A 57,193-nucleotide genomic window follows, 5' to 3' on the forward strand; every position below is an offset into this window, starting at 1 on the left:
CCACCGCCTGCCCCCAGGCAAGGGCCAGGGTGGTTCGGCCGCTTCCCTCCGGTCCGCGAATCCAGATAAGACGGGGAACCTGCACCCGCAGGGTTTCCAGACTCTCCCGGGCCTCCTTCTGAGCAGGGAGATCGGCAAGGGCCTCCCACGTCTCGCTCTCAACCACACCCCATTCCGATCGGATGGAGAAACGGGACGCAAGGCCTTCGGGAGGCGTCTCGGGATATTGTTCCAGCACGGCATGGATCCGGCTGAGGGGCGCAACATAGGGAACCACGCCGGCCCCCACCACCCGATCCAGTTCAAGATACGCCTCTTCCACCAGGGGGTTGGCAAAGGCCACAAAGACTTTTCCACCGGAAAAGGCAAAAGGAACAAGGTTAAATTGCCGGGCCACCTCCCGGGGGACAAAGGCGAGAACAGCGGGATCGGGTGGCTCCCTAAGTTCCGTGAAGGGAACCCGAAACCGGGAGGCAATAAACCGGGCAAAGGCGGTGTCATCCAGACCCAGAGCCACCAGGTGCTCCTCCATGCGCCCGCCCTCGGATTTCACCCGCTTCGCCGCTTCTTTGAGCACATCCGGGGTCACAAGGCCCTCTTCCACCAGAAGCTGCCAGAAGCTCTTTTTGCGTGCCGCACTCATGCCTGACCTCCAAGAATCCGGGCCCGCCGGGCATCCCGAAGGGCTTCCGCGGTCTGACCCGTTTGCTGATAGGCCCGCGCCCGCAGGGCATAGGCTTCACCCAGGGCTTTCCAGTCCTCTCCCCGGTGGGGCTCCAGACGCTCCATGAACCCCACCGCCTCCACCACACCCTCCCAGTCCCCACGAACGGCACAGGCCCGGGCAATGCCAAGAAGCGCCTGAAAGGCATCTTCACCGGTTTGGAGGGCAGTGGCAAAGGACGCAAGGGCTTCCTCCACCCGCCCCAGACCAAGAAGTTCATATCCTGCATCCAGGTAGTCCGCACGGGGGGGTTCCCCGCCAAGGAGCGGCACCTGCTGTGCGAGAAACCCGGTGAACGCAGACGCATCCAGCGGGAGTTCTTCTGCGGTTTCCACCGCTTGCGCCGTCTCTGCAGGCTCCGGTTCCGCCGGAGCGGGTTCTTCCAACACCGAGGATTCACCGGCCTCTCCCGGACTTTTTTCCTCCTCTATTGCCACAACCTCCCCCTCTTCCTCAAAGGATTCCACTTCCATGGAACCCTCCAGGGCCGAAAACAGGGCTTCCGCCTCACCGTCCGAAGAAGTGGAAGGCTGCTCTGCGGGTGGGGAAACGGGCTCCTCGGGAAGGGCCGGTTGTTCGGGCTCGGGGGTTTCCTCTTCAATCCGGGGCATCAAGGTTTCACCTTCGGCCACTGGCTCTTTCACCTCTTCCTCAATGGTGGGCTCAAACACGTCCGGAGCCTCGATAGCGGGTTCCGGTGCCGGGACCTCTGAAAACATTGTTTCTTCCTCAGGGGCCAGAACCTCTGGAGTACCGGGACGTTCCGTTTCCACATCTCCACCGTAAACCTCTTCCAGAGAAGCAAGATCTTCCTGCCGAAGGGGGTTTTCCGTCTCCGTCATACCCGACATGGCAATGTTCGCGATGAGTTCTTCCGTCTGGTTGAACAGGTTCTCTGCAATGGGGAGGTTTTCCACGTTTTCCTGCGAGGAAAGATCCGCCCAGATCCGGGAAAGGAGGTCCATCACCGTGTTGAGTTCCTGATGGGTCAGCCGCTGGGCTGTCTGGTAAAATCGCTGGATTTCGTCCAGAGCCGCTTTGTAATTCTTCACATCGGGATCTGCATAGAGACGAGCCAGTTCCAGGTGAATCTCGGCCCGGGCGGGATCGTGCCGCAGGATTTTCTTCCCCACACCAATGGCGTTTTCCGTGTAGCCATCTTCTGCATAGAGACGGAAAGCCCGCTCATAGCACTGCAGGGCTTTGTCTCGCTCCCGGGCCCGCATATAGAGATCACCCAGACTGTTCCACAGCTCCGGGTTCTGAGGGTCCTGCTGAACGAGCTGCTCGTAGTTCTGAATGGACTTTTTCAGATCTTTTTCCTCGCCCCGCGAGAGAAAACGCCGGGACCTGCGCGTAAACCGCATCATGGTTTGCCTCCCATTACCTAAATATACACGCCACCCACAAGATTGTCAACCACCCACCGCCCCAGAAAGGGATAGAGTGCGGCCGCGAGAAGCAAATAGGGACCAAAAAACACAACCCGACGACGCATCGCCGGAATGAAGAGCATTCCGGCCAGGGCAAGGATCGCGCCCACCCCCAGAACCCAGAGCACCCCTCCCGGACCCAGCCATCCTCCGAGCAGTGCCAGGAGCTTCACGTCTCCCCCACCCAACCCTTCCTCTCCAGTGAGAAGGAACCAGACATAGCGGAGAACGCCCAGCGCGCCCGCACCCAGAAGCATCCCGACCACCAGGTCCGGGGGCGACACCCCTCCCATCGCAATCCGGGCGACAAGAAGGACCAGATGGACCAGAAGCACACCATCCGGCAGGATCCCGTGCTCGGCGTCAATCCAGGCAAGGGCGATCCAGCACCAGCCCACCAGGGCCCAGAAGATCCGATCGGGTCCCGAAAACGCGCCAAAGCTCAGGATGCCCCACAGGGTGGCGAGGGCCTCGATAAGGGGATATCGTTTCGGAATGGGACGTCTGCAGGCCCGGCAACGCCCCCCCTGCACCGCATAGGAAAGGAGAGGAATGTTCTCATACCACCGGAGGGCATGCCCACAATGGGGGCAGTGAGAACCCGGCCACACGATGGATTCCCCCCGCGGGACGCGGTGGATCACCACCGTGAGAAAACTCCCCACCACTGCCCCCACCACGCCCCCGATAAGAGGAAACACCCCGCTCTCAGGGAAGGGCAGCCTCAAACTCCTTGGCGTATTTGAGCATTTTCACCCGCACAATCCCCCAGTTGCTGTTTCGGGGGATCACGGTGAGGTGAAAATAGGACCCCTTGCCCAGGAGACGGGTGAAGACGTAATACTCCGTGGTCGCCAGAAGGCTTTCCTCAAATTCTCCCCACTGGGTCTCCCGAGTGGCCTCCACGCCCTTCCGGAGAACTTCGCCAAAGAACACAGCCGGGATGCTGAAGTCCAGGTCTTCACTGGGGGCATAACCGGCAATGGGCGTACCGTCTTCTGCGAACACGATGGCGGTCATCACCAGACCTTCGATTTCACTGCCAAATTTCTGGAGCAGTTCCTCAAGGCTCATGGGCGTTTACCTCCCCGTTCATGCACCGAAGAAGTCGCTTTCTCCCTCTTTTTCGAGATCCTCCAGGGTGGTCACATCCCCCCTCATTTCCTCAAGCTCGGGGCTCCCGAGTTCCTCCACCGCTTCCACCGATTCCTCCTCACGCCCACTCTCTCCTTCCATCTCCATCATCTCGGCTTCAAGGGCCTGTTTGAGCTCCCGGACGGTGAACTTGAGTTCCAGGAACAAAAGGCCCAGCTTGCCGCCCGGCCGGGTGACCACCACCAGCGCCGCATCTTCACCCAGGTTTTCCACCACCACATACCCTTCACTTCCCTTCACAAACACCTGTTCCATTTGCCCCTTGCGAAGCTCCCCCACCACCCGTTCGCCCTGAAAAAGAAGGGCGGAGGAGAGGGCAGCGAGAATCTCTTCGTCCTCCCCTTCCGGAACCGACATCATCATGAGCCCTTCCGAGCTCACCACCGCCGCCCGCTCCACGTCGGGCACCCGCTTGAGGAGCCCTTCCAGGATGTTCTGGAGTTTCTGGGCAATACCGGCCATGCACATCCTCCCTGTTGGGCCGGGGGTGGCCCCCCGGCGATCACGAATGTTTGATTACCGAACCCGAATAGCCCGGAAGGTCCGGACCTGGCCGTCCGGGGCCACAATGCGCACCCAGTAGAGCCCTTTCCGGTCCGGAAGGGTCCCTTCCACCAGGGTTCCCGCGGCGTTCCGGGAAACGATCCGCCGTCCCAGGGCATCCATCACCAGGACTGCCGTGCCCGGACGGATCCCTTCCAGCACGAACCGCGCTCCGTCCATCCGGAACCGGACGGTCACCGGCTGAACACTCCCTTCTGCCACGGGCACACTCCGGTCCGTGGCCTCCCGGATCCGGTAGGATCGCTGCGCATCAATCCAAGAACCAAAGAGATGGATCTGAACCTGATTGAAAAGCGAATCCCGGATGGGCCCCACGTTGGGAGCCACCCACTCTTCCCAGGACACATCGACCTTATAGGAGTCTGGGGCAAAGCCGCCGTCCGGATCCACAATCACCATCTGGATCGTCCGAACGATATGATAGGCGTTGAACGTACCAAGGGGGACAGTAACGGACACCATCTCCGGGACTTCCACCGTGTCCGTCACCACATACAGGGTTTCCACCGTGGCGTCGGAATCCACCTGGGTGGGGATGAAAGCCGGAAATCCATGCGACCATCCTTGCCCAACACTGAACGGTGTCCGATAATACACCACAGCGAAAACCGATTCCTGAACAGGATAGAACGCCATCACATCGTTGCCGGTCTCCCACACGGGAATGGTGTCCGTGGACGTGGCGTTGTCGCTGCGGTGGCGGATCTGGAACAGGATGTATCCCGGGTTGCCAAACAGGGTCGTGTCTTTCACCGCCAGGAACGTGTCCACGATTCCCACGCTGTCCGCGGTCTGGGTGGGGAAGAAGCTGCTGTCCATGCTGCTTCCCTGATAGAGGAGAAACCGTCCCACCTGGTCGATTCCCACATAAGCCAGGGGGGACTGGGCCACGGCGAGCCACACCATCCACGCAACCATATCACACCTCCTGGTTCATCCCCCGCACCGTCCTCCTGCGGGGCAGGTTACTCAATGCCCACCTTTTTGCGATAGGCTTTCTTTTCCATCTTCTCGGCTTTCTGCACCCCGTCCGCACAGCTCTTCGCATAGGGCGTGGACAGGGCAGCACAGGCCTGATAGAACTCCTTGGCCTGCCGGAACTGCGCCTCCGCATCCGCCCAGGAACGGGCCCGATACTGGTTCCACCCCCACACGTAATACACGTACCCTCGAAGGGACAGCGCCGCCGCCCGATACTGGGGATTGTTCTTCACCTCCTCCAGTGAAAGGATCTCTGCCAGCACCCGCTCGGCCTCATCATACCGCTTGGCATCCACCAGAAGGGCCGCCTTCTTCAGAAGCGCAGGGACGTAATTGGGCGAAAGGGCGAGCACCTGATCCAGGTCTGCCACGGCTTTGTCCACATTGCCCAGTTTCTCGTAAATCTGCGCCCGCTTCAAATAGAGGGTGGCATCCCGGGGGTTCTTCTCCAGCATGCGGGAGACATAGGTGAGGGCCTTCCGGAGAGCCTCCCGGTTCCGGACTTCCTTTTTGTTGAGGGCAAGGGCTGCGTCCACATAGCTTCGGAGCAGGTCCGTGTTGTCCGGATAGGCTTCCAGGGCTTCTTCCAGATAGGAGAGGGCTTCGTTGTACCGTTTCTGGTCCACCAGGAACATCCCATAGGCGCCCCGGTAGGCCACGTTGGCCGTATCCCGCTGAAGGATGGTCCGGAAAAGGGAATCGGCCTCCTTCGCCCGGCCCATCTGGGCCATGAGTTTGGCCAGACCAAAGGCCGCCGCCGTGTTGGTGGGGTCCACCGCGACGGCTTTTTTGTAGTATTCCAGCCCCTTTTCCTGTTCCTTCAGCACCACGCCGTAAAGGTAGCCCAGCCCCTGATAGGCCCGGGAGTCATCGGGAAGTTTCTGGAGCATGGTTTCATACACCGCACGGGCCGAATCCACAAAGACCCTCCAGTTCCCGTTGTGGTTGACCTCATACACCTCCTGGGCCTTCCCGAGGAAGGCCTGAGCGAGATCCAGATAGGCCAGGGCGAGCGTGTCATTATACGAAAGGGCGCGGCGGAAGTTCCGGATGGCATCATCATACCGTTTTTTCAGGAGATAGTCCTTCCCGATGGAATACCAGATTTTGGCCGAATCGGCGGGCGTTTCCGGCATCTGGGCCCAGCCGGAAGCCGGCAGGACCAGGAACAACCAGGCCAAGCGTTTCATCGTTCTCCTCCTTCCCAGGCAACCAGGGCTTCAAGGAATTTTTCTGCCGTGTCCCGGGAGATGTCCACGAGACGAACGTCCTGGAGAGCGTACGGGTGGCGGGAAAGAAAGGCGCACACCTCGTCCACAATCACCCGGGTTCCCTCCTCCACGGGATAGCCATAGATCCCCGTGCTCACCGCCGGGATGGCGACAGAGGCCCATCCCCTCCGTTCGGCCTCTTCCAGCACGCCCCGGATGGCGCGACGGAGTTTGACTTCCTCCTCCCCCTCCCCCCACCGGGGCCCCACGGTGTGGATCACCGCCCGCGCAGGGAGGGCCCCTGCCGACGTCACGGCCACCTTCCCCGGCTCAAGGGGACCGTGCTCCGCCACAAAGCGATCGCTTTCCTCCTGGATCACCGATCCCCCCTTTCGCACAATCGCCCCGGCCACCCCTCCCCCATGCTTGAGGTGCGCGTTGGCCGCATTCACCACCGCTTCCACATGCTCCTCCGTGAGATCCCCCACCACCACGCTCACCACCGCACCTCCCACCACCCGGCAACCCAGGACCCTGCGTTCCATATCAGTTCCGGAGGGGTTTGCCCTTGAGAAGCATGTGCTGCATCCGTTCCTGGGTCTTCTGCGTCCCCGCCAGGAACAGGAAGGCCTCCCGCTCCAGATCCAGCATCTCCCATTCGGTGAGAAGGGTTCCCTTCGGCACGTCCCCGCCTGTCATCACCCAGGCAATCTTTTCGGCAATGAGCTTGTCGTGGTCGGAGATGAAGTTCCCCTCCCGCATGTTATACAGAATGGCCTGAATGGCGGCGAACCCGTCGGTGCCCGCTACAAGGATGGCCGGAGGGGCCGGGGGACGGTATCCCTGTTCCGCCAGGAACAGCACTCGCTTCTTGGCATCCGACAGGAGAAACCGCGGATTGGCGGTGATGCCGTCCGACTCCCGGAGATACAGGAGTTTCCGGGCTTCCAGGGCCCCCACCGACACCTTGGCCATGCCGATCTGCTCCACTGCCCGGCGAAGGTAGGTGTAGAGATCCACGTATTCCAGGATGTCTTCCGGAATGAGGGAGAGGTGGCGCAGCCAGGTTTCCTTGGTCCCACCCCCTGCGGGCAGAAGGCCCACGGCCACTTCCACAAGCCCCATATAGGTTTCAAAAGCCGCCTGGGCGGCGCTCGCATGGAGCACCACTTCTGTCCCTCCCCCGAGGGTCCGTCCGAAGGGCGCGGCCACCACGGGCTTGTGGAAATATTTGAGGGCCATCACCATTTCCTGGAACCGCTTCACCATCCGGTCCAGTTCGTCCCACTCCTCCTCCTGCACCGCCATGAGAATCAGGGCCAGGTTGGCCCCGGCGGAGAAATGCTGGCCCTGATTGCCGATCACAAGACCTGCATAGTCGTGCTGATCCACATAATCCAGACTCCGGAAGACCATGTCGATGGTGCCGGGGCCCAGGGCGTTGGCCTTGCTGTGGAATTCCAGGCAGGCCACCCCATCTCCCAGGTCAATGAGGCTGGCTTCCGGATTGGATAGGAGTTCTTTCCCCTGCTTTTTGAGCACGGCAAGATCAATGTAGGCCTCCGGCTCCTGAACCCGGACGTGGACCCGCTTGCCAAAATCGAAATACGTGGGGAAATGTTCTTCATCCTCCCCATAAAACCGCTTGCTCTGTGAAGCCAGCACGGCATCCACGATGGGGGCCCGGGCGTATCCCTTTTCCGCAAGATAGCGATCCACCGTCTCCACGCCCACGAGATCCCAGAGCTTGAAGGGGCCCATCCGCCAGTTGAACCCCCACTCCATGGCCCGATCCACGTTGACGACATCGTCGGCAATCTCCGGGATCCGGTGGGCCGAATAGCCCAGGAGGAAAAACAGGGTGTCCCGCACGAATTCAGCCCCTTGATCTTTTCCAGCAAGAAGGGTCCGGATGCGGTCCTCCACCTTTTCCTGGGCCCTGGCCTGTTCAAGGGAAGGGAAGGTTTTCTTTTCGGCCGGACGGTATTCCAGGGTCTGGATGTCGATCACATAGCGCTGGCCGTTTACCTTCTTATAAAACCCCTGACCCGCCTTGTCTCCAAGCCATCCCCGCTTCACCATCTCTTCCAGCCAGGCCGGGGGTTTGAAGTATTCTCGCATCTCATCGTTCGGAGCGTTCTCATACACGTTCCGGGCCACGTGCAACAGCACGTCCAGCCCCACCAGATCCGCCAGACGAAGGGTGGCCGTCCGGGGGCGTCCCACCTCCCGACCGGTGAGGGCGTCCACCTCCTCCACCGTGAGCCCCATCTCCTCCATCTTGTGTAGGGTATACATCAGCCCGAACACCCCGATCCGGTTGGCGATGAAGTTGGGGGTGTCCTTGGCGAACACCACGCCCTTCCCCAGAGCTTTTTCCGCAAAGGCAGCAAAGGCCTGGAAGAGATCGGGATCCGTGTCCGGACCGGGGATGAGTTCCAGAAGATACATATAGCGGGGGGGGTTGAAAAAGTGGGTGCCAAAGAAACGCTTACGGAAAGTCCCTGTGCGTCCTTCAGCCAGGGCACGGAGGGGAATGCCCGACGTGTTCGTGGTCACAAGGGTGGACGCTCCCAGATGCTGCTCCACCTTCTCAAACAGGCTCTGCTTGATGTCCAGGCGCTCCACCACCGCCTCCACCACCCAGTCCACGTCCTGGATTTTGGCAAGGTCGTCCTCAAAGTTTCCGATGCGGATCCGGCGGATGGCTGCAGGATCGGCAAACGCGGGAGGAGAGAGTTTCTTCGCCCGCTCAAGGCCCGAGGCCACGATCCGGTTGCGGGCTGCGGGGTTGTTCCGCTCTTCCTCCGACAGGTCGGGGGGAACAATATCAAGAAGCCAGACATCAAACCCCAGATTGGCCAGATGGGCGGCAATCTGGGAGCCCATCGTCCCTGCACCCAAAACCGCAACGTTCTGAATTTTGAGCATCATCCATCCTCCTTAAAGCATCCTTCTGTACGAATTTTCCCCCAATTCTATGGCGCGCCCGGCGAAACATCAAGATGACGAGGGTTCTGGAGCCACATCCACCGGCTGGATGAATCCATCACCACCCAGTCCCGAAAACAATTCCGGGCGGGGGAATTTTTCACGATCACGGCGTGCTCCACCCGCATCTGCCAGTATGCACAGTGAGTTCCCCCGAGGAGGTTCTGGTAGAGCCGCAGATGCACCGGATCGAAACGGTCCCAGTTGGCATACACCGCGGCCCGCACGACCGGGGCGCGAAGAAACAGATAGGTGTCGATCTCCGGAGAGGGTCCCACCACCACACCGGAGGCCGGCCCGGGCAGGAGAGGATACCGGGCAGGGTCCAGGGGAGAGGTCAGGCGGACGTAACCCAGGGGAGCCAGGAAGAGAAAGGGGGTGAGGATCCACCAGGCCAGGGGAGGCCGGAGGTTCCACACGAGATAGGGGCCCGAAAAGATCATATACCGCACCGCCGACCAGGTGGCCAGGGACAGCACAAGCTGCTCCAGCCTTCGGCCACCTCGCAGCACGGGCCAGAACAGGAGGCCCGCAAAGGCCGTGATCCCCCCGATGACCAGAAGCCCGGTGTTGGTGGGTTCCACCAGGAAGAACCAGGGAGGCTGCCACTCGATGATCATCCACCGGAGGGGCCGATCCATGAACGCGAGAAGGCCCCGGAGAAAGGCCGGTCCTCCCCAGGGATGAAACCAGGGGACCAGGAGTGCGATCAGGAGATCTCCGTACTGTCGCGTCCACAGCCCCCGCAGGGCCAGAAGTCCGAGGGCCACCATCGCCCCCCCACCGTGGAGAGGAAGCCAGAGGATGAGGAGAAGGAAGAGGAGCATCCGACGCCGGAACGAAGGGGGACGATCCAGAAGGGCAAGAAACAGGGGGAACAGGATGCCGGTGAACACCTGGGGGCGGGCGTGGAACATCCCGGAATACAGGGGCCAGAGCACCCAGGCCCATCGTCCAAAGCTCCACCGCCAGATCAGGGCGGTTGTGCCGGCAAGAAGAATGTGGAGCAGGGCAATCCCTCCGATCCCTGAAACCACCCGTGACCACAGGGCCACCAGAAGGGCGGTGTACGGCGGAAGGTTGGGCACAGGCTGGGGAAGGGCAAAAGGGGAGAGGAGGTCGTGGGGGGGACGGAGAGAATGGTGCGCCAGCATCCACTCGCCCACGGGCTGGAGCCAGAGAAAATCGGCGGGGAGGACGGGCAGGATCCAGAGCAGGGCCCATCCCGGGAACAGCACCCTCTCCACAGCGGAAAACCACGCCGGCTCCGGCACCCCGCCGTACCGGTTACGGATCCAGTCCCCCAGGCCCAGAAGAACGTTCACAACCGGGAAGGATACACATTTCCCGGCGAACCGAAAAGGACCCCGCCCGCGCGGGGTCGGGTCCTCACGCCTTCCAGGCTGGGATCACCGCACCATGGGGGACCACATCAGACCAAAGGACAGGGTGATCCCCTGATCTCCCACCGGGTTGTCCAGATAGGTGTACCGAAGGTTCCCCACCAGCGAAAGGTCATAGGACGGGAAGAACACCGCGCCCACGCCGATCAGGAAACCGAATCCATCCCGTCCGCTTCGCCAGAAATCGCCCGGATAGGCCTCCATGGTCGGACCAAACCCGAACAGCGGACCCGCCTGGACATAGGCCCACATGTCGGGTGACTTCGCCCGGTAAAAGTAATGGTTAATGGGAAGCATGAACTGGAGCCCCCGGTAGATGAGTTCCACCCGGAAGTCCATATCCACCGCCCACTGCTCTCCCATGAAATACGTGAACACCAGGTCAAAGTTGAACGCACGGCTGGGCTCCGGCTCGGCAAACTGGCGGGATTCGTCCCGATAGCGCCGATAAGAATTGAGGCCCACGAAATAGTTATAGCCTCCCCGGATGCTCAGGCCCATTTTGGGTTTCTTCTTCCAGCCTTCGGCGAGCACCTCGTCCGCCTGACGTCCCGAAAGAAGGGCCCGGGCCAGGATCCGGGCGCCCTTTTCCACATCGGAAACGTCGGTGAAGGCGTATTGCGTGCGGTACACCACCCGCTTTTCGTTCTGGTCCCAGAGTCTCATGTCATAAAAGTATTTGCGAAGTGAGAGCTGAACCAGATCCACCGCAATCACGAACCGGGCCTGGTTCTGGAGGGCGGCTTTTTCCAGACACACCAGGTCATCCCCGCACCTCGAGGCCGTTTCGATCACGTTCACCACCCCTCCCCGGGCCAGTTCCCCGGCAAACACCTTCCGGGTGGCCTCCACCACGTCATTCCGGATGGCTTCCGTTCGATTGTTCCAGGCCAGCAGCACGACGCGCGCACGGGAAAGATCAGCGGGATCCAGCGTCGTCTGCCCCACGGTGAGCAGGATCATCCATCCCAGCATGTCCCTTCCTCCTGTTTTGTCCATCCGGGATTAAGGGTATGGAAGACCCCGCGAAAATTCAAGGAATACTGGACCGTGCCCGACCGAACGCGTATCCTTTACGCACACGTGAAGCAAAAAACAAAAAGGAGGTCCACCATGGACGCCAGACTGCTTGAAGCCATGAACCGTCAGATCCGGGAGGAGTTTTTCTCCGCATACCTGTACCTTGCCATGGCCGGCGATATGGATGCCCGCGGTCTCAAGGGATTCGCCCGGTGGCTGGAGGTTCAGGCCCGGGAGGAAGTGGAGCACGCCATGAAGTTTTTCCACTTTCTCCTGGAGCGCGGCGAAAAGCCCGTTCTTGAGGCCATCCCCGCCCCCGAGGTCTCCTGGTCTTCGCCCCTCGAGGCTTTCCGGAAAGCCCACGAACACGAGAAATACATTTCCTCCCGTATCCACAGCCTGGTGGATCTCGCGCGGGAAGTGGGGGACAAACCGGCTGAAAACTTCCTCCAGTGGTTCGTGGAGGAGCAGGTGGAAGAAGAAGCCCTCACCGGAGAGGTGGTGGCCCGGCTGGAACTTGCCGGCGACCACGGGCCCGCCCTCCTCATGATGGATCGGGAAATGGGGGCGCGGGAAGACTGATCAACCCAGGCACCCGTCCGGTGGAAGACCAGGTCCGGCGCCTGCTCGGGTGGTATACCCGCCACCGCCGGGATCTCCCCTGGCGGAAGAATCCGGATCCCTATCGGGTCTGGGTGTCCGAGGTCATGCTCCAGCAGACCCGTGTGGAGACGGTCCTCACCTATTACGATCGGTTTCTCCAGGCCTTTCCCACCCTCAACGCCCTGGCCGAAGCCCCGCTGGAAGAGGTGCTCAAGGTGTGGGAGGGCCTGGGCTATTACCGGCGGGCCCGCAACCTCCATGCAGGAGCCCGGGAAGCCCTGCGTCGCTTCGGTGGACTGCCGGAGACCTACCGGGACCTCCGCACCCTTCCCGGCATCGGGGACTACACCGCCCGGGCTATCCTGGCCATCGCCTTCAACCGGCCATACCTGCCCGTGGACGGCAACGTCCGGCGGGTGCTTTCCCGCCTCCACGGGATCCGGGAGGCCCCACCCCGAACCCTCCAGAAGATGGCGGATGCCTTCCTTCCCCACGTGCCGGAAGGCGCCTTTCGGGACTTCGCCCAGGCCCTCATGGAACTGGGGGCCACCGTGTGCACACCCCGTGCCCCCTCCTGCACCCTCTGCCCTATCCGGGAACACTGCGTGGCCTTTCAGGAAGGGAACCCTGAAGGCTATCCCATCTCCCGGCGCAAAAGAGACATCCCCTTCGTGCGGGTGGTGGTGGGGTATCTCCAGAAAAACGGAAAGGTGCTGGTGGGCCGCCGCCGGCCGGACCGGATGCTGGGCGGGCTGTGGGAACTCCCCGGCGGGAAGGTGAAGGAAGGGGAAACCCTGGAAGAGGCCTTCCGCCGGGAAATCACTGAAGAAACGGGCATCCGTCATCTGAAAAACCTGGAATACCGGGGATCGGTGCGCCACACCTACACCCACCTTCAGGTGGAGCTCCATCTTTTCGTGGCCGAAACGCCGGAAGACGTGACCGTGGTGGGCGAGGCGGAGGAACTCCGGTGGGTGACGCCGGAGGAACTCCATCATCTGGCCATCCCCCGGGGGACCCGGAAGGTGCTGGAACTTGTCTGAAAACCACCGGGGAGGGGCGTGCGCCCCTCCCCGGCCCAAACAAGAGGATGCGATGGGGTTAGAAGGTATAGGAAACCCCGATTTTGTGCTGGTCCCCCAGCCACTCGTTCCCACCTTCAAAGGCATAGTCCACACCGAATCCCCGGTAATACACCCCCGCCCCCGCGGTGATGGGCACGTTGCTTGAGGTTCCCACCCGCAGGGCCAGCTGGGGAATCCAGCGGATTTCCAGACCGGCGTGATAGAGCACGTTCACCCCTTCCTTCCCGTTCACGTTCTCTTTGGTTCGAAGGTCCACCGCCAGGATCACCCGCTCCTCCCCCCGGCGGGTTCGCCGGACCAGCACCCGTTTGCCCCTGCGCTCCACCGTATCCAGAAGGGTGATGGTTTGGGGAAAGAGGAAGAGTGCAAAGCCCGCCCGGAGGGTCGTGGGGAAGCGCTCTTCTCCATAGCCTGCCGCGATGTTGCGGGCAGACATCCCCAGGCCCAGCCACCAGCGGGGCCGGGCGTGCACGCCCAGATCGAAGCCCCAGCCCGATTTGGATCCGATAGAGGAAAGGAGCATAAACCGGTTTAACGCAAACCCGAAGGCAAGGGCGGTGGTGGGCTTCACCGCCATGGTGAGGGAGAAGGTGTGCTCGCTCATGGACGAGCGCTCACCGAAGAAGTTTTCCAGCCGGGCGCCCCGTCGCTCCCAGGCCAGGCCCACACCCAGCTTCTGCTGCTCCACCGCCAGGGGATATCCCAGGCTCACGTAATCCACCATGAGTTCCGGGATCTCCTGAAAGATCCAGTGGGTGACGCCCATTTCCGGGCGAGCAAGAAGGGCAAGGTCTGCAGGGTTATAGGGGGCGGCCGCCCCGTCGCGGCCCACCCCCGCAAAGGCGCCCCCCATGGCCCCGATGCGGGCCGAGAGAGGCAGATCCAGCGGCACGGCCCCCAGCCCACCGGCCAGGACCATTCCTCCAAGAATCATTCCGATCCTTTTCATGGCTCTCCTCCTTACCGAACCACCCCGATGGGTTTGCGGATCACCACCCGCTCACCCTGATCGGGTTCGTATTCAAAGATGTAGATGTAAATGCCCGATCCGTGGAAATACCGTTCGTCCCGGAGCCCGCGGTTGAAATCGTCCAGACCGTCCCACTGGAGGTTGTAGCGCCCGCCCTGAGCATAGTACACCCGGTCGGCAAGGGTTCGGACCACGTCACCCGAAAGGTCCACAATCCGGAGAGAAACGTGACCCGGACCGGGGAGATCGAAGACGAAGGTGGTGTTTTCGCCAAGCCGGAAGGGATTCCGGGTCCATCCCGCTTGGACCTCCGTGATGGCCTGGGGTCGTTCCACGCCGATATCGTAGAGGGAGAGGTGGTTGACTTCAAAGGAGATTTCGTTGCGATCGGGATCCACCTGGGGCGCATCGCTTCCTGGAAGCCACAGCCGCCCATCCCAGAAATAGGGTTTGAGCGCCGCCTCGTCGTAGTCCAGCGAGTCATCCTGATCGGGGTCCAGATCAAAGTCGTTGTAGGTGAGGACCACGGTCACCGGCTTCAGGAACACCACGCCGTGAGGCAGAAACTCGTGGACCACACCCAGGAGCTCCAGGCTTTCCCGATCCGAGGGAGGCGCACTGCCCTTCTCCAGCCGACGAATGGTGAACTGCACCGTCGTGTTCAGGGCACCTTCGGGGATCACGAGCCGGGTGCCGTCCGGTGCACGGATCTCTCCGCCCTCCGGACCGATTTCCGCCACCACCTCCGGAACGCGATACACGATGCGCGCGCTGTCATAGGCAGAAAGCCCCGCCCGGTCTTCCACGAACACCCGGATGATGTTGAGCCCCTCGATCAGGTTGATCTCCCGGGAGAACGCGCCGTCTTCCACCGGCACCTCAATGGGGCTGGTGTTCACGTGCTCACCGGAGGAATCACGCACTTCGATGATCACACGCCGCACTCCCTCCACGGAAGAGTCGGGAAGGTCAAAATACCGGCCTTTGAGCAGGATGGTGGAACGGTACACCTCCCCTTCCACATCCGAAAGGGTGGGCACCGGCCGCACCACAAGTTCCACATGGGATGCCCCGTTGTCCACCACCACCGAACCCTGGCGGGTGGTGCTGTTCACCACCACGTCCGAGGCGTGGATGGTGAAGGGGAAGGTTCCGGACTGGCCGGTGGTCACTTCAACTGCAGCGGTATAGACGTTGTCGCCCGCCACCTCATCCGCCCCCGTACCATCGTCCACCATGGTCACCGTTCCGGCGGACGAAAAGGCAGAAACATCCACATACACCGACTCCGGCAGCACCCGTGTGGTCACATCCCGGATCAGGGCCCGGATCACCACCGTCTGATTCTGGGCCACCGCTTCCTGGCCATCCGGATAGACCACCTCCACCTTCTGGATGAGAGGCGGACGGGTATCTTTCAGGAACGTGAGGCTTGCAAAGCCTCCCCAGGTTCCCGCCGTATCCTGGCCGTGGACGAACAGGGTGTGCTGACCCTCCGAAAGCCCCTGGATGGACACCAGGGCCACCGCCTGAACGGTATCCTGACCCCACTGGATGCTGGTGAGGGGAACGCCTTCTCTCGGGTTCCCGGTGTTGTCGGTGAAGAATTCGGCCGCCACAACACCCACCGAATCGTAAAGCACCACCCGCAGGGTGTCGTCGGTGTTCAGGGTGTCGTCAGGGTCATCCAGGGCGAGAGACAGCACCCGGGGACCCCGGTTGTCGAGAACGAGATCCACCGTCAGGGTGTCCGCAAGCCCCACCCCATCGGTAGCGATGACCGAGACGGTGTAGGTGCCGTTGGGCCGGGTGTTGGTTTCGGAAATGGTGTAGGTGATCTCATAGGTTCCGTCCCCGTTGTCCTGCACGGTTTCGCTGCCCGCAAGGTAGTTGATGTCCAGGGGGAAGAAGTCGGCCGAAACCGTATAGCCCGGTGCATCGGCCGTGAGGAGGAGATGGACGGTCTCGCCGTTACGATAGATGTTATCGGGGTCCTGAACGGTGAGGGCGGAAAGGACCGGGGTGGTGTTGTCCAGAAGCACGTATCCGGTGTCGGACAGCGCCTGGTTGAGCAGGCTGTCATAGGCCCGGATCACGAAAGGTTGAGGACCGTTCAACCCCGTGGAAATGGTGACGGTCGCGGTGAAGATCCCGTCTCCGGCAAAAGCGTCGTCCCCGCTCCCGTCGTCCACAAGGAGTACGGCCGGATCGCCGTTCAGAGAAGAGGCATCCACCCGGAGGGATTCGGGCAAAAGTCCCACCACCGCATCCGAAATGGCCGCCGTGATCACCACGGCCTGTCCATCCCGCACCGCCTGCTGTCCTTCGGGATAACGCACCTCCATTCCGGTGATCACCGGCGGATCGGGATCATACACGAAAGCCTGCTCTGCGGTGGGCCCCCACACGCCGGAACTGTCCTTTGCCCGCACAAAGATGCGGTACTGTCCCGGAGACAGGGAACTCACAGAGAAGAACGCCCGGGCCGTCACCGTGTCGGCACCGGGATTGTCCAGGACCATCGTCTGTCCTTCACCCGGAAGCCCCACCACATCCACAAAGAACTCCACCGCCACCACCCCCTGGGTGTCCCGGGCGGTCACCACCAGGGTGTCACTCCGGTTGATCCGGAAATCACCCAGGGAATCCACAGCAAACGCGATGGAGAGAATGTCCGGACCGTCGTTGTCCAGACGGAGATCCACGGTCAGGCTGGACTGCCATCCCGCACCGTCTCTTGCCGTCACGGGAATGGAATAGGTCCCGTCTGGCCGGGTGTTGGAGGAAGAAAGGGTATACACGATGGTATACGTGCCGTCCCCGTTGTCCTGAACGTGCTCACTTCCCGGGAGGAAAGCGTCATCCATGGCCGAAAAATCGGCCGAGACCGTATAGCCCGGTGCGTCGGCCGTGAGGAGGAGATGGACGGTCTCACCGTTACGATAGATGTTGTCAGGGTCCTGAACGGTGAGGGCGGAAAGGACCGGGGTGGTGTTGTCCACGGGCACGGAAGTCCCGTCGCTCTGACCGGCGTTTCCGGCAAGATCCCGGGCGTGGATCTGGAGACTGGCGGTCCCCGTGAACCCTCCGGTGTTCACCGGAACATACGCGGCAAAGTTCCCGTCTCCCGCATAGCGGTCCGGGGGAATTCCGTCATCCCGGAGGCCGATCGTGCCGCTCCCCAGGGCGGATGCATCCACAAACACCGTGTCCAGGCCGGCCAGCGCATCCGTCACCAGCGCGGAAATCACCACCGTGTCCCCGTCTTTCACCGCGCGCTGAAACTCCGGCAGCGACACCTCAATATCGGTGATGGAGGGTGGGGTGTTGTCCACCTTGAACATCCGGGGTTCCGTGAGCCCCACCTGACCGATGTCGTCCGTCGCCCGGAGGATCACATAGTGGGACCCATCGGTCAGGGTCAGGGTGTTGAGGACATGGCTTCCCGATCCGCCGGAGGAAGGAGGAGGAGACGACACAGGCGTGAAAGGACCCCCATCCACCGAGATTTCCACGGACGCAAGCGTCCGTCCCGCATCGGGAAAAGCGTCAAAGGTCACGGTCAGGTTACCGGCCACCACGGAATCCGCCCGGGGGTCCTGCACCGTGACGGTGGGGGGATTGCTCACCGCGCCCGTGACGTTGCTCACCGTGACCTGGAGGGCAATGGTGGTGGTGTCATAGGCGTTGTCCCACGCCCGGAACCGGAGCTCCACCGGACCGTCCGGGACCTGGCGGGTATCCCAGGTTTCGCCCCAGAACCCGGTGTTGTCCGCCCGGGTCAGAGGATGCCAGGTCAGACCGGCGTCAAAGGAGTATTCCACCCCCAGGACGCTGTCCACACCGGCAGCGGCGGTGGCCCACACCAGAAGGGGATAGCTCCCGGCCACCGTGTCTCCATCCTGGGGATGGATGGGCTGGATCACGGGCGCACCCAGCTGCAGGAACCCCCAGCCGAGGGCGTTGTACACCGTGGCGTCCAGCCGAACCCGCTGCCATTCGGAGTTGGTGGATGCTGTCCACCAGAAGGTGTTGCCCGTCGCCCCGTCGGTGAAGGCCAGGTTCCACCCCACCTTCGCCTTGGGAGAAACCTGGAGGTCGTTGGGATCTACAACCCCAATGGGCAGGGCGATTTCCACCTCATACTGCCCGGCCGACGCGTTGTATCCCACCACCACCGATCCGTTCTGGGTTCCATCCACCCCCCATCGCACGTTGGCCTGGTCCCAGAAGAGATCCCTCCAGGTTCCCCCCACAAGGATCCGCGCCCCGTTCTCCCGGGTATCGGTGAGCACCCAGTCCACGCTTCCCAGGGGGTCGTTGGCGTCGTAATCGAAAAGCACCGTGAAGGAGTCCCCCGGATCCTGGGCTTTGGGGAGCACCAGACCGATGAACACCGTGTCCAGGCTGGATTTTGTGAGGAGCGTTCCCGGAAGAACGGTTCCCTGATAATCGGAGAAGTGAATCACATGCCGGGCGGTGGAAAAGTGCTTCCACGCCGTGTCACCGGAAATGTTGCCATCCACCGCCGGATGGACGCCCATGCTCCAGAAGGCGGGGATTTCCCGGAACCTGGGCCGGGTCACCACCTCCAGATCGCCCCAGCCCGAGGGGTCGGTGGGGTTCCGGTTGGTGGCACCCCAGAACTCCGGCGCCGGTTCTCCCGGTGCAAACCCCTCAAACAGAAAGCCCACTTCCTGTTCGGGAAGGACGCCCAGGACCGAAAGGGGAATCTTGAACTCGAAGTTCCAGGTGTTAGGCGATCCCGTTCCGTGGCGTCCTGCCACCATCTGCACCCCTGCAGGGATGGTTCCGGCGGAGGTCCAGGCCGTTCCGTCCCAGTAGCCAAAATCCAGCACCGGGCTATCCTGCCCCTGAAGATAGAAATACATATCCACGTTGGCATCCAGCGCGTGGTTGTGGTTCACGTCGAAATAGAGCCGGACATACCCGTTGTCTCCCACGGATGTGGCGTTGTACGCCACACCCACATAGAGGTCGGACGGATCGGCGGTGAGGAAGACATAGGCCGGCTTCACCGTGCTTCCGTCCTGGATGATGAGCTGGACCGACCGGACATAGGCATCCCGCCACTCATCTGGAAGGGCGGGATCGCTGATGGTCCCGTCCACCGTGGGGGTGAGGGAGACGATGCGATAACTGTACACCTGTCCGTTGTCGCCCTCACCCAGGTGGGCCTGTGCCGAACCCACCAGGAGCACCAGACCCAGCCACCATCGCTTCATGACCCGCCTCCTTGTTTGGACGCAACCGGGTGAATGAGAGCAAAACCCTTGCCATTTCAAACCTGACGGCAGAAGGGCCCTTTCCTTCTCCCCTTCGACCCGTTCTGTCGAGGGGCTCCTTTCCTGCCCGACAAAATTCGTCGAACCCTTGAAAAGAAAAAAGCCGGGGGCCTGCGCCCCCGGCCGAACATACGCGGATGGGAAATCTCAGCGGATCACCACCACCCGCTGAACGGTGCGCCCTTCGGGCCCGGCCACCCGGAGGAAATAGACCCCCGGCGCGAAGCCCTCGGCGATGCGCAGACGGGTGGGTTCGGACACCACCAGATCCCGGCGCCACCGCACCCGGCCGGTCACGTCCACGAGAGCCAGCCGCAGAGACACCGGCTGAGACGCCAGAAGCCGGAGTTCCAGGGCACCGGGAACCGGCTTCCATCCCCAGAAGAACCGGGGAGGCGCCGTCTGTTCCTCCACCGCAAGGCCCAGATTGGTGGCGGTGAAGATCAGGGTGTCCAGCCCTTCGGTGGTGATGGCGTCAAGGGCCCAGCCGAAGCCTCCCGTGGTGTTGTCGTCTGAGCCGAAGTCGAACCGGAGGAACACCGTGTCCCCCGGTCCCACGCTGGATCCATCGCCCAGAAGAACCGGTCCCCCGCTTCTACCTCCGGACTTTCCGAGAACCTGATAGATGCCCGTGGTGAGATCAAAGGTGTCCTGGACATAGGTGGCCGTCGTCCCCGTGAAGGCCGGTTGCTTGCCGATCCAGGCCGGGGTGTATGTTGTGGTGGCATCCCCATACAGGGACGCGGGATAGCCCCGCAGGGGGTGGAGGACGTACCAGTTCGTGTTGTCCACAGAAAACTTCAGGTTCCCTCCATCAAAATATTGCTCTGACTCGTAGGCGTGGGTCAGGATGATGCGGGCCTGGCAGGCGTAGCCCCGGATCACGGCTTTGGCCGTCAGACTGGACTGTGAGGAGTTGGAATAGCCGCCTGTGCCGGTGAGCCATCCCCTGTTTCCGTTGGAGAGGGTGGTCCAGACCCAGTCGCCTGAACCCGTCCATCCGCCGTCAGAGGCTTCAAAGTCTTCCGTGTAGGAGGACGTGATCCCGGCACCGGTGGTTTTCACATAATAGAACCGTACCCAGAAGGTGTCCGGGCTGGTGGCTGCGTTGGAGGTGACTTCCACCGGGAAATACCAGGTGCACACATCCCCTGTACATTCATTCCCGAGCCCCACCGTGTCAATGGCGAAGGAGAGGGTGGCCTGCCCCCGGGGCGCCACCGTGAGGGGAAGGGACGTGTTCAGGGAAAACCGGGGGCTGACGGAGGTCACCCCCGAGATCACGAGATCGGCTCCGCCGGCGTTGGTGAGGTCTACACCCAGGGCGTTCAGGTTGTCACAGTGGCTGAACACCCACAGGGTGTCCTTGAGATGGAACACCAGGGAGGGCTCGGGCGTCCCGCCATAGGTGACCACCAGACCAAAGGGCTGACCGAAATAGCCGTTCTCCCCCTGATAGGCCATGGGGACGTTGTGCCCGATCACCTTCACCGTCCAGGTCCCCACCTCGGGGTTCTGGATGCGGATGCCCTCCACCGTGTTCAGGGAATCCCGGCTCCCGCCCGTGGTGGACCAGTTCCCGCTGAGGTCGTTGCCGAGATAGACCGTGCCCGAAGGAGAAACCGCCACGAGATCCAGATCGTTCACGATGGCCGGGTTGGTCGAGGGATAGGCGAAGTAGTCGCTCCAGGCTAAGGTGATTTTGAGGGGCACGGTGTTGTCCTGGACGTTCACCTGAAAGGTCAGGGTGTCGCCGGTGAAAGGTCCCCGCTTGCCGTTCACCACAAAGAGATTGAAGGGATCCCCCGCGAAGTACAGCACGTTCTTCAGATTCACCCGCCCCCAGCCGATCTCGCTGTTGGGAATGGTGCCCTCCGAGGGGTCCATCGTGTCGGTGGAGGCCACGAGCATCGCCTTGATGAGGGATCCCAGGGGTTCAAAGGCGTCGGAGGCGGTGGGTGAACCGGAGGGATACCACCCATCGGTGAAATACTGGCGAACCAGAAGGGCCGCCCCCGCCACCGCCGGCGTGGCCATGGACGTGCCCAGCATTGTGGTAACTCCGCACCCGGAAGCATCATAGGAGTTGGCAGAAGTCTTGGGGTCATAACCTCGGGCACAGAGATTCCCCACGCAGGCACCTCCCGGCGCCATGACATCGGGTTTGGTGCGTCCATCATACGTGGGGCCCTGGCTGGAATAATCTGCCCGGAAGTCCTGGGTCTGATTGGACAGGGTGGGCTCCCCCGTGGCGCCCACGGAGATGGTGTTCTTGGCCGTGGCCGGCGATCCGATGGTGCCGTCTTCCGATGCATTCCCGCGGGAGTCATTTCCCATGGCAAAGAGGGTGATGAAGTCCTGATAGCGGAAGGAGAAGTAATCCACATCGGCATCATCCGTGCGATATTCGTTCACGCTGGCTCCCCAGGAGTTGGTGTGGACCCGGGCACCGTAGTTGTAGGCTTCCTGGAAGGCCCCCACCAGGGATGCCGGGATGCCGGTAAGGCTTTCTGAAGTATCCCCCACATCCTGAAACACCAGCCGGGCTTTATAGGCGAGGCCGTTGTACACCCAGTTGGTGGCATCGGTGGTGTAGCCCAGGGCGGTGCCGGCCACATGGGTGCCGTGGGCTCCTGACGGTCCGCCCGTCTGGGCCCCCGGATAGACGATGTTGGCGATCACCTTGTTGGGGTCGTCGCTGAAAAAGCAGGAACTGGGATCCAGTTCCGAATCCATCACGGCCAGGATCTGACCTTCTCCGTGAATTCCTGCCGCCCACACCGCCGTGTCCGGGTTGCTGTTGTCCACCTGATTGGTCTGAAGGACCCACCGATCCCGATCGTTGAAGAGCCGGTAACGGGGGCGCTTTTCCAGATGCGCCACCGCGGTGACCGCCGCCACCGCCGGCAGATCCGCCCGCTTCATCACCGCGATCACCCGGCTGAAATAGTCCGGTGGCCCCACCCACACATCCAGCACCCGGGCACCCCGTGCCTCCAGATCTTTCTTGAGAAGGTAGGGGTCTTCCCCGGGGAACAGATTGATCACCACGGTGTCTTCGGCCAGGGGATCGTTCTGGATCTTTGTGCGGTAATTGGGATGCATCTTGTACGTGTCCTCAAAGGGGCCGGCCCACCGCACGGGAACCCCGGCTTTGGTCACGGCGGAGAGGGAGATCTTCTTCACAGGCTGAGGGGTGCGCACCACATAGGCGTTCTGGGGGAGATAGAAGAGGATCTGGAAGCCTTCGGCTTCCAGGCTCTGCCGCCAGGCCTGCGCAACGGGACCGTCCAGCTGAACGATCCAGTAGGGGGTGGGCCTGGAGGCGGGTTCCACCTTTCCGGGCGCAGGGGTGATCCTGTGCCCGTTCACGCTGATCCATGCGACCAGCCACATCCATATCATCCACTCACCCTCCGTTCGGAAATCTGTCTCATACTGAAACGTATGGTGTCATGCTGACATTTAATTGTATAGTCGGGTTCCCCCGAACGGTCACCCCCCTCCCCCTCAAAACATGTGCCGGATGCCCATCCGGCCAAGCCACCGGCCGGTGGAAAATCCCGCAACACTGGAGCGATTGCGAAGCCACTCCCCTTCAAGGAACACACTCCAGCGGATCCTCAGAGCCCGTTCCATACCGCCGGACAACCCGACCGTGAGATCTTCCCGTCCATCGAGATACCACCGGCGGGAGAGATCCAATTGTCCCCTGATTTGCAGATGCCATGGCAGATCCATTTCACCCCACACACCTCCTTCCAGCCCATGATACGCGTAGGGGGTTCCAAGCAGGAGACTGGACGGGTCCCGGGTGTATTCAAAGGCCACCCCTGCATCCCCTGAGGCCACCTGAACCTGAACCCACCCGGACCACCGTGTCCAGATCCGGCGGTTCTGGATGCGAAGGCGAATGCCCGCCCGGCCTCCCGTGACCTGAACCCGGCTGATGTTTCCCTCCCTCATTCCGAACCCCGGACGCCAGGGGGGAAAACGGGAAGCGGTGTCCGCCATTACCGTGTCAGAGAAGGTTCGGACAAGGCCGCCGGCAAACCCCGCCACTTCCAGAGCCAGACTCCGGTTTCGCCACATCCCCCTCACCGACCCTTCCAGTCGCCAGTCCGTCACGTCATAGGACAGGCCCACCACGCGCTGGAGTGTGAGATCGCCCCACCGGGTTCGGAGGCCTGCGGAAAATCGGAGGCTCTGGGGATAGTCCGGGCGAGATGTCCAGGTTCCTTCCGCTTCCAGAAAAGCCTGAACCGATGTCCCCGTCCATGCGCCCAGAAGAGGGAAGAAAAAAGTTTCAGAACCGCTGGAAGGCCAGTATTGTTCCAGTCGAACCATCCCGTACAGACCTCTTCGGTCCAGCGTGTGGTGAGCGTAACTTTCCAGCACCCACCCTCCCGCCGAAAGGTCCTGGGGCGGGGGGAGCAGCCAGAGATTGGTCGTGACAAGACCTCCTGTCCGAACCCAGCCTGAAAAACCCAGCATCAGGAGCGCCAGCATGGTTTTATCCTCCCGTTCTCAAGCCAGGGGGGGCCGGCCCCCTCACCGGCCCCTCCCGTGATTTCCCCCCATCCCCATCCCTGATCCCTGCCCCTCCATGGGACCCTGTCCAGGGCCCATCGGTCCCATGGGTTGTCCCATCGGACCGTCCATCCACCCTTCGTCCCACATGGGCATCCCCTGTCGGTCACGAAACATCATCCGCTCGTGGGTTTCCATGTTCTCCATCATCCGGGCCATCCAGCGCATCCCCATCTCGCCCATCCCTTCCATGGGACTGGCAACGAGCCGGAGACTGTCCCCGATCCGGACCCGTTCGCGCACCATCCATGCAGGACCCAGCATCACCGGAACCGTATCCCCATGCGGGGTGATCATCTCCACCTCGATATGAGGATAGAATCCCCGGGGCGGAAGGACCTCCCGCATGCGGACCACCCGGCCCCTCAGAGTGTCTTCCCTCTCTGGGCGATATCTGTTTCTGTTCGCCTGACCCATCCACAGGGGAAACCCTTCCTCGTTACGAAGCTCCACCGACCCATCACCCTGAGGCGTGCGGATCCGCCGGGCCACCATCTCTCCGGGACGCAGGGAACCCTCAATGAGAAGGGTCTCGCCCGCCCGAAGGTGAAACCTCTGCTCCAGAAACCACCCCGGACCGAGATGGACGAGGAGGGTGTCCCCGTGAGGTGTCACCACCTCCACCCGGATGTCTTCCGGTCGGGTGCTGTCCCGGATGATTTCCACCACCTTCCCGGCGACGAGGGTGTCCGCCCCAGGATCGTAGGGGGGCTGCGCGCCCACCAGCCCGGGAAAGGCCATCAGGAGAGCCAGGGCTGTCCAGTGCATGCTCCCTTTCATCGTCTCACCTCCTGTTTTGATGGTTGTCCCGAATTCATACCGCAAAAACTTTGCCATTTTAAACAGATGCGAGGAAACCCGTGTTGCTCCGGGATCAATCGCATGTTTCTTTTCTCTTTCGGGAATCATCAACGACACGATGCGTCGAATTCGAACGTTTCCGTCCGACGAAATCCGTCGAACCCTATGAAGGCGAGCGAAAAGGGTTTTCCAGACCCAGACGTTTCATGCGGTAGCGAAGGGCCCGTTCCGACAGCCCCAGCATTTCCGCCGCCCGGGTCTGGACACCACCGGCTTCTCGGAGGGCCTCCAGAATGAGTTCCCGCTCATAGGCCTGAAGCCGGTCATCCAGGGAGCGGGGTTCAGACGGACCGGGAGGAATCCCCAGGTCCTCCCGGTGAATCACCCGGTCCTCGGCCATCACCACCGCCCGCTCGATGAGGTTCTGAAGTTCCCGCACGTTGCCCGGAAAGTCATGATTCAAAAGGGAAGCCACGGCTTCCCTGTCCAGGTCCACCACGTCCTTGCCGTATTTCCGGGCGTAGCGTTTCAGGAAATACCGCGCCAGGGGCAGAATATCCTCCCGTCGTTCCCGCAGAGGGGGCAGATGAATCCGGACCACGTTGAGCCGGAAAAACAGATCCTCCCGGAACCGCCCCTCCTCCACCTGTTTCTCCAGATCCCGGTTGGTGGCGGCCACCACCCGGACGTCCACCGGAACGGGATGCTTTCCTCCCAGGCGCTCCACCTGCCGATCCTGAAGAAAACGAAGAAGTTTCACCTGCACGGCCGGAGCAAGCTCCCCGATCTCGTCCAGAAAGAGGGTTCCTCCATGGGCGGCTTCCAGTTTGCCGATCCGGCGCTCCCGGGCGTCCGTGAAGGCCCCTTTCTCATATCCGAACAGTTCGGCTTCCACCAGGCTATCTGGGAGGGCAGCGATATGAACGGGGACAAAGGGGCCTTCCCGGCGGGGAGAAAGGGAATGGATCAGGCGGGCCACCCATTCCTTGCCCGTTCCAGACTCCCCCGTGATGAGCACCGTCGCGTCCGTGGGGGCCACTTTCCGGACAAGCCTCAGCACCTCCTGCATGGGAGGGGAGAGGGCCACACCTTCCACCGGAGTTTGTTCCAGCAGCCTCTTCAGACGGTTTCGCTCTTCCATAAGCCGTCGGTGCTGAAGGGCCCGTTCCAGCAAGCCCTCAAGGGTATCAAAATCCACGGGTTTGGTGAGATAGTAAAAGGCGCCTTCCCTCATGGCTTCCACCGCGTCCTCCACCCTCCCATACGCGGTGATCACGATCACGGGAAGCTCGGGCACCATCTTCCGTACGGCTTTCAGCACGTCCAGTCCGGAAAGCCCGGGGAGGCGGTAATCCAGAAGGAGGACATCCGGAACCCGTTCTTTCAGGGCTTCCAGAACCTCCTCGCCCCGGTCCATCACCCTCACCCGGACGCGGGATTCCAGGAACTCCCGCATGAACTTTTGCTGAAGGGGGTCATCTTCCACCAGCCACACTTCAGGCTTCATGGGTATCCTCCTGGGGAATCCAGAACCAGGCCCGGGTCCCTCCCTCTTTCCGGCGCTCAAACGTGATCCGTCCTCCGTGTTCTCGGGCCACCCTCCGGACAATGCTCAATCCCAGCCCGCTTCCTCCAGGTTTGGTCGTCCACCCGGGCTGGAAAATCTGTTCAAGGAATTCCTGGGGGATGCCCGGTCCCTCGTCCTCCACAACGAACGCCACCCCCCTTCCCCGCGGCACCACCCTCACCCGGACCTTTCCGCCGGGTGGAGAGGCTTCCATCGCGTTCCGGAGAAGGTTCAGAAGGGCCTCCTCTATCCCCCGGGGATCGGCGTGGATCCGTGGCACATCCACCCGGACCTCCAGACCAAGGGTCTTCTCCTCCTGCATCGGGGCAAGGGCGGCCGAAACCTTATCAAGCAGGGCCGGAACATCGAGTCTCTTTCGCTCCTTCAAGAGAGACGATTGTTCCACCACCTCGTGGATCCTCCTCACCAGATGCTCCACTTGCTCCCGGAGATTGCGCACATCTTCCTTCCGGTGAGGGGGAAGATCCTCCCGGAGGAGATGCTGAAGTCCAAGGCTCACGGTGATCAGGGGGCTTTTGATCTCGTGGGCAACTTCCCGAAGAAGCTGGAGTTTTTCCTGCATCCTGCGCTGTCTTGCCTGATGTTCTCTCTGTGCTTCTCGCCAGAGGAGGAGGATCGTTGTTCCACTTCCGGCGAGCAACGCCATGGCCAGAAGCATCAGCACGCTCTGCCAGAACCACGGGCGAATCCATGCCTTGACTTCAAAATAGGGAAAGGCATAGAGAAGAGTGCGCCCGCCGGGGAGGGGATGATACACCTCCTTCACCTCACCGATGGGGAGGTCCCGCGTATAGAGGCTGCCCGGCCGGGCGTCTCGACGAAGGGGAAGGAACCCTGGAAAGGCCGTGGCGTACAGGATCAGGGAGTCTTTCTCCAGCACCGCCACATACACCGCGGCTTCCAGCCGGACCAGCCATTCCAGAAACGTTTGCCGTTTCTCCGGGGGAACGGCAAGAAGGGTCCGCCCGGCAAGGTCCACCTGGCGGGATATCGTGGTGTTCACAAAGACCTCCACTTTCCGGGAAACGGCCAAGAGAGACAGCCCTCCCCCCATGATCACTGCACCCGCGACCCCCACCCCCCACAGCCCAGCATGCACCACGCGGTTTGCCCGTCGCATAGGTTGATTGTACAGAGCCCTCACCGTTCTGGCAAACCCCGTACCTTGACATTCCCGCCCCCGAAACGTAGAATATCGCTGACTTTCAAGAATCACCCCTGGATGGAACGCCCCGGGTGGTGGTACGTGTGGTGAGCGTTTCTGCAATCCCGTGAAAAGGAGGATGGAGAGGTGCGATACACGTTGCTCATGATCAAGCCCGATGCCGTGAAAGCCGGACACATCGGCGAAATCCTCACCGAAGTGGAGCGGCACCCGGATTTCCGGATTCGGGGCATCCGGATGAAATGCTTTCATCGGGAAGAGGCGGAAGATTTTTACAGCGTTCACCGGGAACGCCCCTTTTTCCCGGACCTTGTGGAGTTCATCCTCTCGGGACCCGTGGTGGGGATCCTGCTTGAAGGAGAGGGAGTGATCGAAAAGGTTCGTGCCTGGATCGGTGCCACGGACCCGGCCAAAGCGGAACCCGGCACCATCCGGGCCCGTTTCGGTTCTAACATTCAGGAAAACGCCGTGCACGCTTCGGATTCCCCCGAATCGGCACAGCGGGAAATTCCCTTTTTCTTCCCGGAATTCGGGAAGGAGGAGGTGCTGCCATGTGGCTGACCGCCGAAGAACTCTGGGCCAAACGGCCCAACCGGTATGAGGCCATCCTGGCCATTGCCCGGGCCGCCCGCTTGATCGACAAATACCGTCGGGAAAGCGAAGAGCGGGTGCGCAGCCGGGCCAAAGAAATCGGCTACAGCGTCCGGTTCACCTACAAACCCCTGCCCAAAGCCCTCCTTGTGGCCATGGAGCTCTTTCGCCAGAATCGTCTGAAGATCGATTATCCCGACGGACACACCGCAGGCGCGTGAAGGTTCTCCTGGGGATCACGGGATCGGTGGCCGCCTATAAAGCGGCCTATCTCGCCCGGGCCCTCGTCCGGGACGGTTTTGAGGTCCAGGCCGTCCTCACGCCAGAAGCCCTTCACTTCATTGGCAAGACGGGAATCGAGGCCCTCACCGGCCGTCCGGCCCACGTGGACTTCTTCCCGGAACACGAATCCCAGGAAGTCCCCCTCCACATTCAGCTCGCCCGGTGGGCGGATCTGGTGCTGGTGGCTCCGGCCACCGCGGACTTTATGGTTTCCTTTGCCGAGGGCCGGGCTCACAACCTCCTTCTGGGTGTGCTGTCCGTCTTTGAAGGGCCCGTGATGATCGCCCCGGCCATGCACCGGGAGATGTGGGAAGCCATGCCCACCCAGGAAGCCCTCCAGCGTCTCAAAGCCCGGGGGGTGGTGGTGCTGGAGCCGGAAGAAGGCGCCCTGGCCTCCGGAGACTGGGGCAAAGGACGTCTCCGAAACGAAGAAGAGGTGGTGGAGGCGGTCCACACCTTCGCCCGCCTGCAAAACGGCCTGGCCGGAAAACGGGTGGTGGTATGCTACGGGCGCACAGAAGAGCCCATTGACGAGGTGCGGGTGGTGAGCAACCGTTCCAGCGGCCAGATGGGCTACTGGCTCGCCTGGTGGGCCCGGGCCCTGGGTGCACACGTGGCCTCAGTGGTGGGCCGCACCGACACCCCTCCCCTCACCACCGATCCCCTCATCACCGCCCCCACCGTGGAGGCGATGTACACCGCCCTGGAAAGCCTGCTCGACCGGTTCTCTCCAGACTACTTCCTCATGGCCGCGGCGGTCTCGGACTATATCCCGGCCCGGCGTCTGGAGGGGAAGAAAAAACGGGAAGACGGGATCTGGGTGCTGGAGCTCAGGCCTGCCCCGGATCTCCTGAAATCCTTTGCCCACCTGAAACGCCGCCACGCCTTCTGGCTGGGGTTCGCCCTGGAGGAACCAGAGGAGCTCGTGGAGCGTGCCACCCGGAAGATGAAAGAAAAATCTCTGGACGCCATCTTTGCCAACCCTCTCAAGGTGATGGGCCAGGCCACGGGAGAGGGGGTGCTCATCACCGCCTGGGGTGAAACCGTGCCGGCGCCCTCCCTTCCCAAAGCCGCCCTCGCCCGGTGGATCTGGCAGGAACTCCTTGCCCGGAGTGTCCATGGAAGCCCTTATCTGGCTTAGGGAAGTCCTGGGACTGGAGGACCTTCCCGCCCTTCCCCGGGAGACGCTGCTGGAGCGGGTCCAGGAGAAGGTTCTCGCCTGTACCCGATGCCCCCTCCACCGAACCAAAACCAACTATGTGTTCGGAACGGGCAATCCCTATGCGAAAATCATGCTGGTGGGAGAGGCACCGGGAGCCGATGAAGACCGTCTGGGCAAACCCTTTGTGGGGAGAGCGGGAGAGGTGCTCACCCGGGCCCTGGCCTCCGTGGGACTGGAGCGGGAGCGGGACACCTACATTGCCAACACCCTCAAATGCCGTCCTCCTCGAAACCGGGATCCCCGGCCCGAGGAGCTTGCTGCCTGCACACCTTATCTGGAAGCCCAGATCCGGATTATCCAGCCCCGGGTGCTCCTGGCCCTGGGCCGGTTTGCCGCCGCCTGGCTCCTGGACAAACCCCTGGAGCGCTTCTCCATCCGTGCCCACCGGGGAAGGTTTCACGAGAGCCGGTTCGGGATTCCGGTGTTTGTGACCTATCACCCCGCGGCGACCTTTCGCCGGACAGAAGTGCGAGAATTTTTCCTGGAGGATATCCGAACCTTCTGTGAACTGGCCACACAACAGGGGATGCTTGCATGAACCGTGTGATGCTCTTCTTTGATGGGAAAAACTTTTATAAGGGGTTTCTGAACCTGGTGCAGTCCCTGGGGGACGGCCGTCACTATTACATTGACTTTTCCCGCCTGGCCCGCTGGATTGTGGACCAGGTTCAGGGAACGGATTTCCGGGGGGCCTATTACTACACGGCGGTGGGGGGCTCTCCGGACATGGACGACACCACCCGGGGGCTGGAGAGTTTTCTCAAAACCCTGGAACTGGAGACAGGGTTCTATGTGGTCCGGATGGAGCGCAAGGAAAAGTTCATCCGGTGCTACAGCTGTGGCAACGACATCCGGCTCTATCAGGAAAAGGAAGTGGACACCCAGATGGTGGCCGACATGCTTCAGCTGGCTGCGGTGAACGCCTTTGACATTCTGGTTCTCCTCTCCGGCGATGCGGATTTTGCCCCGGCGGTGGAAGCGGTGCGCCGTCTGGGCAAGATCGTGTATGTCGCCACCTGGGGACGCCACGGTCTGTCTTCCCGGCTTCGCTCCTCCGCCTTTGGACACATTGATCTCCAGGAGGGGCTGGCTGAATTTCTCAAAGACGAGGAAGGCAACCCGTGGGAGCCCCGGGAGTATTCCGGAGAGCGTGAGGTGGCCAAGGAGGGTTTTCTCCAGGCTCTCCGGGCTGCAGAACAGCACTTTTCCGGGGGCTATGTGGGGCTTTCTTATTTCCTGAACCGCTGGATTGACCCTCGCCTGCCCCGGGACGTGGAGGCTCGCCACGCCCTGCTTCGGGAACTGGAAGCCGAAGGTCGGGTGGAGGTGTACACCACCAACACGGGCGAACGGGCCCTGAGAATCCGGGAGGATCGCCATGAAGCTTGAGGTGAGGAAAACCCGCCAGACCCTGCCCCGGCACTTCCTGTTCGGGATGGGCGCTTTTGAGGATGCTCTGGATCTCCTGCCCACGAAAGGCCATGTCATCGGTGTGGTGGTGGGTCGCTCCTGGGCTCGGAAGAGCGGCGTGCTGGAGCGGGTGGTGAACCATCTTAAGAAGGCGGGACGCAAGGCGGTGGTGGTGGAAGGTGTGCCCCCCAATCCGCCCCGGGAGGTGGTGATGGAGGGAGCCCGGCGGTTCCGGGATGAAGGGGTGGACTATGTGGTGGCCATCGGGGGCGGCAGCGTGATGGATGCGGCCAAAGCCATGGCCCTCATGGCCGTGAACGAGGGGGATATCTGGGATTACGTGTACAAGGGTCCGGCTTATGAGATTCCTCCGGTGAAGGGTGTTCTTCCCGTCATGGCCGTGTCCACCCTGGCTGCAAGCGGATCGGAGTTTGACGGGGCCTCCGTGATCACCCACCCCACCGAAAAGGTGAAAATGCCCCTGTCCATGGATATCCTGGTTCCCGAAGTCGCCGTGATTGATCCTGCGCTGCACACCACCGTTTCCGTCTATCACACCGCCCTCGGTGTGGTGGACATCCTGTGCCAGTTCATGGAACCCTATCTTTCCGCCCAGAATCACGTGGGTCTCATGGACCAGGTCACCCGGCTGGGGCTTGAAAACACCCTCCGGTATGGGGACCTTGCGGTTCGCTTTCCGGAGGACGTGGAAATCCGGGCGAACCTGGCCCTTCTCGCCTCCCTTTCCGTCAACCGGTGGGGCCGTCTGGGGATGAAGACCTCGTTCTCCCTCCACTACATCGAACACGTTCTTTCCGGCTTTTATCCGGAGATTCCTCACCCGCAGGGGCTTGCAAGCCTGCTTCCGGCCTTTCTGCGGTTCCATGCCCCCCACATCCCCCATCTCATCGGCGCGGTGGCCCAGACGGTGGCGGGAAGCCCCACCCTGGACGCGCTGCTTCGGCGGCTGGAACACTTTCTCAGCCTTCTGGGGGTGAACAAACGGCTCCGGGACCTGGGCGTGCGGGAAGGGGATCTTCCGGCCATGGTGGACGTTGCCGTGAAATATTACGGCTGGCGGGATGGAAAGGTTCCCGGTCCGGTGGACATGGATCGGGAGGCCGTGCTCTCCATTCTCCGCGATGCGTATTGATCTTCGTTTCTTTTCACTCCTGGTACTTTTGGGTCTCGGGGCCTGCGGTGGGGAGGAAACGCCGCCACCCCCCGACACCCGGGAGGCTCTCCAGTGGGTGGAGGTGGAAGAGCACGCCGGGGGGAATCCGGCCTGGCGCCTTCAGGCCCGGGAGATCGTGCGCCGGGGCGACACGCTGTGGGTGTATCCCGTGAAGCTCGTGTTCCTGGAAAAGGGGGACACTCTGTCCTTTCTCCAGGCGGATTCGGGCTGGGTTCTGGAAGGGTCCGGACACATGAAGGCCCTGGGGAGCGTTCGCGTGACGACGGTCACGGACACCATTTTGACCCGGGAACTCCTGTATGATCCCCGGACCCGCCGGATCCGGAGCACCGTGTTCTCCCGCATTCTCCAGCCCGACCGGGTGATCGAGAGTCAGGGAGGATTTGATACCGACCCGTCCCTGGAGGACATCCGGTTCACCGGACCCGTGAAAATCCAGAGCCGGGAGGGATCATGAGCCTCAAAGATTTCTGGCGACGTCGCAAAGAGGACAACGAACGGGTGTTTCGCCACGCCCCCCTTCCTCTCAAACGGTTTTTCTCCCTGGACGGCCAGGCCTACCGGGAGGGAGAGCTGTCCCGTGAGGTCAAGGAACTTCTCGGCCTTGCCAGCTCCCTGGTGCTCCGGTGTGACGACTGTGTCCGGTATCACCTCATCCAGCTTCGCAAGCTCAACGTGTCCACCGGGGCGGTGATGGAAGCCCTGACGATTGCGAGCATCGTGGGGGGCACCATCACCATCCCTCACCTGCGCCGGGCGGTGGCCGCATGGGAAGAACTCCTCTCCACCGATCCGGAGGTGTTTGGGGAGCCGTGACCCCCTCCACGGGACGTGTTCAAACGAGGAAGCCGGAGCGGGATTCCCATGCGTGACCGGATGTTTGTCCGTTTCGCCGCCTACGGGTTTCTCAAGAACCTCCGGTTTTTTGAGCCCTTTCTCCTTCTCTATTTCCGGGAGCATTTTTCCTATTTCCAGATCGGCCTCCTCTATGCCGTGCGGGAAGCCGCCACCAACCTCCTGGAGGTTCCGACGGGTGTGCTGGCCGACCGCATCGGGCGCAGGCGGACCATGGTGCTTTCCATGGTGAGTTATCTCCTCTCCTTTGCCGTCTTCTTTTTCACCCGGAGCTTCTGGGCGTATGGGCTGGCCATGGCGGTGTTTGGCCTGGGGGAGGCCATGCGGAGCGGGACCCACAAAGCCCTGATTCTCTCCTATCTCAAGGCGCAGGGACGGGAACAGGAAAAAGTCGCCTATTACGGGGCCACCCGGTCCTGGTCCCAGCGGGGTTCTGCCGTGAATGCCCTCCTTGCCGGACTCCTGGTTCTCTCCACCCGGGAATACCGCTGGGTGTTCGCCGCCTCCATGGTCCCCTATGCCCTCAACCTCCTGAACCTGGCCACCTATCCCGCCTGGCTGGATGAGCGGATCACCCGCAAAGAGAAACCCCGCACCCTCCAGACCTTCCGGAGCATGCTCCGCCCTGTGTTTCTGCGGGGCCTGGGCAACTCCGGGCTGTTCATGGGCCTGTTTCGAGCGAGCAAGGACTATCTCCAGCCCATGCTGAAGGCCCTTGCCCTGTCTCTGCCCATCCTGACCGCGCTGGAGGCGCGGAGCCGAACGGCCGTGGTGGTGGCGGTGGCCTATTCTCTCCTCTATCTTCTCAATTCCTATGCCTCCCGGAACGCCCATCGTCTGGTGCGTTCGGGCAATCTCTCCGGCGCCCTCAACGGCACCTATGCCCTGGGAAGCCTTCTTGTTCTTGCTTCCGGGTGGGCCCTTCATGTCGGCCTGAGCGCCCTGGCCGTGGGGTTCTTCGTGGGGCTGTATGTCCTCCAGAACCTCCGCCGGCCCATCACCATGGGCTATCTCTCTGACCTTGTGCCCGAAGAGGCCATGGCCACCGCCCTGTCGGTGGAGAGCAACGTCCGGACCCTGTTTGCCACCGTGCTTGCTCCCGTGATCGGTTTTCTTGCGGATCGGGTGGGTGTGGGAGGCGCCCTGGCTGCCGTGGGGCTTCTGACTCTCGCGCTCTTCCCCCTCGTTCGGGTCCGGCCTGCACGGGCCATGCAGGCGGTGTAGGATGACCGGTTCGCGTCGAAAAGGACGGGTTCTCGGGGTGGATTACGGCACCCGGCGGGTGGGGCTTGCCCTGTCGGATTCAGCCCGGACCGTGGCCCTCCCCTACCGCACCCTTCCGGCAGGCCCTCAACTTCTGGACGCCATCGCCGCCGTGGTGGAGGAGGAAAGGGTGGTGGAGGTGGTGGTGGGCCTTCCCCTAGGGCTTCGGGGGCAGGAGACCGAACGCACCCGGGAAGTCCGCGCCTTTGCCGAAAAACTCCGGGCCCGCCTCGGCATCCCCGTTCACCTGGTGGACGAGCGTCTCACGAGCCTGGAGGCCGAACGCCGTCTCCGGGAAGCCGGGCGAAAGCCCTCCCGGGAGAAACACCGGGTGGATCAGGTGGCAGCGATGCTGATTCTGGAACAGTTTCTGGGGAGGGAAACGGGTGCGTTCTGAAGGGGGGTTACTCGCTTCAAGGGAAGAATCCCGCTGAGCTGTTCCGGTATTTACGGGGTATGACCTTCCTCCAGCCTCTTCAACAGTCTTTCGATGGAGGGTTTCAGCTGGGGAATGTCACGCTGTATGGTGTTCCAGACGATATCCGTGTCAATTTCAAAATAACCGTGGACCAGAACATTACGCATTCCGATGATTTTGGGCCAAGGGATATCCGGTGCGAGGGCACGCACCTCTTCGGGAAGGGCACGAGCAGCCTCTCCAATGATCTCGAGATGCCGGAGAAACCATACCTGAATCAACTCGTCTTTTTCAAAAGTGGATCGATCTCGATCACGATAACGCTCGATGGCGTGAATCGCCTCCAGAATATCCCGAAGTCTTTCTGAGGGATCCCTCACAGCGGCACAGCCTCCCGGAGCACCCGCTCGCGAATCCTTCGTTTGAGCCCTCGTTCCGTCACCACGTCCACCCGACAGCCCAGGAGTTCCTCAAGTTCGTATTGCAATCCCCCAAGATCCAGGAGGCTTCGACCCGGTTCCAGCTCAACCAGAAAATCCACATCGCTTTGCTCGTCGGCTTCTCCACGGGCAACAGAACCGAAAATACGCACCTTGCGCGCCCCATATCGCGCGCACAGGCGCAGGATCTCACTCCGCTTCTCTTGCAGGATTTTTTCGACGCCCATCGTCATGGATTGTAAGGCCCGCCTGTTTAACTTTCAAGCACAGCCGAGAAGTTCATCGAGCCGCCTGAGGAGAAAATCCCGGAGCACGATGGCGTGGTTCGGTGTACGGCGAGTGCTTGTCAGGAGGGTTACGGGGCTCTGGAGAGCCGCATCCATAAGCCTCTGCCAGGCCTCCGGCCGGGCCTCCAGTTCGGCTTCATACCGCCGGACAAATTCGTCCCAGGCTTCCGATCCACCCGGAACCGCCGGCCGTCCTCCGGCTCCGGTGGATCATACACCTGCTTCACCCGGATGACAGGACGTTCCTTCACGAGTCCGACCGGAACATCACCAGGAGCATTTTGAAGGGTGTGAGGGCCTTCACGGCGTGGGGAACACCGGCGGGAAGAAGCAGAGCCTCGCCCTCCCGGATGGAATGAACCTCTCCTCCCAGGGTGATCTCACCTTCTCCTTCCAGCGCCAGGACCCAGGCATCAAAGGGCGCGGTGTGCTCGGAGAGTTCCTGCTGTGCATCAAAAGCAAAAAGGGTGAGGTTGCCCGAATTTTTGCGCAGGAGAACCCGGCTCACAATGCTTCCTTCCTGAACCGAAACAAGTTCCCGGAGAGGTTGCACCTTCGGGTTCATAAATCACCCACCATCTCAAGCCGGGGAAAGATGTTCTTCAACATGGCCCGCACACCGGGCAGGGAAGACACCACTTCTTCCGCAATTTCTTCGCTGTACGTGTGGGCCGTCAGGTTGCGAAGATCCACCATCCCGAGGAGAAACCGGGTTTCCTCTTCCGAAAGATAGCCCGTGGCGAAAAGCTCCCGGAAGCACCGGCGGGGAGAAGCGCATACGATCCCTTCCCGGATCTCCAGGAACACCTTCACCATTTTCCAGAACGTCTCAAAGGTGAACTCAAACCGCTGAATCAGGGCATCCCGGACCAGGACATACTCCGCGGAATTCCGGGGGGTGCGTTCGAGGACCTCCAGGGCCTCCTCAAACCGGGCAAATGCCTGAAGGAACGTGCCTTTCACGGCATTCCATCGATCCATACCACGCCGTCCCGTTCCACCTCTTGGCGAAACACCGGACTCACCTTTGAAAGGTCCACCAGATCCACTTTATAGGGGAGGCGGGATTCCTCCAAGATCTCCCGGAGAACCCGAAGGTCTTCGGAAAGATCTTCCTCACTCAGGAATGCGAGATCCACATCGCTCCCCGGATGGGCCTGCCCCCGGGCACGCGAGCCAAAAAGGATCACCCTCACCTTCCGGCCCCGAAAGTATTCCTCGAGGAAACGCCGGAGGTCCTGGATCGTTACCAGGGGATGCTCCTGAAACGCACGACCCATTACCATAACTTCTCTGGCCCTTTTTTAAGAACCGGGCGATCATAAAATTCTCTACGAAAGTACGCGTCTCTGGGATCTTTTCCCGGGACGTAGATCTCCACCGGAATGTGCACGTTTTTCAAGTAAGAGATCATCAGAGGTCCCACAATTTCCCATGACAGGCCACCAAGACCACACCCCAAGGCCGGGAACGCAATGGATTGGACACGTTCTTTCTGGTAATTCCGTACAAACCATTCCAGCCCTTCACGAATCATGTGGATATCACTTTTCTCTCTCCAGTGACGTTTGGTTGGGAAGAAAAGGAACCACCGTTCTCCGTTCCGGGATTCAGGTTTGTAAAGATAGGGTCGACCTGGCCGAAGAATCTTTCCCTTCGTGAGGTTTTGATACACAATAAATGCCGCAGGATACATGTATTTGAATCGACTTGCAAGCCCTTTTCCCATGACCCCCACCGTGTTGACGCTGATGGTAAGGGTTTGCATGGCGCTGTCGAACATGTCACCATGAACGATATAGATTCCGTCAAAGATTTCAACTTTTTTCAAAGGCCTGAAGAAGAGATCCGGATCCACTACAACTTCGATTTTTTTCAGAAACGCTCCATACTGCTTGCGAACCTTTTCGGCCATTTCCTGATCTGGAACATAAATCGCCCGGATGTATTTTTTGGGAACTCGATCCGGGATGAGGACCTCTGACTGGAGAAACGTTTTGGGAAACTGATAAATACCTGCATAGTCAGGGGATTGGATGTACTTCTGAACGTCTACACTGGGATCTTCCGAGCGCCAATCCCGGATATCTCGTATATCTTTGAAGAGCTGTGAGAGCTTCACCTGCGCAGGATCAAGCATAATGGCAAAATCACTGGCTGCATTCCCGATGGAAACTTTGCTCCCTCGTTTCCGGATGATATCGGCATCGATACCGAGAATCACGACCGTCCAGTGCATATGAGTGATTTGATAGAGCATGGCATTACGCGGATAGATATAGAGAGGGACGTATTGTGTAAGTCCTTTCGCCTTTCGTTTCCGGATGATGGAGGGGTTTGCGATTTCTTTGATCCTTTCTCCAGTGTTCTCCATCTTATCCCGACTCAGGATGCCATGGCGTAAAATCCCCCTTATATTTTCAAGGTGGGTGATATAGTACAGCTCAAAACGTCGGTCCCGGCGATGCGCTTTTCTCACCACAAGGTCATCCCACCTCCTTGCGTGCGGTTTCAAACACCCGTTCCGCCCGGTAACTGGACCGCACCAGGGGTCCGGAAAACACCTCCAGAAAACCCATTTTCAGGGCTTCGTCCCGATACCATTCAAAGGTTTCCGGAGGGACATACCGGGCCACCGGAAGATGCACCCGCTTGCTGGTGGGCCGGAGGTACTGCCCGATGGTCACGATGTCCACCCCCGCGTTCCGGAGATCCCGGAGGGTTTCGAGCACTTCCTCGTCCGTTTCTCCCAGACCCACCATGATGCTGCTTTTCGTGAGGATATCGGGCGCCATCTTTTTCCAGGTGCGAAGCACGAAAAGCGTGAGCTCATATCCCGCTCGTTTGTCCCGCACCACGTGGGTGAGCCGGCGGACGGTCTCGATGTTCTGGGCCAGCACGTCCGGCCGGGCTTCCACCACGGTTCGCAGGGCCTCCACGTTCCCCTGAAAGTCCGGGGTGAGAAGTTCCACCTTTGTCCCCGGTGAAAACTCCCGGATCCAGCGGACCGTTTCGGCAAAGTGAGAGGCACCCCCATCGGGGAGATCGTCCCGATCCACCGAGGTGATCACCACGTATTTCAGCCCAAGCTGAGCGATGGCCCGGGCCACCCGGGCGGGCTCCAGGGGGTCCACCACCCCCCCGGGATCTCCCGTGTTCACCGCACAGAACCGGCAGGCGCGGGTGCAGGTATCGCCGAGGATCATCACGGTGGCCGTCCCCACCCCCCAGCACTCTCCGATGTTGGGACACCGGGCCTCCTCGCACACCGTGTGAAGGTGGAGACCCTTCATGAGCTTGCGCACGTCTGCGTATTTCCCCCCTCCGGGGAGGCGAACTTTCAGCCACTCGGGATGTCGCATCGCGTCCTCCTCACACGTTTCCGGTGCTGCCCACCTTCACCCGGGTGAAGCGGGCATAGGGAGCCCCATGCCCCACCCCCATGGTCTGCGGGGGTTCGCCTTTTCCACAGTTGGGAACACCCCACATCGTCCAGGTGGAGGCGTCCCCCAGGGCATCCAGGCCCCCCCAGAACTCCGGCGTGATCCCGTAATACACGGGGTTTTTCATGGCTTCCACCAGACGTCCTTTCTCGATCCGCCAGGCGATCTCGGTGGCAAATTGAAAGTTGAGGCGTTTCATGTCGATGGACCAGCTCCGGTTCGTGGCCAGAAGATAGCCGTGGTCCACCTCGCCGATGAGGGCATCCAGCGTGTGTTCGCCGGCCAAAAGGTTCACGTTGGTCATCCGGATGATGGGAAGGTGAAGAGCGGATTCCGCCCGGACCGTGCCCCCGCTTTCGGTTTCCCCGATGGCCGCCGCCGTGTCCCGGGACGACAGGGCGCTCCGGAGAACACCTTCCTCGATGAGGGCATACCGTCGGGTGGGGATCCCTTCATCGTCGTATCCGAAACTGCCCAGCGCATGGGGCACGGTGGCATCCGCCACGATGTTCATGAGGGGCGAGCCATACCGCAGGCGACCGAAATCTTCCAGACGAACCCAGGACGTTCCGGCATAGGAAGCTTCATAGCCGAGAATCCGGTCCAGTTCCAGGGCATGCCCCACGGATTCGTGGATCTGGAGGGCCATCTGGTCCGACGCAATGACCAGCGTGGCCTCCTCCGCCGGAACTGGACGGGCGTGGAGCAACCGCTCCAGTTCCTCCACCACCCGCGGGGCTTCCTCGAGCAGGCGAAACCGCTCCATCCATTCCAGTCCACCCAGCGCCCAGTTGCCTCCGTGGCTGTTGGGATAGGATCGAACCTGGAGATCCCCGTCCGGGTCCAGGGCCGACACGCTGTAGCCTACCCCGACTTTCGGGATATGCTGCTCGATGAGACTGTCCCACGTGGAGGCAAACACCTTGTGCTCCCGGACGGTGGTCAGAAAGATCTCCCGCCGCTGGACAAAGGGGGCCATGAGGGCTTTGTCCAGTCGGGCCATGCGTTCCAGCTTATCCTCCAGGGAGATGCTGGCCGGGTCCTCTTCAGGATGGACTTCCCAGACATCCTGAACCGTCGGCGCGGGTGCAAGGTCAAAACCCCAGGTTCGTACCGATGCATTCGCACGGGCCTGCAGATGCGCCCGTTCCACCACCCGGGGGATCTCGTCCACCCGGAGGCGGGAGGAGGCGGCGAAACCCCACACACCCCCTTCCAGCACCCGCACGTTCCACCCCTCCACCGTGTGATGCTGGATCCGGTGGACCACCCCGTTCTCCATCCGGAGGGTCTCCCAGATCTCCCGCACCACACGAACATCACCGGTGAGGCCCCGCCGCCTCAGTTCGTCCACCACGAGAAGGGCAAAGTCCTTATGCAAGTCCCTGCTCCGCAAGGAAGGCGTCCACCGCTTTCTGGAGTTCCTTCACGTGCTCTCCGTTCTTCCGGAGGGCGGCAAGCTCCTCGTCCGTGAGGGGAAGTTCCAGGATTTTCTCCACCCCATTCTTGCCCAGGATCACCGGAACGCCCACAAACACATCGGACATCCCGTATTCACCCTGGAGGAGCACCGAGGAGGGGACCACCTTTTTCATGTCCCGAAGGATGGCCTCAGCCATGAGGGCGGCGGCCGAACCCGGCGCGTAATACGCCGAACCGGTCTTGAGAAGTTTCACGATCTCTCCGCCCCCCTTCCGGGTGCGCTCCACAATGGCGTCCAGACGTTCCCGGGGGATGAGCTCCGTCACGGGAATCCCGGCCACCGACGCATAGCGCAGCACGGGCACCATCATGTCCCCGTGACTGCCCAGCACCAGGGCGTGGACGTCGGAAGGGGAGACCCCCAGTTCCATGGCAATGAAGGTAGCAAACCGGGTGGAATCCAGCATACCGGCCATGCCCATCACCTTGTTGCGGGGAAGACCGGACAGCCGGTACGCGGTGTACACCATGGCATCCAGGGGGTTGGTCACCACGATGATGAAGGCATCCGGTGCGTATTTCTTCACCTCCCCCATGACAGACGACATGATCTTCAGGTTGATGTTGAGCAGGTCTTCCCGGCTCATGCCCGGCTTTCGGGGAGAACCTGCCGTGATGATCACCACCTCGGACCCCTCAATGTCCCGGTAATCGTTGGTTCCCACTGCGAAGAAGGAGTTCCCCAGAATGGGCCGGGCCTGACTCATGTCCAGGGCCTTGCCCTGAGGAAGCCCCTCCACCACGTCCACCAGAACCACCTCCCCCACGTTCCGGGCCAGGAGTTCCCGTGCCGCTTCACCTCCAACGTGTCCTGCCCCAATCACTGCGATTTTGTGAGCCATGATCAACCTCCCTGTTTGCCCCCCCGGATTCTGCGACGGGATCGGGGGGGAATCCCGAATTTTTTCCGGTAATGGGCCACCGACCTTCGAGAGAGATGCACCCCATACGTGGAAAGCCGCGCTGCAATCTGATCGTCGGTGAAAGGGTTGTGAGGGTCTTCCTCCCCGATGATGGAGAGGAGGAGATCCCGGAGATCGTCTTCGGACACGGCCCCGGAGGCAATGGGGGTCGGGAAGAAAAACCGGAGGGGAAAAATGCCCACCGGGGTGTCCGCATATTTTTGCTTGAGGATCCGGCTCAGGGTGGACGGGGGGATCCCCAGCGCCTCCACCGCCCGCTGGCGGGAGAGAGGCGCCGGCCGGGGGGCCTTTCCCACCAGGAAATCCCGCTGGTGATCCGCAATAAAATGGGCCAGATCCAGGAGGCGCTGGCGACGTTCGGCGAGCACATTCAGGAGTTCTTCCACCTCCTGAAACTGCTCTTTCAGGAACTTCCTTGTGGTTTCATCCAGCGAGGGGTCTTCATAGAGCTCCCGGTATCGGGGAGAAATCCGGAAATGCCCCCGCCAGGGTTCGTTCACCTCCACAACGAGCTGGCCCTCCACCAGGCGAAAAACCACATCGGGGACCACATACTCCACCCGTTCGGTGTCATACACCGACGCGGGATCCGGGGGCAGATGCTCCAGAAGCACCTGAATGTCCCGGGCCACCTCCTCGGGAAGGTGGGCCACCCGCGTCCGGAGCACGTCAGGATTCTTCCACGTTTCCGGATCCATCTCGTTGAGAAACTGACAGAAGGGATGGTCGGCCAGGCCGTGATGGACAAGCCATGCCTTCCAGAACTCCACACCGTTTTGGCTTGCCACCCCCGGGGGGTCAAAATGGTGCATCATATAGTCCCGAACTTCCTCCACCGTGTCCGGGGTCACCCCGAGTTCCCGGGCGATGGCCTCCACCGGCTGGGACAGAAAGCCAGAGGCATCCAGATGGTCCACAATGGCCCGGGCAATCCTCGCCGATTCACTCCCTTCCGGAAAGGCAAGGGACACCTGCCATTCCAGGCGCTGCCACAATCCGGGCTGGGGAGCCGTCCAGGACGCTTCCACCGGATCTCCCCGCTCCTCTTCCTCCGCAGAAGGGTAGCCCACGCGGGGATCGGCGGGACCGTCATAGATCCGGCGCAGATCCGGCTCCGGACGCACCCGGGCTTCAAAGGGGTCTTCCACCGACAGTTCCATCACGGGATGGCGTTCGGCCTGTTCCCGGAGGAACTGCCAGGTGTCCACGGCGTCCAGCTCCAGAACCCGGGCGTGGAGGACCAGCCGGGGAGTGACCCGGAGTTCGGGCCGCACCACCAGGCGGGTTTTGATTTTCGGGCTCATACTTCCTCAATCAGCTCCACGTTGGCCCGGGGCACCACCACCTTCTCCCCGTCCACTTCCAGCACCACCACCCGGACCCGGGCTTCCGTCTCGATCTGCACCGGTTCAGGGGGAAGTTCCACCACCGTGCCGATTTTGCCGAAATAGGGGGCACGGATGATCCGGACCCGACGTCCCTTTTCCAGCACGCCGGTGTGGTGCTTTTTCTCCTCCTCGGCCACCCGGGCGGGGTCTTCGTCCGGATAGGAAACGATCACCTCCGGGCGGATCACACCCGCACGGATCTGGGTGGCTCCGTTCATGGACGCGGGCTTACCATTCAGTTTCTGAAACAATGCAAAGGTTCGTTGGGCCATCGCAATGTTGCCAAACCCTTCCGTGATCACCAGAGTGAGCCCCACGTCCTCGTTCCCGGTGATGGCCACACCGATATCATAGCCCAAGAAATCCCGGAGTTCCCGGCTGTCCATTCCTCCCACCACCACACCGCGGGCTCCGGCCTCCCGCGCCGCGCGAAGAGCCTCCGCCGTGACGAAACTGCCCCCGATCAGAATCTTCCCGGAGGCATCCGGAGGGATCCGGTCCGGAGTGAGCGGCGTGTCCGGACCGTCCACCACCACCTGAAGTTCCCCCAGCACCTCACCGCCGATCCCGAAAATCCCCTGGACCATGCTTCCCACCGTGGTGACCACCACGCCTTCGTCCGGGATCACCTCGGTCACCGTGCCGTCCACATAGGCGATGACCTCCACCGGAATGGGGGGCTCCCGGAGCATGACCTGACCGGTCACATCCGAGATGGACTCGATCGTTCCGGTGGCGGGGGAGGTCACCGAGCGCTTGAACAGAAATCCAAAGAGCCCCGGGGTTTGGGCAATCACCTCTCCCCGTTCCACCCGGTCCCCCTCTTTTTTCAGCATGAACCGGCGCACTTCCTCCGGGGGGACGGCCAGAAGGCCCGCCATGTTGATGGGCACCACGTTGCCGGGAAGTTCTGTGCGGGCCACCACATCCCCCGCACGGACCCGGTCGCCCTTTTTGACCAGCACATCGCCCTTGAGCGGCAGGCGGCGTTCTTTCACCACCACCGTTTTTTCCGCGACTTTCAATCCGGGTGTGTATGCGTGAGCCATGTTGCGTCCTCCTTATCCTGCACCCACCAGGGTGGTCTCACCCCGCTCGAAGGCTTGCACCAGTTCCCGGTAGCGCTCCAGCGGATACACTTCCAGACTCTCAATCCAGGAGGAGAGCATGGCCACCCGATCGTGGGGGTCCGTTGGAATGGCCAGGGGGCGGCCCCTGCAGTCAAACACAAGCCCCACCACGCCGCCGGAGAGCTCCACTTCCCGGCGCTTGCCCCTGCCTTCACCCACATCAAACCCCCGGGCAGGTTCCAGAACGGCCTTCACCTTTTCACCCACAGGCAGAGGAAGGCGACGAATTTCCCCGAATTTCAGAGAGAGCTGTTCACTGTGACCGTCGGCATAGGTGAGGGTCACATCCAGACAGGGCGAACCGGGTTTAGCCCGGCCCACGGGCGCAACCGCCGTTCCAATCCGGACCAGACAATCCCGGAAAAACACCTCCATGGCGGCCTGCTCGTTCACCTTCGCCAGCACCCCCAGGTGAGGCATCATGAAAATGGAGTCCACTGTGAGCTCTGTCACCCCTTCCGGCTCAAAGGCGTCCAGCATCATGAGGGCCGACTGGACCCGACGGGGGGCGTGAGACAGCACCCCACCGGAACCGATGAGGAGATCCAGGGCCATCAGATTCACAAGGCTCCGTCCGGTTCCCGTCTGGGCAAAGGCTTCCGAAATATCCCGGGCCTGCTGCACCCCTTTGAGCGTCACCGCCATGGCTTTGTGGTGCTCAAAAGCGAGACGTAGGGCCTCCCGGGCAATGGCCTGCTCAATAATCAGGGCATCCAGGGTCTGGGGAATGGTGGTGGGACGGATCATCTTGTTGCGGATGCGGTTCTGCACCTCTCCCTCGTCCATCTCAAAGGGCACCCACCGCATCACGTTCTCCATCCCGGCTTCCACCAGCACGTTGGAAACGGAATAGCTCATCCCCAGGTTGGCGGACACCGTCCGGTTGAAGATGGGCTCTCCCGAGGGATCCTTGAACACGCTGAACACATCGGTGGTGGCACCTCCGATGTCCACACCCACCACCTGGAGATCGTATTCCCGGGCCACCCGCTCCACCAGATACCCCACCGCACCGGGTGTGGGCATGATGGCGGTATCCACGAGCTTCATGAGCTTGTTGTAGCCCGGAGCCTGCTGCATCACGTGTTCCATGAAGAGGTCGTGGATCTTTTCCCGGGCGGGTCCGAGATTTTCCCGCTCCAGCACCGGCCGGATGTTGTCCACGATATACAGATCCACCCGATCGCCCAGGATCTTCCGCACCTCTTCCCGGGCGTCTTTGTTCCCGGCGTAGATCACAGGGAGTTTGTAGGTGGAACCAAAACGGGGTTTGGGATCGGCTGCCCGGATGATCTCGGCCATCTCCACCACGTGTTTCACCGTGCCGCCGTCCGTTCCTCCCGCAAGAAGGATCATGTCGGGGCGGAGCCGGCGGATCAGGGCGATGCGCTCGTGGGGAAGGCGCCCGTCGTTGGTCGCGATCACCTCCATCACGATGGCCCCGGCGCCCAGCGCGGCTCGTGCAGCACTCTCGGCCGTCATGGACTTCACCACCCCCACCACCAGCATCTGGAGTCCACCGCCTGCAGAGGACGTGGACACATACAGGTCCGTTCCCGTGCGCTCGTCTTTCCGGGGCTTCAGAATCCGGGTCTTCTCCGTATCCTCAAGGAGTTTGAGGCCCGTAAGCTCTTCCAGCTCATGGATGGCGTTCCGCACACCCACCGTCACATCCTCAAAGGGCTTTTCCACGGTGGTGGGAGCCTCTCCCCGGGCCACCAGGCGATACCCTTCGTCGGTTTTCTCGATCAGAATGGCTTTGGTGGTTGTGCTGCCACAGTCCGTTGCAATGACACGGTTCAGCTCTTTCATTCCACCACCTCCTCCGTCTGGGGTCTCACTCGCACCCCGCTTTTGAGGTTGGAAAAGAGGGGCACCAGGAACATGGGGGCCAGCAGGGTGGTGATCATGGTCATGAACACGGCCACCCCGTAAATATCCTGGGGAATCGCACCCCGGGAGAGGGCCACCCCCGCCACGATCAGGGCCACCTCACCCCGGGGGAGCATCCCGATTCCGATCCGGGTGGCCCCGAGCAGATTAAACCCGGAAGCCAGGGCCGGCAGGCCGCACCCCAAAACCTTTCCGATCACGGCCAGGAGGGTGAGCACCACCCCGAAGGCCAGGGCGTGGGTGGTCTCCGCTGGATTCACCAGCATTCCCATCACCACAAAGAACACCGGGACGAGGACGTGCCCCAGCCCCTCCAGGTGATGGAGAAGCTCTTCGGCATAATCGGTTTTGGACAGGGCGAGACCGGCGGCATAGGCACCGATGATCATGGCCAGACCGAACATCTCGGCAATGGCTGCGAACAGAAGCCCCATGGCAAAGGCCAGGGCCACGGCAGCCCCCGGTGATTTCAGGGCTTTGAGCCAGCGAACGTACGGTTCGGCCAGCAGAAGCCCCACACCCAGGAGAACCACCCAGATCCCGGCGGCCTTGAAGGCGATCCATCCAGCCTGGGCGATGGAAACGTTCCCGTGCTCCGCAATGGACAGCACGATGGCCAGGACCAGAATGCCCAGCACGTCATCCACCACCGCCGCCGCCAGAATGGTCACCCCTTCCGGCGTGTTGAGACGCTTGATGTCCGAGAGGACACGGGCGGTGATGCCCACAGAAGTGGCCACCATGGCTGCCCCGATGAACAGGGCCTCCGGATGGGTCCAGGTGGGTGTGAGTCCCCAGATCTGGGTGAGAAAGGCGCCGAAAAAGAAGGGAAAGATCACGCCGCCCACCCCCACGAGCACCGCGGGACGCAAATAGAGAAAAAACTGCTCCAGGTCCGTCTCCAGGCCCGCGAGGAAAAGGAGGAGAATCACGGCGAGCTGAGCGATGGCATAAAGTTCAGTGGACACGGGGATGTTCCCGGGATGAACCGGGAAGAGAACACCCAGACCCGGGATGTGGATCTGGCCCCCCAGCATATAGGGGCCGATCAGGATCCCCACCACCAGCTCGCCGATCACCCCAGGTTGCCTGAGCACTCGTTCCGTGAACTCACCCGCAAGTTTCGCCGCAAAAAGGATCACCCCCAGCTGAAAGGCCAGGAGGACCATGGCATGGGCCACCGATCCCTCGCCTCCAGCCGCTGCAACAATCAAGGAGAAAAGGGACTCCATTGAATTTAACCTCCTGTGAGAATGCGTGAGATATCCTGGAAGGTAAGAACCAGCATAACCAGGACGAGAAAAGCGATCCCCACCATGTTGATGGCCGCCTGAACCCGCAGAGGAAGCCGGCGGCGGGAGAAAATCTCCAGAAGGAGAAACACCACGTGTCCTCCGTCCAGAACAGGAAGAGGCAGGAGATTGAGGAGTCCAAGGTTGATGGAGATCAGAGCAAGAAGGCTCAGGAAGGGAAACAGCCCCACCTCCGCGCTCTCCCCGATCACCTTCCCGATCATCACCGGACCCCCCACGTCCTTCGTGGACACCTCCCGCCGGATGAGCTTCACCAGTCCCCCCACCACCTGACCTGCCGCCCGGATTGAGCGCTCCCAGGCCATGCGAGCCCCTTCAACGAGGGACAACCGGCGGGTCTGGGTGAGAGCCACCACACCCAGAAACCCCTTGGTGGGATCGTCGGGCATGGGCTCGGGAACCACCGTCACCGAAAGGGTATCGTTCCCGCGGAGGACCAGAAGTTCCAGCGGTATGCCGGGAGACGAGACCACAAAGTCTCCCATCTCATGCCACCAGCGAATCCGGTGACCGTTGACCGCAAGGATCCGGTCCCCGGGGCGAAGACCCGCAAGATCGGCGGGTTTGCCCGGAATCACCCGGGCGATGACAGGGGGAAGGGCAGGCTGGATCCCCAGATCCGAAATCTCCGCAACCGGTGCATGGAGACGGAGGGTATCCTGACCCCGGAGCACGGTCACAAAAAGAACGGAATCCTCCCGGGTGGCATGGAGGAAAAATTCCATGAAGGTCGACCAGCCCCGAAAGGGCTCCCCGTTCACCTCAAGGATCTGGTCACCCGGCTGAAGGCCCGCCTGGGCGGCCCAGGAGGAAGGGGCTACCTTCCCCACCGTGTTGCCGGGGAGCTCTGAAAGCCCCACCAGGCTATAGGCCCCCCAGTATAGCAGAAATCCCAGAAGAAGATTGGCCAGAGGTCCCGCAAGCACAACGCCGAGACGCACCCAGGGGGGGCGGGAAAGGAACCCGCCGGGCTCCTCCTCATCGGTCTCCCCGGCCATATGGACGTACCCCCCAAAGGGGATGGCCGAAACGGCGTATTCCGTTTCGCCCCTGCGGATGCGAAGGAGTTTGGGACCAAAACCGATGGAAAAGGTTCGGACACGAATGCCCCCCGCACGAGCCGCGAGGAAATGTCCGAGCTCGTGGATCAGGATCAGGAGACCCAGTCCGAAAACCGCGCCAATCCAGAAAATCACAGGGTTATTGTACAGCCTTCCATGGGGTCCAACAAGGTCCCACCCCTGAAGTTCACCCATGAGTTCGGACACCCGGGAAGAGGGATTGGATGAACGTGTGGTGGACACGTTGAATCAAGGATCTCCATTCTTTGAGCGGCAATCGCCATTTCTTCTCAAGCAGGATAAAAGGTCCGGAAAAGCGTTCCCATCTTGCAGAGCCTGTACGACGGAGAAGTTCCTGACGCACCTCTCCTCCAAGAAGCAGCACAATGCCGTAGATCAGGAGCAAAAATCCTACCAGCTTTTCCATCACCGCTTGTTTCTTGCTCATCACATCTCCCAACCCCAGCAGGCTTTTCATGTCCCAAAACGTCCTCAATCTCCATCCGCCTGCGGTACAACCGCAGCGCTTCTTCAGGCTCCAGTGTGGTCATCAGCCACAGGGGTTCCTTCTGGCCCCACTCCCACACCCCGATAACGTTGACCTCCACTTCCCCACGGTATCGCAGCCCCCGAAAGACCACTTTTTCTCCAACAGGACATGTGAGATGGACCTTTCGTCCCTCGGCGTCCAGAAAAACCGGAGGACGGGATCCCATTCTCAAGCGGATCACGAAATTCATCCCCGCTTCCCGCAGATGGCGCAGGAGAGTCGTATAGCTGAATTCCCGGTCCATCACAAGGGGACGATTTCCAGAGAACCTTCCAGGAAAGAAGCGTCTGGATGTGGACGGCATTTCGCGAGCTTCCCGTATCTTTGAAGGTTCTTGAAGAGAAGGTGGTCATGGCAAAGGGGATGGCGCGTCCTCGCAGAGGGGCGGCGAGAACGAGGAGCCAGAAGCCGCGGGTTTTGCCATCTTTCAGGGTTCCGACGTATTCTGTCTTGCGGGCCTGGGGTCTTTCGATTTCGGTGACGTCAGCGATCACGAAGGGAGCGGTTTCGGGGAAAAGCCTCCAGAGGGTTTCATGGGGATTAAAATGTTCGAGGAAGCGCTGGATACGCTTATACGCGGCGCTTTCAGAAACGCCTTTCATCTTGCGAGCCATGGAAGAGATCCGGAGTGATCGGGCTTCCAGGAGAGCATATCCGATTTCCGTTGCTCGTTCTGCAAAGCGAGGATCCGGAAAAAGAACTTGCATGAACGACTTCAGGGGTATAAACTTCCTCATGGGGATCCTCCTTTCTTTTCGTTGTTTCTTGTTCAGAAGGGAAAGTATACAGCTTTCCCCCGGAGGATCCCCACCTCCCTTTCACCCCTGTCCGAACTCTTGTCCGGAGGTCAGTGCGTGGTGTTGATGCTCCTTTCAACAGGGTGTACAATACCGCCCAACTCCAGCGATTTTCAGCCACGGGAGCACAGAACGATGATCGTCTCGATGCAGAAGGTGGAGATTGTGGGTCGTTTATCGGCCCTGAATGACGTTCTGGATCGTCTTCAGCAAACGGGACAGGTTCACCTGGACACCATCCGGCGAGAGGAAGTGGAACCCGTGTCCCTCACCGATTCGGAGCGGACCTTGCTCGGTCGTCTTCGTCACCAGCACCGCCTTCTTCAGGAAATCGCCAAAGACTTCCCCCTGTCTCCTGCCCCCCGCGGGTTCCGGGATGGCGTGGACACCTGGCTTTCCCGTCTTGAGGAACTCTCCGAAACGCTCTCCCGCGAGCTCCAGATGCGCCACCGCTTGCTGGACGAACAGGCGGACCTGAACAACTATGCCCGGGCCCTTGAGGTCCTCACCGCCAATCTTTCACCGGAGGCCGCCCCTCTGGTCTTCACCATTTCCCGCGCCGAGAAGACCGGAAGCGTTCGCCTGGCGAGGGAACTGCTTGCCGAACTCGGGGTGGAGGACGGGGATCGGATCTCGGTTGTGGAGATGCGGGGAGAACGTGTGCTTCTGCTCGTCCAGGTGCCTCCGGACCTTGCGGAAACCGTCCATAATCGTTTTCGGGAGGAGGGGTTTGCAGACCTTCGCCTCCCCGTCGCCTATGAGTCCGGACAGTTCCGCCAGGCCCTCCAGGCCGTTCTTACCCGCCTCCAGGAGATTCCCCGGGAACTGGAAGCTGTGGAAGGCCGGGTGAAGGAATTGCTCCAGAAGGAGGGAGATTTCCTCGGCCGGGCATGGCGCAGTATCCTGGACTGGATTGCCTTTTATGAGGCCAAAGAGCGCTTTCCCCGGAAAACCCGCTGGAGCTTTGTGATCCAGGGCTGGGTTCCCAAACGGGACGTCCCTTCTCTGGTGAACGATCTCAAGCACACGTATGGGGATCAGGTGGCGATCACCGCGCGGGATCCCCTTCCCCAGGAATATCCCCATGTTCCCGTGATTCTGGAGGGGCCGGCTCTCATCCGCCCCATCCAGAAGGTGCTCCCCCTCTATTCCCCGCCCGTGTATGGAACCATCGATCCCTCGGGCTATCTTCTGATGTTCTGGCCGGTGTTTTTCGGATTCATGCTGGGCGACGCGGGATACGGTGCCCTCGGAGCCCTGCTCTTTCTCTTCCTTCTGGGTCGTGCCCGTTCCGCCCTGCTCAAGAGTGTGGCCAAACTCTATCTCTGGGCCATGTTCTGGTCCATCGTGTTCGGTATCCTGTATGGCGAGGTGTTCGGCGACCTGGGGACCAAAGTGCTGGGACTTCAGCCCATCATGATGCACCGCATCCACGAGGTTGGGGCCCTTCTTGCGATTTCCGTTCTGTTCGGCATCATCCAGGTCCTGCTGGGCCTTGCCCTGGGTGTGGTGAACCACTCCCGGCTGGGCCACCGGGATCACGCTTTCACCGAGGCCTTCCGGTTTGTGGGGCTTCTGGGCCTGGTGTTCATGGTGATCCTGCCCATTCTCTCCGTGGTGGTGAAGGTTCCCCTCCCCTTCTGGCCGCTCTTTTATGGGGGTCTGGCTCTCTTCCTGATCGCGGCGGTGGGTGTGGTGAAGTTCCACGGGTTCGTGGCACCCATTGAAATTCTCTCGGCGATGGGGAACGTGTTCTCCTATGCCCGGTTGATGGCTGTGGGGCTGGCTTCGGCCATTCTGGGAGAGGTGGCCAACATCCTCGCCGGGATGACGGGGTTTGTGCTCACCGTGGCCCTGGTGGGCGTGCTCTTCCACCTGATGAACACCTTTCTCGGAATCTTTGACCCGACGGTGCAGGGAACCCGACTCCAGCTCGTGGAGTTTTTCTCCAAGTTTTACTATCCCAATGGGGTGCTGTACAAGCCGTTTCGCAAATCGACGGCATGAACACACATTGAACAAGGAGGTTGCAATGCTGCGTCACATCCTTCGCATGGTCGCAACAACCCTGGCCCTGCTTGTGGTGGTGGGGGTGGCCGCTGCGGCCGAAGCTGCTGGAGCCGGCGGTGCAAGCTGGGGCAAAGCGATGGCGGCCGCCATCGCCATCGGTCTTCCCGCCATTGGAACGGGGTATGCCCAGGCCAAGATCGGTGCCGCGGGCGCTGGAGCCCTGGCGGAACGTCCTGAGGTGGCCGGGAACGTGATCGTGCTTGTGGCGATTCCGGAAACGGCCGTGGTTCTCGGGCTGGTGATCGCCGCCCTCATCATCTTCGCCGCGTGATGACGCTCACATCCTATATCAACCGTCTCATTGAGGATAAGGTGGACGTGATCCTCCGGGAGGCCCGACGCCAGGCGGAAGAACGCCTGGCCCGGGCCTCCCGGGAACTTGAAGTGCTGGAGCAGGAGGCCCTCAAACGGGCAGAGCAGAGGGCCCAGGTGGAGCGCGCCCGCCAGGATGCCCAGGTCCGCCGGACACTGAAAGAACGGCTTCTCCAGATTGAGCATGCGGTGGTGAACCGGTGCGTGGAAGAGGCCCGGAAACGCCTGGAAGGAGCCTATCGCGAGAAACGTGTGTCCCTTCTTCCCCGTCTCGCCCGGGAAATCCTGGACCTCCGGCAGGGGGAGGAACCGGTCATCCTCCGGGTCCACCCCGAGGATTACCCCGTTCTCCAGAAAGCCATCCAGGACAACAACGTCCGGGTGGAAGCCGATTCCGGGGTCCAGGGTGGGGTGGTGGGCGAATTCCCGGAGCGAGGCCTCCGGGTGTCCAACACCCTGGCGTCCCGGCTTGAGCGGGCCCGGGATCTCCTCCTTGAGCATTTCTATGAGGTGATCCTGCCCGGAGAGGATCTGGAGGCCCTTGCCTGATCGGCCCCGTCGGTTCTCCGTGGTCACGGTGAGCTATTCCTCTCATGCTCACCTCACCTTTCTCCTCTCCCATCTCTCTGAGCAATTCGCCTCCTGGATCGCGGAAATGGTGATCTGGGAAAATGGAACGGCCGGCCCCCTTCCGGAAACGCCTTTCCCCCTCACCCACATCCGGAGCCCCCGGAACGTGGGGTTCGCCCGGGGGGTGAATGGGGCCGTTCGTGCCCTTCAGCATGAAACCACCCCCCTTCTCCTTTTGAACCCGGACGCCTATCCCGTGTCTGCCGATTTCTTTGACGTGCTGGGGGATGCCCTGGACCACCCCCGGGTGGGTGCCGTGGCCCCTCTGGTGAAATATCCCGACGGAACCCCGCAGATCACGGTGAAGCCTGATCGTTCCGCTCTCCAGGAGCTTTTTCTGGCCCGAACCAGCCTGTTTTCCTGGATGGTCCCCTCCGACATGCGTGTCCTGCCCCCGGAAGGGCCGGTGGAGGTGGTGACGGGTTCGGTGCTCGCCCTCCGGCGGGACGCCTTCACGGCGGTGGGGGGGATGGACGAGCGTTTTTTTCTCTTTTATGAAGACCACGACCTCTCCCGCCGGCTCCGGCAGGCCGGGTGGATCCTGCTGTTTGTCCCCCGGGCGGTCGCCGTTCACCAGCAGGGAGGGAGTCGGGGAAAACGGGCCCTGTGGTCCCAGTTTCAGAAAATCAAGTCCGGGATGCGTTTTGCACGGAAATGGGAGCCCTGGCCCCCGGGTGTGCTGGAAATGGGGCTTGTGCTGGGGGCCGGGGTGTATGCCTTCCTGGATTTCCTGGGCATCTCGTTCATGAAGGAGAAACGACATTGGAAAACCTCGAGAAGCAGTTTGAGCGGCACCTCTCCCTCATCCAGCGCCTGAGGGAGGGGATCCGGTCGGTGATCGTCGGCCAGGACGACACCGTGGAGGAAGTGCTGTCTGCCCTCTTCGCCGGAGGGCATGCCCTGATTGTGGGGGTCCCGGGGCTTGCCAAAACCCTTCTGGTGAAAACCCTGGCGGCCCTGATGGACCTCAAGTTCTCGCGGATCCAGTTCACCCCCGACCTGATGCCCCTGGATATTCTGGGGACCACCCTCATCGAGCAGGATCCCGAGACGGGAGAAAAGCGGTTCCGGTTCGTTCCGGGCCCCGTGTTCGCCCACGTGATCCTGGCAGACGAAATCAACCGAACCCCGCCCAAAACCCAGTCGGCTCTGCTGGAGGCCATGCAGGAGCGGAAGGTGACGGTGGAGGGGAAGACCTTCACGCTGGAAGACCCCTTCTTCGTGCTGGCCACCCAGAACCCCATTGAGCAGGAAGGGACCTATCCCCTTCCGGAAGCCCAGCTGGACCGGTTTCTGTGTGAAATCCGGATGGGCTATCCCACCGAGGAAGAAGAGCGGGAAATCCTTCGCCTCACCACCCGGGAGTTTGAACGCCCCATGCCGGAACCCGTGGCCCACCGGGAGGACATCCTGGCCCTTCAGGCCTTTGTCCGGGAGATGCCCTTTCCCGAACACCTTCTGGAAGGCGTGGTTCGGCTGGTGCGGGCCACCCGACCGGGTTCCCCGGAAGCCCCGGAATCAGTGAACCGGTATGTGGCTTTCGGCGCCGGTCCCCGGGCGGGTCAGGCCCTGATTCTTCTTGCGAAAGCCCGTGCGCTGGTGCAGGGCCGGGCCGTTCCCACCCGGGAGGACGTGGAACGGATGACCCTTCCCGCTCTCCGGCACCGGATCACCCTGAATTTCCGGGCCGAGGCCGAGGGCGTGCGCAGTGACGATCTGGTGAAAGAACTTCTGGGGCGGGACTTTTTCACGCCCTGAGGGAGAAAATTCCTTTCTCCGGTGGCCTTATACCACCAGGCACAGAGTATTTCAAGTTCAGGTGTTCCTCCCTCCCCCAGCCCCTCCCACCAGGGGAGGGGACATCATACCCTGATTCCCGAGAGGACTTGCCCGGAGACCTGTAATATTTTTCGGGGCCCCCTCGGCGTTTCCGTAGGGAAACGCCGAGGGGTGTCTTTTCGGGGTCCCCCTGCGGTTTTCTCCGGAAAACCGCAGGGGGATAAAAACACCGCGGGGCGCCCGATGGGCGCCCCGCGGCCAGGAGGGTGCCGTCCTTAATGGGATGGGGTCACACCGGCTGCGTGAAGCAGCTCGTGGATGAAATGCTCCTCGGGGACCAATCCTTCAAACTCCACGCTGTCGTTGATCACCGTCTTGGGCACACCATAGACGTTGTATTTCGTTCCCAGCTCCGGAAACTCCGACACCTCCACCATATCCGCCCGGATGTTGTCGTTGGCAAGGGCCGCCGCATGGGCCATATGCACCATGGACGGGCAATAGGGGCAGGTGGGCGTCACAAACACCTGGATGTGCACGGGGGTGGTCACATCCTTCAGGTGCTCCAGGGCGTGTTCGGAGAGGTTGGGTTTCCGGCGGGACACCATGATCAGGTCTTCGATGAGGGCGGAGAACTCATAGCCGGAGGGGATGCCAAAGCCGCGCACCCCGTAATCCTTCTCCGTGCCATCCTCCTCCACAGCCAGGATCGCCCAGCCGGGGGCCTTGTCAATGCCGTATTTCCCGGCGAGTTCTTCGTCGTTCACCAGGCTGTGCACCTCCACCTCGATCTTCCCATCCGAAAGTTCCGCGACTTCGCGGAAAAGGGCTTCGGTTTCGGTGCAGAACTGACAGTTCAACTTCTGGGTGAACAGCCTGACCCGCACCCTCTGGTCAAGCTTTTCCCCAAACATCTCGCGCACCTGCGCGCGCACGTCATCCGGCAACAGCCGCATCTCAAACCTCCTTGCTGAGTTGGTTTTCAATGAACGCTTTGGCTCGCTCCAGATACTGGAGCGTTGAGGTACAGCAGTGCTGGAGATATTCCCGACCCCGATCGCTCAACCGGTAGACCTTCCGGGGCCGCCGTCCTTCTTCCACTTCCCAGGCACATTCCAGGAGCCCTTCCTTCTCCATGTCCCGGAGTTTCCGATACACCTGCGTGGCACTCCGGGTGAGGAGCCCCTGCTCCTCAAGGATTTTGACCACCTGATACCCGTGGGTGGGCTCCCGCAGGAGCACAAGCAGGATGCAGATTTCCTCAACTTCCAGACGGTCTCTGTCCAGCATGCCTGTAGTATACACCCCCAATCCGAAATTGTCAACATGATGAAAATATTGCGCCCCCGGAGATCATCGGGGCAGCCGTCGGACCCCCCGGGTTTTTTGCACGACCGGAGGTCCGACGGCAAAATGGTTCACAAACGCGACCTTAAAACCTCGTGGGGACCCCGGCGAAAAAACATCCTGAAAAACCGTAAAATTTTTGGAGTTTATTGGGGTCCCCGCAAAGTTTCGCCAGAAACTTTGTGGGGTGAAACTTCCGAGCCTACCTATTAGGGATTGAAAGAGCCACCCCATGAGGTTTTCCACACCAAAAACCTCGTGGGGACCCCGACTGAGAACAAATACTTTGAAAACTGCAAATTTTTGAGATTTATCGGGGTATTCTTCCGAGCCTACCTATAAGGGATTGAAAGTGCCACCCCATGGAGTTTCCAACACCAGAAACTCCATGGGGACCCTGTCAGTTCCTGGAAAACGCTCCATTTTTTGGGAGTCCCCACGCGATTCCGAAAGGAATCGTGTGGGGTGTTTTTTTTCGGGGTCCCCGCGACGTTGCGAAGCAACGTCGTGGGGTGATAGTGTCGGGGTCACCATGCGGTTTTCCAAAGAAAACCGCATGGGGTGGAAAAAGACGATGCGAGCGCCAGCCTGTATAGTTTAAACCACCCCGAAACCGTCACCCTTTCGCGGAAGGAGGCCTGCAAACCATGAACGGATGGATCCGTGTTTTCGGGACGATCTTCGCCTTCGGGGCGCTCGTGTCGTGCTCCCTGCTTCCCTGGCGGCGTCCGCCCCTGCCCGAAGATCCCAACGCCCGTCTTCGTTATGCCGAAACCGCTCTCCATTCCGGCAAACCTGCGGAAGCCGCCCGGGTGCTCTCGGACTTTGTGATCCGGTATCCCACCCATCCCGAAACCGAACGGGCGGAGGCGCTCCTCGTCCAGGCCTATCTTGAAAGCGGCGCGGTGGACGAGGCGCTGGCAGAGGCGGACTTTTATCTCCGGAATTTTCCCCGGGGCGCCCATTACGAACAGGTCTGGCTTTTCAAACTCCAGGCCATGTGGCGCAAAACGCCCCGGGTGGAACGGGATCAGGCACCCACACGGGATCTCCTTGCGGAACTGGACCGCTTTCTCTTCCGCTGCCAGACTCTGTGTGAGGAAGCCCGGGCTTTGCGGGCGAAGGTGGTGGACAAACTCGCCCACCGCCGGTTCCTTGAAGCCACCGTCTATCACAAACTCCGTCGGCCTGAGGCCGAACGGATTTATCTTGAACTCCTCCTCAAAGAGTTCCCCCAAAGCCGGTGGGCGGATTCCGCCCGCGCCCGTCTTGAACGTCTGAATTCTTCCCGTTCCTGACATGGATCTTTCGCAGTTTCCCTGCGGGAAGGTGTTTCTCGAACTCCATGAGCCCGTGGCCCTTGTGGGTGGGGGCATCCGGGATGTGCTCCTCGGAGAGCGTCCCCAGGACCTGGACGTGGTTCCCCTCCGGGAAGACCCTGAACGATTTGCCGGGCGGCTTGCCGACAGGGTGCGCCGGCGGGTGGTGGTCCTCTCGGAAGAGCACCGGGAATACCGGATTC

At 61.3% G+C, this 57,193-nt stretch carries 54 protein-coding genes and 2 pseudogenes (2 of these 56 running past the window's edge); 19 read left to right on the plus strand and 37 right to left on the minus strand.

Annotation, left to right across the window (positions count from 1 at the left end; genetic code table 11):
- The 11 genes from AC6HU3_RS04295 to AC6HU3_RS04345 all read right to left on the minus strand — a co-directional run.
- On the minus strand, positions 1-643 hold the 5' portion of the coding sequence (locus tag AC6HU3_RS04295; protein WP_497536051.1) for a GspE/PulE/PilB domain-containing protein. It extends 461 nt beyond the left edge of the window; only the first 643 of its 1,104 coding nucleotides appear in the window; the start codon lies at positions 641-643; its stop codon lies off the left edge, out of view.
- Positions 640-2,094, minus strand: a complete 1,455-nt coding sequence (locus AC6HU3_RS04300; protein WP_497536052.1) for a tetratricopeptide repeat protein — start codon at positions 2,092-2,094, stop codon at positions 640-642. The genes AC6HU3_RS04295 and AC6HU3_RS04300 overlap by 4 nt, the downstream gene beginning before the upstream one ends.
- 17 nt (positions 2,095-2,111) lie before the next feature.
- A complete protein-coding gene (locus tag AC6HU3_RS04305; RefSeq protein WP_497536053.1) occupies positions 2,112-2,858 on the minus strand; it encodes a prepilin peptidase in 747 nt (248 codons plus the stop codon).
- Between the two features lie 7 nt (positions 2,859-2,865).
- The gene (locus AC6HU3_RS04310) at positions 2,866-3,231 is read right to left on the minus strand and encodes a roadblock/LC7 domain-containing protein (RefSeq protein ID WP_497536055.1); all 366 of its coding nucleotides are present in this window, start codon (positions 3,229-3,231) and stop codon (positions 2,866-2,868) included.
- Positions 3,232-3,249: 18 nt separating this feature from the next.
- Positions 3,250-3,774: a roadblock/LC7 domain-containing protein gene (locus tag AC6HU3_RS04315; protein ID WP_497536056.1), complete on the minus strand. Its 525-nt coding sequence runs from the start codon at positions 3,772-3,774 to the stop codon at positions 3,250-3,252.
- A gap of 54 nt (positions 3,775-3,828) precedes the next feature.
- A complete protein-coding gene (locus tag AC6HU3_RS04320) occupies positions 3,829-4,794 on the minus strand; it encodes a hypothetical protein (RefSeq protein ID WP_497536057.1) in 966 nt (321 codons plus the stop codon).
- 47 nt (positions 4,795-4,841) lie between these two features.
- Positions 4,842-6,047, minus strand: coding sequence for a tetratricopeptide repeat protein (locus AC6HU3_RS04325; protein WP_497536058.1), 1,206 nt, complete (start codon positions 6,045-6,047; stop codon positions 4,842-4,844).
- Positions 6,044-6,613, minus strand: coding sequence for a macro domain-containing protein (locus tag AC6HU3_RS04330; RefSeq protein WP_497536059.1), 570 nt, complete (start codon positions 6,611-6,613; stop codon positions 6,044-6,046). The genes AC6HU3_RS04325 and AC6HU3_RS04330 overlap by 4 nt, the downstream gene beginning before the upstream one ends.
- Position 6,614: 1 nt before the next feature.
- Entirely contained in the window at positions 6,615-9,002 is a 2,388-nt protein-coding gene (locus tag AC6HU3_RS04335; protein ID WP_497536060.1) for a 3-hydroxyacyl-CoA dehydrogenase/enoyl-CoA hydratase family protein, read from the minus strand.
- 44 nt (positions 9,003-9,046) lie between these two features.
- The gene (locus tag AC6HU3_RS04340) at positions 9,047-10,384 is read right to left on the minus strand and encodes a hypothetical protein (RefSeq protein ID WP_497536061.1); all 1,338 of its coding nucleotides are present in this window, start codon (positions 10,382-10,384) and stop codon (positions 9,047-9,049) included.
- 84 nt (positions 10,385-10,468) lie between these two features.
- A complete protein-coding gene (locus AC6HU3_RS04345) occupies positions 10,469-11,437 on the minus strand; it encodes a hypothetical protein (RefSeq protein WP_497536062.1) in 969 nt (322 codons plus the stop codon).
- A 138-nt stretch (positions 11,438-11,575) separates the two neighbouring features.
- On the opposite strand from AC6HU3_RS04345, the gene AC6HU3_RS04350 reads away from it, so the two are divergent.
- Both AC6HU3_RS04350 and mutY read left to right on the plus strand, forming a co-directional pair.
- On the plus strand, positions 11,576-12,064 hold the full coding sequence (locus AC6HU3_RS04350; protein WP_497536063.1) for a ferritin: 489 nt from the start codon (positions 11,576-11,578) through the stop codon (positions 12,062-12,064).
- Positions 12,065-12,084: 20 nt separating this feature from the next.
- Positions 12,085-13,128, plus strand: a complete 1,044-nt coding sequence (gene mutY / locus AC6HU3_RS04355) for an A/G-specific adenine glycosylase (protein ID WP_497536064.1) — start codon at positions 12,085-12,087, stop codon at positions 13,126-13,128.
- Positions 13,129-13,186: 58 nt separating this feature from the next.
- Here the strand turns inward: mutY and AC6HU3_RS04360 are convergent, their stop codons facing one another.
- The 7 genes from AC6HU3_RS04360 to AC6HU3_RS04390 all read right to left on the minus strand — a co-directional run bounded on the left by AC6HU3_RS04360 (position 13,187) and on the right by AC6HU3_RS04390 (position 27,545).
- The gene (locus AC6HU3_RS04360) at positions 13,187-14,119 is read right to left on the minus strand and encodes a PorV/PorQ family protein (RefSeq protein WP_497536065.1); all 933 of its coding nucleotides are present in this window, start codon (positions 14,117-14,119) and stop codon (positions 13,187-13,189) included.
- Between the two features lie 11 nt (positions 14,120-14,130).
- Positions 14,131-19,386 (minus strand): choice-of-anchor X domain-containing protein, encoded by a 5,256-nt coding sequence (locus tag AC6HU3_RS04365; protein ID WP_497536066.1) that lies wholly within the window; start codon positions 19,384-19,386, stop codon positions 14,131-14,133.
- Positions 19,387-19,593: 207 nt separating this feature from the next.
- Entirely contained in the window at positions 19,594-22,842 is a 3,249-nt protein-coding gene (locus tag AC6HU3_RS04370) for a S8 family serine peptidase (protein ID WP_497536067.1), read from the minus strand.
- 114 nt (positions 22,843-22,956) lie between these two features.
- Entirely contained in the window at positions 22,957-23,955 is a 999-nt protein-coding gene (locus AC6HU3_RS04375; RefSeq protein WP_497536069.1) for a hypothetical protein, read from the minus strand.
- Between the two features lie 42 nt (positions 23,956-23,997).
- Positions 23,998-24,816, minus strand: coding sequence for a MamS/MamX family magnetosome protein (locus AC6HU3_RS04380; RefSeq protein WP_497536070.1), 819 nt, complete (start codon positions 24,814-24,816; stop codon positions 23,998-24,000).
- 184 nt (positions 24,817-25,000) lie between these two features.
- A complete protein-coding gene (locus AC6HU3_RS04385; RefSeq protein WP_497536071.1) occupies positions 25,001-26,344 on the minus strand; it encodes a sigma-54-dependent transcriptional regulator in 1,344 nt (447 codons plus the stop codon).
- On the minus strand, positions 26,334-27,545 hold the full coding sequence (locus tag AC6HU3_RS04390; RefSeq protein WP_497536072.1) for a sensor histidine kinase: 1,212 nt from the start codon (positions 27,543-27,545) through the stop codon (positions 26,334-26,336). The genes AC6HU3_RS04385 and AC6HU3_RS04390 overlap by 11 nt, the downstream gene beginning before the upstream one ends.
- 171 nt (positions 27,546-27,716) lie before the next feature.
- On the opposite strand from AC6HU3_RS04390, the gene ndk reads away from it, so the two are divergent.
- The 10 genes from ndk to ruvX are packed head-to-tail and all read left to right on the plus strand — an operon-like array spanning position 27,717 to position 34,805.
- Complete coding sequence (gene ndk, locus AC6HU3_RS04395; RefSeq protein ID WP_497536073.1) at positions 27,717-28,151, plus strand: nucleoside-diphosphate kinase; 435 nt, start codon at positions 27,717-27,719, stop codon at positions 28,149-28,151.
- The gene (locus AC6HU3_RS04400) at positions 28,142-28,402 is read left to right on the plus strand and encodes a hypothetical protein (protein WP_497536075.1); all 261 of its coding nucleotides are present in this window, start codon (positions 28,142-28,144) and stop codon (positions 28,400-28,402) included. Before ndk ends, AC6HU3_RS04400 begins: the two co-directional genes overlap by 10 nt.
- Positions 28,399-29,604 carry a bifunctional phosphopantothenoylcysteine decarboxylase/phosphopantothenate--cysteine ligase CoaBC gene (gene coaBC / locus AC6HU3_RS04405; RefSeq protein WP_497536076.1) on the plus strand — a complete coding sequence of 402 codons (1,206 nt, stop codon included), beginning with the start codon at positions 28,399-28,401 and terminating at the stop codon, positions 29,602-29,604. Before AC6HU3_RS04400 ends, coaBC begins: the two co-directional genes overlap by 4 nt.
- Positions 29,582-30,223 carry a uracil-DNA glycosylase gene (locus AC6HU3_RS04410; RefSeq protein ID WP_497536077.1) on the plus strand — a complete coding sequence of 214 codons (642 nt, stop codon included), beginning with the start codon at positions 29,582-29,584 and terminating at the stop codon, positions 30,221-30,223. The genes coaBC and AC6HU3_RS04410 overlap by 23 nt, the downstream gene beginning before the upstream one ends.
- Positions 30,220-31,074 carry an NYN domain-containing protein gene (locus AC6HU3_RS04415; protein ID WP_497536079.1) on the plus strand — a complete coding sequence of 285 codons (855 nt, stop codon included), beginning with the start codon at positions 30,220-30,222 and terminating at the stop codon, positions 31,072-31,074. The genes AC6HU3_RS04410 and AC6HU3_RS04415 overlap by 4 nt, the downstream gene beginning before the upstream one ends.
- Positions 31,064-32,248, plus strand: a complete 1,185-nt coding sequence (locus AC6HU3_RS04420) for an iron-containing alcohol dehydrogenase (protein ID WP_497536080.1) — start codon at positions 31,064-31,066, stop codon at positions 32,246-32,248. Before AC6HU3_RS04415 ends, AC6HU3_RS04420 begins: the two co-directional genes overlap by 11 nt.
- Positions 32,238-32,747, plus strand: coding sequence for a hypothetical protein (locus AC6HU3_RS04425; RefSeq protein ID WP_497536081.1), 510 nt, complete (start codon positions 32,238-32,240; stop codon positions 32,745-32,747). Before AC6HU3_RS04420 ends, AC6HU3_RS04425 begins: the two co-directional genes overlap by 11 nt.
- The gene (locus AC6HU3_RS04430; protein ID WP_497536082.1) at positions 32,744-33,106 is read left to right on the plus strand and encodes a carboxymuconolactone decarboxylase family protein; all 363 of its coding nucleotides are present in this window, start codon (positions 32,744-32,746) and stop codon (positions 33,104-33,106) included. Before AC6HU3_RS04425 ends, AC6HU3_RS04430 begins: the two co-directional genes overlap by 4 nt.
- A gap of 48 nt (positions 33,107-33,154) precedes the next feature.
- The gene (locus AC6HU3_RS04435) at positions 33,155-34,369 is read left to right on the plus strand and encodes an MFS transporter (RefSeq protein WP_497536083.1); all 1,215 of its coding nucleotides are present in this window, start codon (positions 33,155-33,157) and stop codon (positions 34,367-34,369) included.
- 1 nt (position 34,370) lies between these two features.
- Complete coding sequence (gene ruvX / locus AC6HU3_RS04440; protein ID WP_497536085.1) at positions 34,371-34,805, plus strand: Holliday junction resolvase RuvX; 435 nt, start codon at positions 34,371-34,373, stop codon at positions 34,803-34,805.
- 50 nt (positions 34,806-34,855) lie between these two features.
- Here ruvX and AC6HU3_RS04445 read toward each other — a convergent pair whose 3' ends face one another.
- From AC6HU3_RS04445 to AC6HU3_RS04525, 17 genes and pseudogenes are all read right to left on the minus strand, one after another.
- The gene (locus AC6HU3_RS04445) at positions 34,856-35,206 is read right to left on the minus strand and encodes a HepT-like ribonuclease domain-containing protein (protein WP_497536087.1); all 351 of its coding nucleotides are present in this window, start codon (positions 35,204-35,206) and stop codon (positions 34,856-34,858) included.
- Entirely contained in the window at positions 35,203-35,493 is a 291-nt protein-coding gene (locus AC6HU3_RS04450) for a nucleotidyltransferase family protein (protein ID WP_497536285.1), read from the minus strand. The genes AC6HU3_RS04445 and AC6HU3_RS04450 overlap by 4 nt, the downstream gene beginning before the upstream one ends.
- Before the next feature lie 33 nt (positions 35,494-35,526).
- Positions 35,527-35,682 (minus strand): DUF488 family protein, N3 subclade, encoded by a 156-nt coding sequence (locus AC6HU3_RS04455; protein ID WP_497536286.1) that lies wholly within the window; start codon positions 35,680-35,682, stop codon positions 35,527-35,529.
- Between the two features lie 118 nt (positions 35,683-35,800).
- Positions 35,801-36,118, minus strand: a complete 318-nt coding sequence (locus AC6HU3_RS04460; protein ID WP_497536088.1) for a cupin domain-containing protein — start codon at positions 36,116-36,118, stop codon at positions 35,801-35,803.
- Entirely contained in the window at positions 36,115-36,534 is a 420-nt protein-coding gene (locus AC6HU3_RS04465; RefSeq protein WP_497536089.1) for an HI0074 family nucleotidyltransferase substrate-binding subunit, read from the minus strand. The genes AC6HU3_RS04460 and AC6HU3_RS04465 overlap by 4 nt, the downstream gene beginning before the upstream one ends.
- Complete coding sequence (gene mntA / locus AC6HU3_RS04470) at positions 36,513-36,833, minus strand: type VII toxin-antitoxin system MntA family adenylyltransferase antitoxin (RefSeq protein ID WP_497536090.1); 321 nt, start codon at positions 36,831-36,833, stop codon at positions 36,513-36,515. Before mntA ends, AC6HU3_RS04465 begins: the two co-directional genes overlap by 22 nt.
- Positions 36,833-38,035: a DarT ssDNA thymidine ADP-ribosyltransferase family protein gene (locus AC6HU3_RS04475; RefSeq protein ID WP_497536091.1), complete on the minus strand. Its 1,203-nt coding sequence runs from the start codon at positions 38,033-38,035 to the stop codon at positions 36,833-36,835. The genes mntA and AC6HU3_RS04475 overlap by 1 nt, the downstream gene beginning before the upstream one ends.
- A gap of 4 nt (positions 38,036-38,039) precedes the next feature.
- Positions 38,040-38,945, minus strand: a pseudogene (lipA, locus tag AC6HU3_RS04480) (lipoyl synthase); the annotation flags it as partial.
- Positions 38,926-40,353 carry a TldD/PmbA family protein gene (locus AC6HU3_RS04485; RefSeq protein WP_497536287.1) on the minus strand — a complete coding sequence of 476 codons (1,428 nt, stop codon included), beginning with the start codon at positions 40,351-40,353 and terminating at the stop codon, positions 38,926-38,928. The gene AC6HU3_RS04485 and the pseudogene lipA, both read right to left, overlap by 20 nt.
- A 16-nt stretch (positions 40,354-40,369) precedes the next feature.
- Entirely contained in the window at positions 40,370-41,320 is a 951-nt protein-coding gene (mdh, locus tag AC6HU3_RS04490) for a malate dehydrogenase (RefSeq protein ID WP_497536092.1), read from the minus strand.
- A gap of 2 nt (positions 41,321-41,322) precedes the next feature.
- Positions 41,323-42,705, minus strand: a complete 1,383-nt coding sequence (locus AC6HU3_RS04495; protein ID WP_497536093.1) for an RNA polymerase factor sigma-54 — start codon at positions 42,703-42,705, stop codon at positions 41,323-41,325.
- Complete coding sequence (locus AC6HU3_RS04500; protein WP_497536094.1) at positions 42,702-43,838, minus strand: hypothetical protein; 1,137 nt, start codon at positions 43,836-43,838, stop codon at positions 42,702-42,704. Before AC6HU3_RS04500 ends, AC6HU3_RS04495 begins: the two co-directional genes overlap by 4 nt.
- A 12-nt stretch (positions 43,839-43,850) precedes the next feature.
- Positions 43,851-45,731: a glutamate mutase L gene (locus AC6HU3_RS04505; protein WP_497536095.1), complete on the minus strand. Its 1,881-nt coding sequence runs from the start codon at positions 45,729-45,731 to the stop codon at positions 43,851-43,853.
- On the minus strand, positions 45,728-47,044 hold the full coding sequence (locus AC6HU3_RS04510) for a cation:proton antiporter (protein ID WP_497536096.1): 1,317 nt from the start codon (positions 47,042-47,044) through the stop codon (positions 45,728-45,730). The genes AC6HU3_RS04505 and AC6HU3_RS04510 overlap by 4 nt, the downstream gene beginning before the upstream one ends.
- Before the next feature lie 5 nt (positions 47,045-47,049).
- Complete coding sequence (gene rseP / locus AC6HU3_RS04515; RefSeq protein WP_497536288.1) at positions 47,050-48,321, minus strand: RIP metalloprotease RseP; 1,272 nt, start codon at positions 48,319-48,321, stop codon at positions 47,050-47,052.
- Positions 48,322-48,373: 52 nt separating this feature from the next.
- Positions 48,374-48,664 (minus strand): hypothetical protein, encoded by a 291-nt coding sequence (locus tag AC6HU3_RS04520; protein WP_497536330.1) that lies wholly within the window; start codon positions 48,662-48,664, stop codon positions 48,374-48,376.
- A gap of 52 nt (positions 48,665-48,716) precedes the next feature.
- Positions 48,717-49,040, minus strand: a pseudogene (locus tag AC6HU3_RS04525) (hypothetical protein); the annotation flags it as partial.
- 628 nt (positions 49,041-49,668) lie between these two features.
- Here AC6HU3_RS04525 and AC6HU3_RS04530 point away from each other — a divergent pair.
- Genes AC6HU3_RS04530 through AC6HU3_RS04550 form a run of 5 tightly spaced genes read left to right on the plus strand, consistent with a single transcriptional unit; the run spans position 49,669 to position 54,303 of the window.
- Positions 49,669-51,540, plus strand: a complete 1,872-nt coding sequence (locus tag AC6HU3_RS04530; protein ID WP_497536097.1) for a V-type ATP synthase subunit I — start codon at positions 49,669-49,671, stop codon at positions 51,538-51,540.
- Positions 51,541-51,565: 25 nt separating this feature from the next.
- Complete coding sequence (locus AC6HU3_RS04535) at positions 51,566-51,874, plus strand: ATP synthase subunit C-like protein (RefSeq protein ID WP_497536098.1); 309 nt, start codon at positions 51,566-51,568, stop codon at positions 51,872-51,874.
- Entirely contained in the window at positions 51,874-52,464 is a 591-nt protein-coding gene (locus tag AC6HU3_RS04540) for a V-type ATP synthase subunit E (protein WP_497536100.1), read from the plus strand. Before AC6HU3_RS04535 ends, AC6HU3_RS04540 begins: the two co-directional genes overlap by 1 nt.
- Positions 52,457-53,362: a glycosyltransferase family 2 protein gene (locus tag AC6HU3_RS04545; protein WP_497536101.1), complete on the plus strand. Its 906-nt coding sequence runs from the start codon at positions 52,457-52,459 to the stop codon at positions 53,360-53,362. Before AC6HU3_RS04540 ends, AC6HU3_RS04545 begins: the two co-directional genes overlap by 8 nt.
- Positions 53,308-54,303 (plus strand): AAA family ATPase, encoded by a 996-nt coding sequence (locus AC6HU3_RS04550; RefSeq protein WP_497536102.1) that lies wholly within the window; start codon positions 53,308-53,310, stop codon positions 54,301-54,303. The genes AC6HU3_RS04545 and AC6HU3_RS04550 overlap by 55 nt, the downstream gene beginning before the upstream one ends.
- Before the next feature lie 296 nt (positions 54,304-54,599).
- Here the strand turns inward: AC6HU3_RS04550 and pdo are convergent, their stop codons facing one another.
- The gene (gene pdo / locus AC6HU3_RS04555) at positions 54,600-55,280 is read right to left on the minus strand and encodes a protein disulfide oxidoreductase (RefSeq protein WP_497536103.1); all 681 of its coding nucleotides are present in this window, start codon (positions 55,278-55,280) and stop codon (positions 54,600-54,602) included.
- Between the two features lies 1 nt (position 55,281).
- Entirely contained in the window at positions 55,282-55,614 is a 333-nt protein-coding gene (locus AC6HU3_RS04560; protein WP_497536104.1) for a PadR family transcriptional regulator, read from the minus strand.
- 704 nt (positions 55,615-56,318) lie between these two features.
- On the opposite strand from AC6HU3_RS04560, the gene AC6HU3_RS04565 reads away from it, so the two are divergent.
- A complete protein-coding gene (locus tag AC6HU3_RS04565; protein WP_497536106.1) occupies positions 56,319-56,969 on the plus strand; it encodes an outer membrane protein assembly factor BamD in 651 nt (216 codons plus the stop codon).
- A gap of 1 nt (position 56,970) precedes the next feature.
- A protein-coding gene (locus AC6HU3_RS04570; protein WP_497536107.1) for a CCA tRNA nucleotidyltransferase crosses the window boundary here: on the plus strand, positions 56,971-57,193 show its beginning. It continues 1,130 nt past the right edge of the window; 223 of the gene's 1,353 nt are visible here — the first part of the coding sequence; it begins with the start codon at positions 56,971-56,973; the stop codon falls past the right edge of the window.

Source organism: Caldifarcimen microaerophilum (genome assembly GCF_055387105.1).

What these genes read in the sequence shown, in the direction of transcription:
- AC6HU3_RS04540 (WP_497536100.1), top strand. Translation starts at nt 51,874, where the DNA reads ATGACGCTCACATCCTATATCAACCGTCTCATTGAGGATAAGGTGGAC.
- AC6HU3_RS04510 (WP_497536096.1), bottom strand. Translation starts at nt 47,044, where the DNA reads ATGGAGTCCCTTTTCTCCTTGATTGTTGCAGCGGCTGGAGGCGAGGGA.
- AC6HU3_RS04390 (WP_497536072.1), bottom strand. Translation starts at nt 27,545, where the DNA reads ATGCGACGGGCAAACCGCGTGGTGCATGCTGGGCTGTGGGGGGTGGGG.
- AC6HU3_RS04425 (WP_497536081.1), top strand. Translation starts at nt 32,238, where the DNA reads ATGCGTATTGATCTTCGTTTCTTTTCACTCCTGGTACTTTTGGGTCTC.
- AC6HU3_RS04360 (WP_497536065.1), bottom strand. Translation starts at nt 14,119, where the DNA reads ATGAAAAGGATCGGAATGATTCTTGGAGGAATGGTCCTGGCCGGTGGG.
- AC6HU3_RS04500 (WP_497536094.1), bottom strand. Translation starts at nt 43,838, where the DNA reads ATGGCTCACGCATACACACCCGGATTGAAAGTCGCGGAAAAAACGGTG.
- AC6HU3_RS04380 (WP_497536070.1), bottom strand. Translation starts at nt 24,816, where the DNA reads ATGAAAGGGAGCATGCACTGGACAGCCCTGGCTCTCCTGATGGCCTTT.
- AC6HU3_RS04410 (WP_497536077.1), top strand. Translation starts at nt 29,582, where the DNA reads ATGGAAGCCCTTATCTGGCTTAGGGAAGTCCTGGGACTGGAGGACCTT.
- AC6HU3_RS04565 (WP_497536106.1), top strand. Translation starts at nt 56,319, where the DNA reads ATGAACGGATGGATCCGTGTTTTCGGGACGATCTTCGCCTTCGGGGCG.
- AC6HU3_RS04345 (WP_497536062.1), bottom strand. Translation starts at nt 11,437, where the DNA reads ATGCTGGGATGGATGATCCTGCTCACCGTGGGGCAGACGACGCTGGAT.
- AC6HU3_RS04375 (WP_497536069.1), bottom strand. Translation starts at nt 23,955, where the DNA reads ATGCTGGCGCTCCTGATGCTGGGTTTTTCAGGCTGGGTTCGGACAGGA.
- AC6HU3_RS04335 (WP_497536060.1), bottom strand. Translation starts at nt 9,002, where the DNA reads ATGATGCTCAAAATTCAGAACGTTGCGGTTTTGGGTGCAGGGACGATG.
- AC6HU3_RS04530 (WP_497536097.1), top strand. Translation starts at nt 49,669, where the DNA reads ATGATCGTCTCGATGCAGAAGGTGGAGATTGTGGGTCGTTTATCGGCC.
- AC6HU3_RS04415 (WP_497536079.1), top strand. Translation starts at nt 30,220, where the DNA reads ATGAACCGTGTGATGCTCTTCTTTGATGGGAAAAACTTTTATAAGGGG.
- AC6HU3_RS04505 (WP_497536095.1), bottom strand. Translation starts at nt 45,731, where the DNA reads ATGAAAGAGCTGAACCGTGTCATTGCAACGGACTGTGGCAGCACAACC.
- AC6HU3_RS04315 (WP_497536056.1), bottom strand. Translation starts at nt 3,774, where the DNA reads ATGGCCGGTATTGCCCAGAAACTCCAGAACATCCTGGAAGGGCTCCTC.
- AC6HU3_RS04325 (WP_497536058.1), bottom strand. Translation starts at nt 6,047, where the DNA reads ATGAAACGCTTGGCCTGGTTGTTCCTGGTCCTGCCGGCTTCCGGCTGG.
- AC6HU3_RS04330 (WP_497536059.1), bottom strand. Translation starts at nt 6,613, where the DNA reads ATGGAACGCAGGGTCCTGGGTTGCCGGGTGGTGGGAGGTGCGGTGGTG.
- mdh (WP_497536092.1), bottom strand. Translation starts at nt 41,320, where the DNA reads ATGGCTCACAAAATCGCAGTGATTGGGGCAGGACACGTTGGAGGTGAA.
- AC6HU3_RS04370 (WP_497536067.1), bottom strand. Translation starts at nt 22,842, where the DNA reads ATGTGGCTGGTCGCATGGATCAGCGTGAACGGGCACAGGATCACCCCT.
- AC6HU3_RS04400 (WP_497536075.1), top strand. Translation starts at nt 28,142, where the DNA reads ATGTGGCTGACCGCCGAAGAACTCTGGGCCAAACGGCCCAACCGGTAT.
- AC6HU3_RS04300 (WP_497536052.1), bottom strand. Translation starts at nt 2,094, where the DNA reads ATGATGCGGTTTACGCGCAGGTCCCGGCGTTTTCTCTCGCGGGGCGAG.
- AC6HU3_RS04520 (WP_497536330.1), bottom strand. Translation starts at nt 48,664, where the DNA reads ATGAAAAGCCTGCTGGGGTTGGGAGATGTGATGAGCAAGAAACAAGCG.
- AC6HU3_RS04465 (WP_497536089.1), bottom strand. Translation starts at nt 36,534, where the DNA reads ATGGATCGATGGAATGCCGTGAAAGGCACGTTCCTTCAGGCATTTGCC.
- ruvX (WP_497536085.1), top strand. Translation starts at nt 34,371, where the DNA reads ATGACCGGTTCGCGTCGAAAAGGACGGGTTCTCGGGGTGGATTACGGC.
- AC6HU3_RS04450 (WP_497536285.1), bottom strand. Translation starts at nt 35,493, where the DNA reads ATGGGCGTCGAAAAAATCCTGCAAGAGAAGCGGAGTGAGATCCTGCGC.
- AC6HU3_RS04430 (WP_497536082.1), top strand. Translation starts at nt 32,744, where the DNA reads ATGAGCCTCAAAGATTTCTGGCGACGTCGCAAAGAGGACAACGAACGG.
- AC6HU3_RS04420 (WP_497536080.1), top strand. Translation starts at nt 31,064, where the DNA reads ATGAAGCTTGAGGTGAGGAAAACCCGCCAGACCCTGCCCCGGCACTTC.
- AC6HU3_RS04535 (WP_497536098.1), top strand. Translation starts at nt 51,566, where the DNA reads ATGCTGCGTCACATCCTTCGCATGGTCGCAACAACCCTGGCCCTGCTT.
- AC6HU3_RS04495 (WP_497536093.1), bottom strand. Translation starts at nt 42,705, where the DNA reads ATGAGCCCGAAAATCAAAACCCGCCTGGTGGTGCGGCCCGAACTCCGG.
- AC6HU3_RS04460 (WP_497536088.1), bottom strand. Translation starts at nt 36,118, where the DNA reads ATGAACCCGAAGGTGCAACCTCTCCGGGAACTTGTTTCGGTTCAGGAA.
- AC6HU3_RS04350 (WP_497536063.1), top strand. Translation starts at nt 11,576, where the DNA reads ATGGACGCCAGACTGCTTGAAGCCATGAACCGTCAGATCCGGGAGGAG.
- AC6HU3_RS04320 (WP_497536057.1), bottom strand. Translation starts at nt 4,794, where the DNA reads ATGGTTGCGTGGATGGTGTGGCTCGCCGTGGCCCAGTCCCCCCTGGCT.
- AC6HU3_RS04385 (WP_497536071.1), bottom strand. Translation starts at nt 26,344, where the DNA reads ATGAAGCCTGAAGTGTGGCTGGTGGAAGATGACCCCCTTCAGCAAAAG.
- AC6HU3_RS04560 (WP_497536104.1), bottom strand. Translation starts at nt 55,614, where the DNA reads ATGCTGGACAGAGACCGTCTGGAAGTTGAGGAAATCTGCATCCTGCTT.
- AC6HU3_RS04310 (WP_497536055.1), bottom strand. Translation starts at nt 3,231, where the DNA reads ATGAGCCTTGAGGAACTGCTCCAGAAATTTGGCAGTGAAATCGAAGGT.
- mntA (WP_497536090.1), bottom strand. Translation starts at nt 36,833, where the DNA reads ATGGGTCGTGCGTTTCAGGAGCATCCCCTGGTAACGATCCAGGACCTC.
- pdo (WP_497536103.1), bottom strand. Translation starts at nt 55,280, where the DNA reads ATGCGGCTGTTGCCGGATGACGTGCGCGCGCAGGTGCGCGAGATGTTT.
- AC6HU3_RS04435 (WP_497536083.1), top strand. Translation starts at nt 33,155, where the DNA reads ATGCGTGACCGGATGTTTGTCCGTTTCGCCGCCTACGGGTTTCTCAAG.
- AC6HU3_RS04365 (WP_497536066.1), bottom strand. Translation starts at nt 19,386, where the DNA reads ATGAAGCGATGGTGGCTGGGTCTGGTGCTCCTGGTGGGTTCGGCACAG.